This is a genomic window from Actinomadura sp. NTSP31, from assembly GCF_041951385.1.
Taxonomy (GTDB): domain Bacteria; phylum Actinomycetota; class Actinomycetes; order Streptosporangiales; family Streptosporangiaceae; genus Spirillospora; species Spirillospora napierensis.
This window is the reverse complement of sequence record NZ_JBGNUT010000023.1, coordinates 115,344-167,980: the sequence shown is the minus strand read 5'-3', so window position 1 is coordinate 167,980 and position 52,637 is coordinate 115,344. Positions and strand designations below refer to the sequence as shown.

Genomic DNA, 52,637 nt, shown 5'->3' with positions numbered 1-52,637 from the left:
GTTTCCGGGCCCCCAAGGGGGTCAGTGAGTACGCTCCGCCGCGCGCGGACCGCCGGTTTACCAGGGGCCGTACGGGCCCATGTTGGTGTTGCCCCGGCCACCGCCGCGCTTCCGGAAGGGGGCGACGGCGGGCCGGACGTCGGCCAGGTAGACGGCCGCGGCGATGAACGCGGCGACCGGCAGGATGCCGAGCAGCAGCCCGATCGGATGGGCCCCGAGCGCGGCGGGCGCGGCCGCGTAGGCGCCGCCGACCACGGCCGCGACGATCGTGATGATCATCCACAGCTTCTTGCTCAGCTTGCTCGCCGCCGCGTACGCGCCCTGCGGCACGGTCAGCGAGTCGATCAGGGCCCACGCCTCCATCACGAACGCGATGATCAGCAGCAGCCAGAAGAAGTAGTCCAGCACACTGAAGTCCGCCATCGGTGATCAGCACTCCCGCTCGTCTCGGACGTCGACCTCGCGTCGCGCACCCTGCGCCCCAACCCTATGCGGCCCGTCCACCCCGCGGCCGGATCCGCGGGACTCCGCCGGCCGGAGACCTCCCGTAGGGGAAGACGACGCAGCCCGGCCGGGTGTTCCCGGCCGGGCTCGTGAAACCGCTGCTCAGGCGTCGTTCTTCTTGGCGCGGGCCGACGGCGCGGTGCGCTTGGCCGGCGCGGTGCGGGCCTTCGGGGCGGGCTCGGCGTCCGCCTCGGCGATCGCGGCGACCTCGGCCGCCTCGCGGTGCACGACGCGCTTGCCGCGCTCGGTGAGCTCGTCGATGAACTCGACGGTGCGGGTGCCGACGTGGGTCACGTACGCGACCGCGGCGCCCGGCAGGTCCTTGGCGTCGACCTCGTCGCGGTAGCGGTCCACGGTCTTGCGGACCTCGCCGCGGTACCGCTCGACGGTCTCGCGGACCTCGCCCTGGTACTTGGTGGCGGCCTCGCGGGCCTTGCCCTGGTACCGGGTCACCTGCTCGGGGACCTCGCGGATCTTCTCCACCGCGAAGTCGCCGGCGCCGGCCACGGCGTAGACGGCCTTGTTCTCGCGGAGACTGCTGGCCAGCGTCATCCGACCTCTTCCTTTCCATCCTGCTCTGGGGTGTCGTGCTCGGACGTCCCGAACACTCCGGTGGCTTCGTTCTCCTTGCGGAACGACTCGTAGATGTCGAGCAGCACCTGCTTCTGGCGCTCCGTGAGGAGGAGGTCGGCCCGGACGGCGGCCTGCACGTCGGTGTCGGCCTCGCGCTCCTCCAGGATTCCGGCCTGCACGTACAGCGCCTCGGCGGAGATCCGCAGCCCCTTGGCGATCTGCTGCAGGATCTCGGCGCTCGGCTTGCGCAGCCCGCGCTCGATCTGGCTCAGGTACGGGTTGGAGATCCCCGAGACGTCCGCGAGCTGGCGCAGCGAGATCTTCGCCCGCGTCCGCTGCTCCCGGATGTACTCCCCGATCGAGCCGACCTTCGAACTTGCCATGTCTCCACCCTGCGTCATCGTGCTTGCAATTGCAAGCACGTCAGCTAGCACCCGGCCGTGAGTCCCCTCACAGTCTCCGGCACGACCGCCCGGCCCGCCGACGCGGGTTCGGGAACTGCGCTCTCCGCCCACGGACCCCATTGGCGGGCATTAGCCGCGTACCGGACGACACGGTCACAGAGCGGTGCGCCGGGAATGATCGAAGCCGGCGCGGCGACTGGGGACTCCGGGCGCCAATCGCCGTTCCATGGCGAATAGAGAACGTATCTATTCGATATCCCAGCGCGGCCCTTGTCAGAAACGGCTCGCCCCGGAAGAGCCCAGAAAAGTGCGTCCGGGCGTTGTCCGCAACCCTCCGGCACGCGCTCCATCACGGCTTCCATAGCGTGGCCAGCGGGAACGTCCGGCGCACAGGGTTGTCCAGTTCCGCGGCGGCCGAGGGTTGTCCGCTCGCGCACTACCTGACAGTTCAGTTGACGATGGCGGTCACGGACATCCGGCCCTTGACATCCGGCTCGGGCCTCGCCGATAGTCAACGCGTTGAACAAGCACGTAGTTTATTACCACGCGACGCGAGCCGCGGCTCCCCACGGCAATGGCCGGAGACGCGCACGCCCTGCACCAAAGAGACCGCCGTACCGAGTCGAATTCCATTCGGCTCTCGAAAGGAGCGGAGCAACGTGCGCAACTCCCCGCCGGCGAGGCGGATCGCGCCGGTGCGTGCGGCGGGTCCCCCGTCCGCACCGGCGGTCCCCCGCTAGCCGGGCACGGCGATGCCGCGACCCGAGAGCCCCATGGACCCCTCGGCCGGGCCCGTCACCGCGTTCGCCCACGCTCTGCGCCGGTTGAGGACCGAGGCCGGCCGTCCGAGCTACCGGACCATGGAATCGGTCTGCCATTGCGGACGCACGACGCTCGCCAAGGCCGCGTCCGGGCGCTGGTTCCCGAGCTGGGAGGTGACGCGGGCCTATGTCGAGGCGTGCGGCGGCGACGTCGACGCATGGCGCCGGCAATGGCGGTCGACGGCCGACCTGCTGGACGCGGACGGCCGGGCGGCCGGCGCCCCCGTGCCCGTCCGGGAGCTGACCAGGGCCGCCACCACCGAACGGCGGGCGACGGGCCCGTCACCCCAGAGCGACGATCCCTTCCGCGCCACGACACCGGACGAGTTGGTGGGCATGCTCCAGCGGCTGTGCAGGCGGGCCGGGATCGAACCCCACCGGCTGCCGCGGCTGTCCACCGAGGCCCCCGGCGCCGACGCGTACGCGGTCCTATCGGGAGCGCAGGTGGCCGGTCTCTTCTACGGGCATCGCGTCCCGCGGCCGCACGAGGTGCTGCGGATCGCGGAGCTCTGCAAGGCCGACGCCGGTGAGATGCGCCTGTGGGCCCTGGCCTGCGATCGCCTGCTGCACGACGCCGGCTCCCGGCGGCCGGACGGAGCGAGGGACGATCACTCGGGCGGGAACGGCCGCGCGAAGCGCACCGCGGCGAGCACGGCCGGCGCCACGTTCCCCGAGCGCGTCCTGCTGGGGATGTTCCTGCACCGCCTCCGCGAGGCGCGCGCCCTGTCCGCGAGTGAGGCCGGCAGCGCGATCGGTGCCTCCCCGTCCAAGATCAGCCGCATGGAGCTCGGCCAGGTCGGCCCGAGGGAGGCGGACGTCGTCGCGCTCCTGACCCTTTACGGGGTGGAGGACGCGGCACTGACCGGCTCGCTGCTCGAACTGGCGCGGGGAGCCGCGGCGCCGGGGCGGCGAACCCGGCACGAGGACGAATCCACGGCCTGGCTGTGGGCCTACTCCGGGCTCGAAGAGGCCTCCTCGCTGATCCGGATGTGCGGGATGCGGTTCGTCCCGAGCCTGCTGCAGACCGAGGGGTACGCCCGCGCCGTGACGGCCCGGAGCGGCCCGCACCTGGGGAGGCGCGACGTCGATCAACTGGTCCGCCTGCGGATGGCGCGGCAGAAGCGGTTCGGCGCGAACGGCGACCGCAGGCTGTGGGCCGTCGTGGACGAGCTGGCGCTGCGGCGGCCTCTCGGCCCCTGGAGCGTGTGGCGGGAGCAGATCGCGCACCTGATCAGCATGAGCACGTGGCCGAACGTGACCCTGCAGGTGCTGCCCTCGGCATCGCGGCCGCGCAGCGCGTCCCGCGGCCAGATCACCATGCTCCGCTTCGCCGACGGCGCCCTGCCGGACATCATCTGCCGCGAAGGGCTGACCGGAATCGACTACCTGACGGAACCGTCCGACTTCGTCGGGCATATGGACGCGCTGAACACGCTCGGAATCATCGCGCACCGGCCGGAGAGAAGCCTGGAAATTCTCACCGAGATACTCCGGGACCCGACACCCGAGGCTCCCGGCTGGTTCACCGGCCGACCGATCCTGCCGCCGCCCGGCGATCCCCGGAACCAGCGGTGAGCACGGCCGATCCGCGCACCGCGAGAGGACCGCCGCCCGGACCGGGCCGTGAATGCGACGAGCCCCCGCAACCGGGCGGGTTGCGGGGGCCTGCCGCGGGCGGCGTCCTGATTGGCGCAGGACGCCGCCCACCGTGACGAGCATTCCCATCCGGAAGAGGACATCGACCAGGAAGGTGCACTCGTATGGGCAGGGTACCTGCAATTCACAAGGAGATTTCGGACACGCTCGAATGGCGTAAGAGCCGCTTCTCGCGGGACGGCAACGAATGCGTCGAGTCGTGCCGGCCGGCCGCCGGCCTGATCGCGTTCCGCGACAGCAAGGACCCGGACGCCGGAACGCTCGTCATCACGGCCGGTCAGGGCCGTGCGCTGATGGAGCGGATCAGGCAGGGCGCGTACGACCCGCCCGCGCCCGGCTGAGCGCGGACGACCCCGTGACCGGCCTCCGCGGCTTACCGCGCGGAGGCCGGGACCGGCCACCCGCTCCGGCGGACGGGTCACAGGGACGGGGTGGCGTAAGGGTCGTGCTCGGCGAGCAGCTTGTCGAGGCGGGCCTGCTCGACCCGGCTGGTGACGGCCTGGCTCTCCTGGCGGTCGCGGATGCACTTGGCCAGCGTGAACGTCGAGGTGATCACGTACAGCAGGCCGAGCGCGAGGAACGCGCGGACCCACGCGCTCACCGGCAGGTAGACGACGCCGGCGGCGACGCCGGTGCTGGAGACCGCGAACGAGATGGCGGCCTGGAGGAAGAACGCGGTGGTGCCCGGCTGCGCGGGCGGTGTGGAGTTCGTCATGCCCACGAGTCTGCGGCGGAGCCGGGCGCCGGGCATGAGTACCGATGCTCAACTACCCGTGAGTAATACGCCGTCGAGGGACTCAGCTGACGGCGGAGGGCGGGACCGTCCAGGTGTTGCAGACCGACAGGGCGCGGCCCTTGAAGCCGGTGACCACCCAGCCCGCGTAGTGCCGTCCCGACCCGTGGTCGCGCTGGTCGGGCGGCAGCCGCTCGTCACCGCGCCCCCGCACGTCGATGATCATCGCCGTGTACTGGGCCTGCGTCATCGGCAGCGTGGCCCGCTCCGCGCTGAGGAACGTGCCGGCGAAGCACTGCGCCTGCAACTCGATGCGGCGGCTCGCCTCCGTGCGGGTGGCGTTGTCGCCCTTCTCCATCTCGGCGTCGCCGTACAGCAGGATGCCCGCCCGGTCCTGGACGTGGTGGCCGTACTCGTGCGCGATGACCCGGGCGAACACCGCGTAATGGGACAGCGGCTCGCCGCCGGACGTCGCCACCACGTTCGTCAGCCCCACGTACATGGTGTTGTTCGCCGGGCAGTAGAACGCCGACGCGCCCGGCGCCGGGTAGCTGCCGCACGGGCTCGTCCCGGGCGTCTGCCAGAAGACCCGGTTCGGGGTGTCGAACCGCATCCCGGCCTTCTTGAACTGCTTGCTCCACGACGCGTCCAGGCAGTCGCTCAGGACGTCCATGAACCGCCGCATGGACGCCGCGCCCGGCACGAGGCGGGGCAGGGCGCAGTGCACCGGCGACAGCGCGCCCGTGGCATAGAGCTTGTTGTCGGTGGCCGTGGCACGGGTGGCCGTCCGGGGCGTCGCCGAACGGACGTGGCCCCCGATGCCGCCCTCGCCGCCGAACAGCGAGAAGCCGAGGATCCCGAGGACGACGACCGCCGTCAGCCCGCCGATGATGCCCGCGATCGTCCCGCCGGCGCTGCGGCGCGGCGGCCGGCGCGGCGGGACGTACCGGTACTGCGGCGGCGGACCGTAGGCAGGCGGACCGTACGGAGGCGCCGGCGGCGGCGACGGGGGGTAATGACCTGCCATAGCGCAGAATCATCGCACGCGTAGCCGCTACCATTTGCGGCCATGTCTGCTCTTGCGGCGTTGTGTCGTTTGCGACCGGTGGTGCTCGCGCTGGCGGCCGGTTCCCTGCTGCCCTTCGCGAACTGCGCATCCGCCTCGGCAGCCGCATCCGCGCCGGCGGACGGGCGGTCCGCCGCCCTCGCCGGTCAGACCGCCGGGCAGGCCGCCGGGCAGGCCGGGCAGGCCGCCGCCGAACGGGTGCTGAGGGACGACGTCGCCCTCACTCCCGGCAAGGGCGGCGTGATCCGGGTCAAGGAGACGATCGTCTACGAGTTCGCCGGACACTCCGGATTCCGGCGGACGTTCCCGACGCGCAGCCACGAGAGCGTCACCCAGGACCGCGTCTACGAGCTCGGCGCGCTGCGCGCCACCAGCCCGGACGGCGGCCCCACGCGCGTGTCCACCTCGACCGGCGAGACGGACACGACCGTCAAGGTGTCCGGCGGCGGCAAGCTGACCGGCCGGCACACGGTCGTCCTGGAGTACGACCTGCGCGGCGCGATCACGCCCGTCGGCGCCGCCGAGGAGCTGCGCTGGGCCGCCGCCGGCGGCTGGAGGGTCCCGGTCGACGAGGCCACCGCGACCGTCGACGCCGCCGCGATGATCCGCAGCGTCAACTGCTTCGCGGGGCCGCTGCAGAGCACGATCGGCTGCACGCAGTACTACACCAACCACGCCCACACGCAGGGCATCTACACCCAGCGGGAGATGCTGCCCGGCGAGTACCTCACGGTCGTCGCGGGCCTGCCGGCCGGCACCACCGGCGGCCACCCCCTCTACGAGCGGCGGCACACGGTGGCGACGGCGTTCTCCGTCAACGCGGTCACCGGCGGCGTGCTGCTCGGCCTGCTGGTCGTCCTCGGCGGCGGCGTCCTCGCCCTCTACCTGCTGCGCGGGCGCGACGCCCGGGTCGTCGGCAAGCACGCCGCCGAGGGCGACCAGGCGCCGGTCGCCGGCGCCGAGTTCGAGCCGCCGAACGGCGTGCGGCCCGGCCAGATCGGCACCCTGATCGACGAGCAGGCCGACGTGATCGACGTGACCGCCACGATCGTCGACCTCGCCGTCCGCGGCTACCTGCTGATCGAGGAGGAGGACCGGGCCCGCACCGGCCGCCTCGACTGGACGCTGCGCCGGCTGAACCGCCCCGTCGTCGACCTGCTCCCCTACGAGCGGATCCTGCTGGACGCGCTGATGACCGGCCGGGACGGCGCGCCACGCGAGGCGGTGAAACTGTCGGAGCTGGGCGGTACGTTCGCCACGAAGCTCGCCCAGGTGCGCGCGGCGATGTACGACGACGTGGTGAAGCAGGGCTGGTTCGCGCGGCGGCCCGACACCGTCCGGTCGCGGTGGACCGTGGTCGGCATCGCGCTGACCGTCCTCGGCGTCGCCGCCACGATCGCTCTCGCCTTCACGACCGAATGGGCGCTCGCCGGCCTCGCCCTGATCATCGCGGGGGCCGCCCTGGCGTACGGCGGCCAGTACATGCCCGCCAAGACCGCGCGCGGCTCCACCGTCCTCGCGCACACCATCGGCTTCCGCGCGTTCCTGGAGCGCGGCGTGATCCCGGACGCCGACCACACCGCCTCGCAGCAGCGCATCGCCCTGTTCTCGCGCTTCCTGCCGTACGCGGTCGTCTTCGGCGTCGTGCCGAAGTGGGCGGAGACGGTCAAGGACGCGGGCGAGCGCGCCGAAGGCGCCGACAACCTCTACTGGTACGAGGGCCCCGCCGAGTGGGACCTGTCCAACTTCGCCGAGTCGATGCGCACCTTCACCCTCGCCACGTCCGGCTCGATCTCCCAGTCCCGAGGCCTCTGACGATGCTCTCGCACGCCCGAACGGTTGAAACCAGGACGGCGGGTACCGGCCTGGGGTGAGGAGGTGTCGCCACAATGCTCGGCAGTTCCGTCCACATCGGGGACATCTACCTGTACACCATCGGACCGGTCGTGATCTTCCTGGCGATCGCCGGGTGGCTGTTCCTCACGATCCTGGCGTCCAAGGAGCGCGAGCATCCCAAGGGCCGGGACCCGCAGATGCCGCATCGCGGCGGCGACGTGACCGGCGGCGTCGTGCGCGGCAGCCCCTCGCAGCGCACCCGGCGCGACCCCGCCTCCACCCCCGCCACGCGGGAACTCGCCCGCCTCGAGGCCGAGCGGGAGGAGGCCGCGCGCCGCGAGGCCGCCGCCCGCGACGACGCCGAACGGGAACACGCCGCGAACGCCCGCGTCTCCGCGACCCGGCACAAGTTCGCCCCGCTCCGCTGGATCCACAGGCGGCACGCGGGCAGCATCCGCCAGGTCAGGTGAGCGGAACCGCCTGACCTCCGCGCGCCGAGCGCGACGCCCGCCGGAACGGCATCCATCCCCCACCCCCCGGCCCGGCGGGCGTTGTCCGAGCCCGCGGTGGCCGCCGACCCCCCTCCCAGGCGGCCGCCGCGGGCCCGCCCCCACTCCCAACGGACCCGCGCCCTTGTGAACGGGCCTCGCCTCCGCGGGCCCGACTCCACCGGCCCGGCTCCGCTCGCCCGGGCCTGTCTCGCCCCTGCGGGTTCGCCACCATTCCCGCCGGGCACCCGCTCCCCGGCGGATGGGTCTCGCTCGCCGCAGACGTGCCTTGCCCTCGGCGGGACCGCCCTCCGGCTGCCGCCGTTTCGGCATCGTCTCCGGGTCCCCGGCTGGGGTGGTCGTTTCGGGTTTTTCGTAAGATGTCTGACGTCTTACCGAGGGAGGTCATGGTGGCGCTGAGTCCCGTCCCGAGCGGCTCGACCGTCGACGCCGTACTCGAGCAGTTGCAGCAGCAGGTCAGCGGCGGTTCGTGGCCGGTGGGCGAGCGCATCCCTGGCGAGCTGGACCTGGCCGCGCAGCTGGGCGTGAGCCGGCCGGCCGTGCGCGAGGCGATCCGGGCGCTGTCGCACTGCGGCGTGCTGGAGGTGCGCCGCGGCGACGGCACCTACGTGCGCAGCAGCGCCGACCCGCGGCCGCTGCTGGGCGGGGTGGCGCACGCGACGGCACGCGACGTCTTCGAGGTGCAGCTCGCCTACGACGTGCAGGCGGCACGGCTGGCGGCACGGCGGCGGACCCCGGCCGACCTGGAGCGGCTGGAGGAGCTGCTGCGCGCCCGCGACGCGGCCACCGGCGCGGACGAGCACGGCGCCGCCGAGTTCGGCGCCGCGGACGCGCGCTTCCACCTCGGCGTCGCCGAGGCCACCCGCAACCCGGTGCTGATCGAGGCGATGCGGTTCTTCATCGTCCGGCTCGGCGAGGCGATGCGCGCCGTCCGGCTCGACCGCGAGGTTCCGGAGGCCGGTCCGGCCAGGCACCGGAAGGTGCTGGACGCGATCGCCGCCGCCGACCCGGACGCCGCCGCGCGGGCCGCCGCCGCGGTCGTCGAGCCGACCCTGGCCGTCCTGGAGACCCTCGTCGGCCGCGCGTCCGACGGCGGGGAGGAGCGGTGACGGCGCGGCGGACCGGGCTGATCGGATCGGTGGTGCTGATCGTCCTGGTCGCGGTCAACCTGCGTCCGGCGATCTCCGCGGTGGGGCCCGTGCTGACGGAGATCCAGGACGCCTTCCACCTGTCCGGGACGGCCGCGGGGGCGCTCACCACGCTGCCGCTGGCGTTCTTCGGCTCCTACGGCCTGGTCGCCCCCTTCCTGCGCCGCGCGCCGCGCAGCGAGTCCCTGCTGGTCGCCGCGATGGGGCTGCTGATCATCGGGCTGCTGCTGCGGCTGGTGGACGCGCCGTTCCCGCTGTTCGCCGGGTCGCTGGTCGCGGGCGTCGCGATCAGCATCGGCAACATCGCGATGCCCGCCATCATCAAGCGCGACCACCCGGCGTCGATCACCACGGTCACCGCCGTGTACACGCTCGCGGTGAGCGGCGGCGCGTCGATCTCGTCCGGGCTGGCCGTGCCGGTCGAGGACGCCTTCGGGTCCTCGTGGCGGCTGCCGCTCGGGCTGCTGGCCGTCCCGGCGGCCGCCGCGGGCCTGATCTGGCTGCCGAAGGCGCTGGGGGCGGCCCGCGCCGCGCGCTCGGCCCCGTCCGCGCCCCCCGCGCGCGCCGCCGCGGCGGTGGTGTGGCGCGCGGGCCTGGCCTGGCAGGTGACGGTCTTCATGGGCCTCCAGTCGCTGCTGGCGTACGTGGTGCTCGGCTGGCTGCCGACGATCTGCCAGGACCGCGGGCTGAGCGACACCTCCTCCGGCTACGTCCTGGCGCTGACCGCGGCGATCCAGGCGGTCGGCTCGCTCGGCGTCCCGCTGCTGGAGCGGCGGATGCGCGACCAGCGCCCGCTGGTGGTGCTGACCTGCACGCTGACCCTCATCGGGTTCGCCGGCGCCACCTGGGCGCCGATCTCGTCGGTGTGGCTGTGGGCGGTCGTCCTCGGCATCGGGCAGGGCCTCGGGTTCGCCACCGCGCTGTCGTTCATCGGGCTGCGCGCGCACGACGCCGGGATCGCGGCACAGCTGTCCGGAATGGCGCAGGGCGTCGGCTACGTCATCGCGGCCCTCGGGCCCCTGGCCATCGGCGCGCTGCACGACGCCACCGGCGGCTGGAGCGTTCCGATGGCCGCCGTCCTCGTCATCTGCGTGCTCCTCGCCGTTCCCGGCCTGCCCGCCGGGCTCAACCGGACACTCGGCTCACCGGCCCCTGAACCGGCGCATGAGGTTAATGCGGCGAATTAAGGGACACACCCATAACCGTCTCCGCAATGACCGACCATCGGGAGGTGGACGGGATGCTCGCCACGGCCTATGCCGACAACGCGCACATCGGGGCGATGTACTGGGCATGGATCATTCCGGTGCTCGGTACGGCCGGGCTGCTGGCCTGGCTCTGGGTGACGGTCAGCGCGTCCTCCAGGAAGATCCACCCGGAGCGCCGCAACGACCAGACGAACCACCGCGGCATGGAGCAGGGCGGGCTGTACTACTACCGCCCCGGCATGTTCTCGCACAGCTACCCTCCGACCGCCGAGCAGGAGGAGGAGTTCCAGTACGAGAACCCGCAGCCGGGCCGTGAGCCCCGCGTCTCCGCCGGCAAGGGCCTGGCCAACAAGACGCTCAAGGAGCGCGCCAAGATCGTCAAGGACGCGCAGACCCTGAAGGACGAGGTCGAGTCGCTGAAGCGCCCCGAGCGCAACGCCTGACCCCGGCGACACCGTCTCCCGCAGGCCCCGGCCGCAAGGCCGGGGCCTACGCACGCCCCCAGGTCAGCCGGGCGGGGTGAAGGCGGTCGGGGCCGGGCGGATGGCGCCTACGGTGGCCTCGCCGCCGTGCAGGGGGACGGTCGCCAGGTCGTCCAGGGCGCCGGGGGCTGCGGCCTGGTCGATGCCGAGGGCTCGGATCAGGGCGACCGTCACCGGGGTGCGGGCCCGCATCGCGCCGTCGTCGATCTTGACGGCTCCGGCGCGGCCGTCGCTGAAGGCGAAGGCGTCCACGCCTTCGGCGCCGCACTTGACGAGCAGGCCCGGCACGGCGTCCATGAGGAGGCGTTCCTCGCGGCGGGTGCCGGACGTCCACTGCGGGTGGGCGCGCATCGCGTCGGCGACGCGGCGCTCGGGGGTGCCGGGCCCCGCGAGGACGAGGGCGCGGAACGCGCGGGCGACGCCGGCCGCCGACACGGCGAACAAGGGCGCGCCGCAGCCGTCGACCCCGGTGGCCGTGACCGGTTCGCCGGCGAGTTCCTCGACGACGGCGCGGACGGCGGCCTGGAGCGGATGCTCCGGGTCGAGGTAGGTCTCGGTGGGCCATCCGGCCACGACGCAGGTGGCGAGCATGGCCGCATGCTTGCCGGAGCAGTTCATCCGCATCCGGGACGGGCCGGCGTTCGACCGGGCGACCTCCTGCTGCGCCGCCTGGTCCAGCGGCCACTGCTCGGGGCAGCGCAGGTCGACGGCGCCGAGGCCGGCCCCGGCGAGGATCTTCTCCACGCCCTCGACGTGGAAGTCCTCGCCGGAGTGGCTGCCCGCGGCGACCGCGAGCAGCTCGCCGTCGAGGTCGAGCCCGGACCGCAGCATCGCGACGGCCTGCATCGGCTTGTTCGCCGAGCGCGGGAAGATCGGCTCCTCCGGCGCGCCCGCGCGCACCGCCGCCGAGCCGTCGGCGGCGAGCCCGATCGCGGCGCCGCGGTGCCGCGACTCCACGAACCCGGATCGCTCGACCTCCACGAGTACGGGATTGATCTCCACTGCGCCCCCTGTCGTCGGTGAACGCGGGCCGCCCGGGCCCGCGGGTCTCCATGCTCGATTACCCACCGCACCGAAGTGAACCCGAACTGCATTCTGTGGATAACCGCCGCGGGCCCCTCCCGGCCCGCGAGCGGCGGGACGGGCGGTCAGCGGGTTTTGACGGCCAGCAGGCCGCGGGCGTCGGCGGCGGACATCGGGGGGCGTTGCGCGAGGGCGGCGGCGGACGCGGCGCGTTCCACGAGCCGGGCGTTCGCGGTGACCGGCTGTCCCTTGGCGAAGGTGACCGTGTCCTCCATGCCGACCCGCAGGTGCCCGCCGGCGGAGAGCGCGGCGAACAGCACGGGCAGGGACGTCCGGCCGATGCCGGTCGCCGACCACGTCGCGCCGTCGGGAAGCGCCTCGACGGCGGCCACCAGCGTGCGAGCGTCCCCCGGCATCCCGCCGGGGACCCCCATGACGAGGTCGCAGTGGACATGGCCCCCGTACGGGAGTCCGTACTTGTCCAAGAGGCGGTGCAGAGAAGCGATGTGCCCGAGGTCGAACAGCTCGAATTCGGGCACGACCTCCAGTTCCTGGCTGCGCTGATACAGCTCCACCATGAACGGCCACGGGTTCATGAACACGTCGTCGCCGAAGTTGACCGTCCCGCAGGTGAGCGAGCACATGTCGGGCGCCGCGTCCAGGACGCGGAGGCGGTCCTCGTAAGGATCGGTCACCGCGCCCCCCGTGGACAACTGGACGATCAGTCCGGTGCTCTCCCTCAGCGCCGTCACCGTGTCCCGCAGCCGGGACGGGTCGAGCGTAGGCCGCGCGTCGTCGTCGCGGATGTGCACGTGGATGACGGCCGCACCGGCCGCCTCGCATTCCTTGGCCGTCTGGACCAGTTCATCCAGGGTGACGGGCAGGGCCGGTACGTCCGCCTTGGCGGACTCCGCACCCGTGGGCGCCACCGTGATGAGCGTCGTTGCTCCCATAGGCGGCAGAATGCATGGTCATGCGTGCCGTAGTCCAGAGGGCGGGTCAGGCGAGCGTGTCCGTGGAGGGACGCGTCGTGGGGCGGATCGACGGGCCGGGCCTGCTGGTCCTGGTGGGGGTGACGCACGACGACGACGCCGCCAAGGCGCGCAGGATGGCCGCCAAGCTGTGGGGACTGCGCATCCTGAAGGACGAGAAGTCGTGCTCGGACCTGAACGCGCCGCTGCTCGTGGTGAGCCAATTCACGCTCTACGGGGACGCGCGGAAGGGACGCCGCCCCACCTGGACGGCGGCCGCGCCCGGGCCCGTGGCGGAGCCCCTCGTGGACGCGGTGGTCCAGGAACTCCGCGCGCTGGGCGCGAAGGTCGAGACGGGCGTCTTCGGTGCGGACATGGCCGTCTCGCTGGTGAACGACGGCCCGATCACCCTCGTCGTCGACATCTGAGCCCGCGCCGACCCGGGAATCAGCCGAACCCGTACACCGTCCCCGCAATGGTGACGATGGTCCCGGCGCCCGCGAGCAGGATCAGTGTCCGGTCCGCGGGCGCGAGCCGCCCGCGGACGCTCGCCGAGTGGACGACCACGCCCGTGCCCCCCTCCTCATCGGCGCCCGGCCTCCTGCGGGACGGGTTTCGCATCCCGATGAGCTTCCACAGGGCGTCGTTCTTCACGTGCTGATGGCTGCGCGTGCACGCGAACAGCCGTCCGCGCGCGCGCTCGACGCACGGGGCGCCCTGGCGCGTCAGGACGCGGCACAGCGTGGGGACGAGCAGGAACTCGTACAGGCACCAGCCGAGCAGCCCGAGCAGCGCCACCCGCCACGAGTGCAGGTACCAGGCCGCGACGGCGACCGCCGCGAACAGGACCCACCACACCAGCGCGGACTCCCGGCGGGGACGGCGGCGGCGAGTCCCCCTCCGCGCGGCCGGCGGCTGCTCTTTACCCAGGTTCGCGACCATCGGTAGGAAACCACCTTCCCCGGGCGGCGGCCGGTCAGAAATCGTCTATACCAGACGATTTTGCCCCGAGGGGCGCCGCTTTACCCGCGATTTGCCGGGCGCCTCCGGAGATCGATCTGCGCGTTCGCCCCCGTGTCCGGCGAGACGACGACCTCCTGCGCGGCGGCGACCCCGCCGGCCAGCAGGTCCGCGTCCACCGGCACGTTCCGCTTCACCAGCGCCAGCGCGATCGGCCCCAGCTCGTGGTGGCGGGCCGCCGATCCCACGAACCCGACCGTCCGGCCGCCGGGGATCTCCACCGGGTCGCCGTGCGCGGGCAGCCGGTCGACGCTGCCGTCCAGGTGCAGGAACACCAGCCGCCGGGGCGGGCGGCCGAGGTTGTGGACGCGCGCGACCGTCTCCTGGCCCCGGTAGCAGCCCTTGTTCAGGTGGACGGCCGTCTCGACGAACCCGACCTCGTGCGGGATCGTCCGGTGGTCGGTGTCGAGGCCGAAGCGGGGACGCCGCTCGGCGATCCGCAACGCCTCGTAGGCCCAGATCCCGGCCGGACGCAGACCGTCCGGGAAACCGCCCGACCGCGGGACGATCCGGGTGACCGTCCCGGCGGCGTCGGGCCAGGCGAGGCCGCCGCCCTCCGGTCCGGTGACCACGGCGTACTCGTCCGACACGTCCGCGACCTCGACGCGCAGCATGAACCGCATCCGGTCGAGGAAGTCCGCCAGCGCGGGCGCCCGCCCGGGCTCCACGTGCATCCACACGGCCTCGCCGTCGTCCACGAGGAACATGTGGTGCTCGATGTGGCCCTGCGGGCTGAGGAGCAGCGCCTCCGTCGGCTCGAACGGCCGCAGCCCGTCCAGGTGCTGGCTCAGCAGGCTGTGCAGCCAGCTCAGCCGGTCCGGCCCGGAGACCCGCACCACGCCGCGGTCGCCGCGGTCGGTGAACGCCGTACCGGCCACGAGCGCGCGTTGCTCCTGCATGGGCTCGCCGTAGTGCGCGGCGACTTCCTGGTCGGGCTCATCGGCGGCGACGGCCCCGGGCGACTGCAACAGCGGGCTCTCCATGGAGCCAGACTATGTCGCGCGGCACTCCTTGCACCGCCCGTAGACCGTGAGGTGGTGCACGTCCGTCTCGAAGCCGAACTCGTCCGCCAGCACGTCCGCCAGCCCGGCGGCCGCCTTGGGGTCGACGTCCTGCACGGTGTGGCAGCCCCGGCACACCAGGTGGATGTGCTCGGCCTCGGCGGCCAGGTGGTAGTTCGGCGGCCCGTGGCCCAGGTGGGCGTGCTTGACGAGCCCCAGCTCCTCGAGCAGCTCCAGCGTCCGGTAGACGGTGGAGATGTTCACCCCGCGGGCGGTGCGCTGCACCTCGGTGCAGATGTCCTCGGGGGTCCCGTGCTCGAGGTTGGTGACCGCCTCGAGCACCAGCTGACGCTGGGGGGTGACCCGGTACCCCTTAGCCCGCAGCTCCTCCTGCCACGACTCGACCATGCCCCGAGTGTATGCCGGGCGGCATCGCCGAAAACTCGTTTGCCCGAACGCCGGGGGCTCGCATAGCGTGCGGGGTACGCGCGAAAGGAGGTGGTCCAAGAAATGGTTGATTCTGGGACTCGCGAGGTGGCTGTCAGCTAGTCGCCGTTCCGCCTCGGCGTCGCCGCCCCCGGGCGGTGGCAAGTCGGTCGCGACGGTGACCGGCGAATACCAGGCAGTTACCCGATCCCCGGACCGGTGGACCAGTCCTGTCCACCGCCCCGCTCCCGCGGGAAGGTCCGGGGATCGCTCATGTCCGGGATCTTCCGGGACGCGCTCCGTCAGCCGACGCGCTTGAGCTGCGCCGAGAGGTGCGACTGGAGCGGCTGCCCCATGGCCGCCATGTCGTAGGCCCAGCCGAGGTCCTCGCCGATGAGCCCGTACAGGCGCGTTCCCCCGGCGACCTCCTTGGCCGACTGGGTGCGCGCCACGACGTCGGTCTGCAGCTCGACCCGGTTGAAGGCGACGTTGCCGACGTAGATCTCGACGATGCCGGTCGGGTGGGCCAGCGTGACCTCGACCTCGTGGTCGGGACGGGGCCGCCAGTAGCCGGTCTCGGTGGCCAGCGGCCGGCCGAGCGTGCCGTCGTCCTCGATCAGCCAGCTGCGGCTGGCGTAGACGAGGAACGGCTTGCCGATGTGGGTGAAGGAGATCTCCTGCCCGAAGTTGAAACCCTCGATCGTGGGATAGCCGCCGACGCCGGCGCCCTCCCACGTGCCCAGGAGGAACTTCAGCGGCTCAAGGTCGGGGTGCAGCTCAGGCTCCATGGGCACCGAGCGTAGCGGCGAGGGGCGCCCACCGCGCCACCTGAGGCGCGCCCGTCACCTCAGCCTCCCGAGACGCACCACCAGCAGGACGGCCGCCACCGCCACCAGCGCGAGTGCGAGGACCAGGACACCCGCGTTCACCATGCCGCTCACGCCGCACGATGCTACGCGCGCCCGCCGGGCTAGAGTGCGGTTCATGGCGAGACCTCTGGTTATCAAGGTGACGGCGGGGGCGGACGCGCCGGAGCGCTGCAACCAGGCGTTCACGGTCGCGGCGGCGGCGGCCGCCAGCGGCGTGCCCATCTCGCTGTGGCTGACGGGCGAGTCCGCCTGGTTCTCCCTGCCCGGCCGCGCCGCCGGCTTCGAACTGGAGCACGCGACCCCGCTGGACGACCTGCTCGCGGTGATCCTCGCCGCCGGGCGCGTGACGCTGTGCACGCAGTGCGCGGCGCGCCGCGGCATCGGCCCGGACGACGTGCTGCCGGGCATCCGGATCGCCGGGGCGCCGACGTTCGTCGAGGAGATCACCGCCCCGGACGTGCAGGCGCTCGTCTACTAGCGCGGACACGCAACCCCACACAGCGCGGTACGCCCCGTCCAGCGGTACGCCCGGTCGATGGGCGCCGCCGGGCGATCGCGTGCGCGCGAACCGAATCGGCACGAGTGCCGGAAGGGGCTGCGCGGCGGAGGCCGCGCCCATGACCACGGTGCTCGCGCAGGTCGCGGGCTCGCTGCGCCGGCACGGCCCCGGCGGCCGGGCGCCCGGGGACGGGTTCGACCGGCGGCTGCTGGCGCCGATGATGCTCGGCAGCGTCCTGAACCCGGTGAACTCGTCGATCATCTCGGTCGCGCTGGTGCCGATCGGCGCGGCGTTCGGGGCACCGCCGTCCAGGACGGCCTGGCTGATCTCCGCGCTCTACCTGGCCACCGCGATCGGGCAGCCGGTGGCCGGGCGGCTGATCGACCTGTTCGGGCCACGCCGGCTGTTCCTCGCCGGGACGGCCCTGACCGGCCTCGCGGGCGTCGTCGGCATGCTGGCGCCGGACCTCCGGACGCTGATCGCGGCGCGGGTGCTGCTCGGGTTCGGGACGTGCGCCGGCTATCCGGCCGCGATGTCCCTGATCAGGAGTGAGGCCGGACGGACCGGGCGCGACAGGCCCCGCCGGCGTCCTCACCGTCCTGGCGATCACGACGCAGACGGTCGCCGTCGTCGGACCGGTTCGCCACCCCTTCTTACCTGTGTGAAACCTGAAAGAAGCCTGGGTGAAGGGGGAATTGCGCGTTAACCCCGCGCTAACCTTCGCCCGGACGTCTTCTGCACCGGACCCCGCTCCACCTATGGTGCCATGACCAGGGGAAACACCCGATTCTCCGCACTCTCGGGTGCGAGCGAGGGGGGATCCATGGCCGCGAAGGTGATCCTTCACATCGGGCAGCAGAAGTCGGGCACCACCTATCTGCAAGAGATGCTCGGGCATGTCGCGGGGCCGCTCGCCGAGGAGGCGGGCATTCTGTATCCGGCCTCGATCAGGGAGATACTCCCCGACGCGATCGAGAACCACGAGAAGGCGACCCGCGGGCTCCTCGGCACCGAATACCCGTGGGTCTCGGCCGCCGACGCCGCCGTGGAGCGGGGCAAGTGGACGCGGCTGGCGGCCAAGGTCCGCGCCTGGCAGGACACGGCGCTGATCTCCGCCGAGGCGCTCTCGGCGATCCGCTCGCCGGCGGTGGCGCGCCTGCTCGCCGAGTTCGGCGGCGCCGCCGTCGAGGTGGTGATCACCGCGCGCGGGCTGGACCGGTCGCTGCCGTCGCTGTGGCAGCAGCACGTCCGCAACGGCCGGCAGTCCGGCATCGAGGAGTTCTTCGCGGTGCTGGCCGAGCAGCGCGGCCGCGGCCGGCGGGCAATCGAGGAGGAGCCCGGCCTGCATCTCTGGCGGGCCTTCGGGCTCGGCGGCCTGGTCCGGCGGTGGGCCGCCGAGGTGGGGCCGGACAGGGTCCGCGTCGTGGTCAACCCCGGCTCGCCCCCGGACCTGCTGTGGCGCCGCTTCGCCGCGGCCGTCGGGGCGTCCGGGTGCGCCGGACGACTGCCCGCCGAGATCCGGACGCGCCGCGCCCACAGCGGGCTGACCGGCGACGAGATCGAGTTGCTGATCGCGCTGAACCGGCGGCTCGACGGGGCCGGCTGGAGCACCTACGAGCGCCGGGCCCTGCGCGAGGAGATCCTGCTGCGCGGCCTGAACGCCCGCGGTGGACGCGGCGGACCGGTCGCCGTCCCCGAGTCCGCGCGGGCACTGGTGGCCGCGTGGGCCGAGGAGGACCTGGCCGAACTCCGTTCGAGCGGGGTGGAGATCGTGGGACGTCCCGAAGAACTGCGGCCCGCTCCGCGCCCGCCGGACGACGCCGGCCCGCCCACCTCGTTCCAAGTCGCCGACGCCGCCGCGGCGGCGATCCTGGCGGTGGCGCCGCGCGGCCGGTACGCGCAGGCGCCCCGGCCGAAGTCGTGGCGCACCTGGATCAGGACCCGCGTCCGGCCGGCAGAGCAGTTCCCCTCCCCCAGCCCGTCGCGACCGGACGCCGGGAGGACGGCGTCGCCGAACTAGCCGTTCAGGTGGCGTCCGCCGCGGAAGACTCGATCGGGAACAGGATCGGGCTCAGCAGGTACTGGGCGCGGCCGGGCGCGGCCCGGTTCGCCAGCCGGGGCGCGATCGCGGCGCGCATCTCGGCGATCAGGCCGCGGAGTTCCTCCTCGCTGAGCCAGACCGCGTGCTGGCGGTATCCGACCAGGTCGGCGGCCGGGTCCGCGCCGTCGCGGTCGAGGTAGGCGCCGAACTCGGCGAGCAGCGCGGCCATCGCCGCCGCGAACCCGCGCCGGTGATCGTCCGGTGAGAGCGGCGTCCCGGGGTCGATCGCGGCGCGGTCCTGGTGCAGCCGGTACCGGCGCTCGACCGCGCCGCGCACCCGGCGCTCCTCGGCCACTTCGAGCACGCCGCCGGCCACGAGCAGGTCGATGTGCCGGTAGACGGTCGCCTTCGAGACGTCCGGGATGCGCGCGCACAGGTCGGACGTCGTGAGCAGCCGGCCACCGCGCATCGCGTGCACGACCCGCAGCCGGACGGGATGGGCGAGCAACTCCAGGGTGTCCATGAGCCCTACGATCTCACCTGTGCTACCTTTCTCAAACTTGAGAGGGGTGGGAATGGCAGCCGCGGAGACCACCGCCGCCGGCGTCGTCCGCTCGCTGCGCGCGGGACGATTCGCCGAGGTCGAGGCGCTGTTCGCGGCGCCCCTGAGGGCCGTCGCGTCCGCCGGGACGCTGCGCGTCGCCTGGACGCAGGAGACCGCGCGCCATGGGGCCGTGACCTCCGTCGGGGAACCGGCGGCCGAGCCGATCGGATCCGGCCTGGTCCGGGTGAGCATCCCGGTCGCGTGCGAGCGCGGGTCGCTGACCGTGGTCATGTCCGTGGACGGCTCCGGCCTGCTGAACGGCTTCCGGCTCGCGCCCGGCGGCGCCGCCGCGTGGGACCCTCCGCCCTACACCGACCCGTCCGCCTTCGAGGAGCGGGACGTCACCGTCGGCACCGGGCCTTTGTCCGTGTCCGGGACGTTGAGCCTTCCGCGAGGGCGCGGCCCGTGGCCCGGGGTCGTCCTGCTCAGCGGCGGCGGCCCGTTCGACCGCGACGCCACCAGTGGCCCGAACAAGCCGCTCAAGGACATCGCCTGGGGCCTGGCCACGCACGGCATCGCCGTGCTGCGGTTCGACAAGGTGACCTGCGCCCATCCCGCCGAGGTCGCCGCCGACCCCGGCTTCACCATGGCCGACGAGTACGTCCCGCACGCCGTCGCCGCCGTCGCCCTGCTGCGGCGGGAACCGGGCGTGGACGCCGCACGGATCTTCATGCTCGGCCACAGCATGGGCGGCAAGGCGGCCCCGCGCGTCGCCGCCGCCGACCCGTCGGTCGCCGGACTGGTGATCATGGCGGGGGACGCGCAGCCGATGCACGAGGCCGCCGTCCGCGTGACGCGCCACCTGGCGTCTCTGGCCCCGGGGCCCGGCGCGGACGCCGCCGTCGCGGCCATCACCCGGCAGGCCGCCCGGGTCGCCGACCCCGCGCTGTCACCGTCGACGCCCGCGGCGGACCTGCCCTTCGGCCTGTCCGCCCCCTACTGGCTGGACCTGCGGGCCTATGACCCCGTCGCGACCGCCCTCGACCTGCCCAGACCCATGCTCATCCTGCAAGGCGGCCGCGATTACCAGGTGACTGTGGAGGACGACCTCGCCCGCTGGCGCGACGCCCTGGCCGGCCGCCCGGACGTCACCATCTGCGTCCACGCCGCCGCCGACCACCTGTTCTTCCCGGGCACGGGCCCGTCGACGCCGGCCGACTACGACCGTCCGCACCACGTCGACCCGGCCGTGATCGACGACATCGCCGGCTGGCTGAAGACGACCTGACCGCCCCGCGGCGGGCTCAATCGCCGGCGTCGGCCGCGTCCTGTTCGCCTGCTTCGTCGCCGAGGCTGAGCAGCAGGGTGCGCAGGGTCGCGGCGAGGTCGTCCTGACGGCGCCGGTCGAGCGCCGCGAGGATGCGGCGCTCATTGTCGACGTGCGCGACGACGGCGCGGTCGATGAGGTCGCGCCCGGCGGGCGTGAGGGCGACGACCACGGTCCGCCGGTTGGCGGGGTCGACGTCGCGCGTGACGTAGCCCTTGGCGACGAGCCGGTCGAGCCGGTTGGTGACGGCGCCGGAGGTCACCATCGACGCGCGGGCCAGCGCGCCCGCGGTCATGCCCTCGGGCGCGCCGGCGCGGCGCAGGGTGGCCAGGACGTCGAACTCGCCCCTCTCCAGCCCGAACTCGGCGAAGAGGGCCTTGAGCTCGCGCTCGACGATCCGGCTCAGCCGGGAGAGGCGGCCGAGGACGCCCATCGGGGACGCGTCGAGGTCCGGGCGGGCGCGGGTCCACTGCTCCACGACGAGATCGACGGCATCACGGGCCACACCTACTCCTTAACGTTGAACTGTTTGACATCAAGGTATCAGTCGGCCTACCGTCGCCAACGTTGAACATTTCAACGTTAAAAGATCGGCCGTCGGGCCTCGATCGATCAGGAGAGCAGCATGAACGCAGACAGCGTGGCCACGGACGAACGGCGACCGCACTCGACCCGGCGGGCATGGCTCGGCGTCGCCGCGATCACGGCCAGCCTCTTCGTCTTCCTCACCACGGAACTGATGCCCGTCGGCCTTCTCACCCCGCTCAGCGCCAGCCTGGACATCGACGTGGGGGTGGCCGCGCTGATGGTCACCCTCTACGGCGTCTCCGCCGGGCTGGGCGTGACGTTCATCGTGGCGTGGACCAGGCGCGTCAACCGGCGCGTCCTGCTGTCCACCCTGCTGGCCGTGCTGACCATCGGGAACCTCGTCACCGCCGTCTCGCCGAACTATCCGCTGGTCCTGGCGACGCGTCTCGTCATGGGGTTCGCCAGCGGCGTGTTCTGGGCCATCGGCGTGAGCATGGCGATGCGCCTGGTCGGCGAACGCCACGCGAGCCGGGCGTCCGCGATCGTGATGTCGGGGATCTCGATCGCCACGGTCGTCGGCATACCCGTCGGGACCGTCCTGGAGGACCTCACCGACTGGCGCACCACGTTCCTCATCTGGTCCGGGCTCAGCCTGCTGGTGTTCCTGACGGTCGTCGCGACGGTCCCGTCCCTCCCGTCGGCGAACGCCGTCCCGGTCCGCGAGGTCTTCGGGCTGCCGGTCAGGAACGTGCCGCTGCGCGCGGTGCTGTGCGCCGTCGTGCTGTTCGTGCTCGGCCACTTCGGGGCGTACACCTTCGTGCGCCCGTTCCTGGAGGACAACGCGTCCGCCTCGCCGCTCTTCATCACCGTCGTGCTGATCATCTTCGGCGTCGGCGGCGCCGCCGGGAACTTCATCGCCGGATACACGGTGAACAAGAGCCTGCGGGGCAGCTTCCTCACCGGCTGCGCCGGGCTCGTTGTCTCGCTGCTGCTCCTCCTCGCGATCGGCGACGGACCGGCCGGAGCGATCGTCTCGCTGGTGCTGTGGGGCATCTCCTTCGGCGTCGTGCAGCTGTCGCAGGTCAACATGACGCTCGCCGCCGCGCCGGAGACCTTCGAAGCCGCGATGTCGCTCAACACCATGGCGTACAACACCTCCATCGCCCTCGGCGCGCTATTCGGCGGCCTTTTCGCCGACAACCTGGGCGTCACGAGCGTCGTCTGGTTCGGCGTGGCCCTGACCGCCGGATCGCTGCTCCTCACGCTCGGCACCGGCCGCACGGCCTCGCGCACCGTCCCACAGGACGCGCCGGCTGCTGTTTCGTCCTCGGCGAACGAGTGAGCCGCGCATGGACGCCGCCACGGCCACGGCGGCGGCGAGCAACGCGGCCCAACCCGAGAAGACCAGCAGCAGAAGGACCACGGCACAAGCGATCGCCGCCGCGAGCCTCGCCGGGCCGCTGAGAAGGCGGACCGCCGCCGCCATGCAGCCGAGATAGACGACCAGGAACAGCGCAGTCGGGACGGCGACGAACTGCGCGGTGGTGACCAGGCCGGCGGCGGCCGGCCTGAGCAGCAGTCCGCCCGCAGCGGCGATCGCGGCGACGAGGGCGGCCGGGCCCGGCCGCCTCCGTCCCTGCCCGGCCAACGCCGAGGCCATCACCGTGGCGCCCGTCAGGTAGGCGTTCGTCGCGGCCAGGGTGAGGACGACGGCCCCCACCGCCGCGATCGCGGCGCCGCTCCTGCCGACCGCGACCTGCAACAGGCCCGCCAGCGGCACCGAACTGCCGGCCCGCGGGCCGAGCACGCCGACGGTCGCGGCGGCCAACGCCAGGTAGAGGACGGCGGTGATCGCGAACGCGGCCGCCACGACGCGCGGAAGCTGCCGCCGCGGATCCCGCAGCCGGGCCGTCAGCGGGGCGGCGGCCTCCCACCCGACGAACGCCAGCATCAGCGGCGAAGCCGCCCGGACGATCGAGCCCCAGCCATGAGGCGCGAACGGACGCCAATACGCGCCGCGCGCCGCCGGCGCCGCCCCGCCGACGGCGACCACCACCAGCACCACCAGCACGGCGACCAGCGTCAACTGCAAGCGCACCCCCGTCCTGGCACCCGCGAGACGCATCGCCAGCACCAGCGCCAGCAGAACCGCGGCGGCCGTGAACGCCGTCCGGTCGCCCGCCCGCAGCAGCTCCGCCACGTACGCCCCGCCGATCAGGCATACGACCGGCGCCCCGGTGACGACCCCGCCGAGAAAGCACCAGGCGGCGGCGCGCCCGGCGCGCGGACCGAGCCCGGCCGTGGCGTACCCCGCGACCCCGCTCGCCGACCCCACCGTGGTGCCGAGACGGCTGAAGACGGCGGCGATGAGGCCGGACAGCACCAGCAGGGCGATCCACGCCAGCAGGGACGCGGGACCGGCGGCCCGCGCCGCCAGCCCCGGCAGGAGCAGCAGGCTCGGGCCCAGCAGCGCGCCGACGTACAGCGCCGTGGCACCCGCCGTGGACAGGGACGAAGAGGGTTCGTTCTCGTGCTGAGGCATGGCAGGAGCATGTCCCGGAACGCGCGAAACGCGATGGCGAGTTATGCGTCCCACAGACTCACCAACGCAATCCTGTGCCGCCAACCCGCTCGTATCCTCTACAGCATGCCGCAACCTCTGTACGACCGTATCGATCGCGCCATCCTCGAACGCCTCCAGGAGCACGGCCGGACCGCGAACGTCGACCTCGCCGAGTCCGTCCGGCTCTCCCCCTCGTCCTGCCTGCGCCGCACCAAGGCGCTGGAGAACGACGGCGTCATCGCGGGCTACCGCGCGGAACTGGACCGCGACCGGCTCGGACTCGGCCTCACCGTCTTCGTCGCGCTGACGGTCGACCAGCACTCACGCGAGACCTCCCGGACCATCGAGGCCGCCCTGACCGCCATCCCGGCGGTCGTCTCCTGCTACGTCGTCTCCGGAGAGGCCGATTTCCTGGTCGAGGTGGCCGCCCCCGACCTGGCGACATACGAGCAGGTACTGCTCGACGAGATCCTGGCCATCGGCCCGGTCCGCGACGCCCGGAGCACCTTCGCCATCCGCACCGTCCTCAGCCGCGGCCCGCTTCCGCTGTCGGCCTGGCCGCCCAAGCGCTGAGCCCCGCCGCCTGTCACCTCGTCAGCGATTCCGCGAGGTGGTCGGCGAGATCGGTGATCTGCTCCAGTTCCAGTCCCCCGCGAGCCGCACGGAACCCGTGGCGGCGTGCCCAGAACGCGGCCTGGACGGCGTGCAACTGGGCCCAACGCTGGACCCGCTCGCGCTCGAGCTCCGCGGCCTCCGCGAAGACGTCCATCGCACGATGCAGGGCCTTGGCCAGGTCATCGGCCTCAAGGAGCACCAGCACAAGCGACTTGAGCAGCGCGCCGCCGTCGTAGGCGGGATCTCCCGCGCACCCCTTCGGATCGACGGCCAGCCACGGCTCACGATCGGCGCGCAGGATGTTCCTCGGATGAAGGTCGCCATGGACCAGCGTGTCCGGCTGAACGCGCCCCAACTCCCGGACGGTCGCCGCGGCCGCGTCCAGCACACGACGCGGCAGGCCGTGCGCCAACTCCCGCGCGTCCCGCCACAGCTGCTCCTCCCAGGCATCGGCCCGATCCCGCAGCCTTGGCAGCCCCGGCGGCGCCGGAACGGCCAGTCGCCGGCTGACACACCCCGCGATTCGCATCATCTCGTCGGCGTTCCCGGCCTGCGCCTGCGCCAAGGACGTCGTCCGCACACGTTCCAGCAGCATCGCGAATTGCTCGTCGTCGCGCTCGAACAGCATGACCGCCCCGCGCCCGCCCCATGCCACGAACGCGTCCGGCTCATGGACGTTGCCCGGATGCGGAAAGGAAACCTTCAGCACAGCGACCTCCCCGCGCCGCCGTCGTACCGGAACGATGACCCCGACGCCTCCGTGCATGACCTCGCCGTCCGGCGCGCATTCCCAGCGCTCCATCAGCTCTTTCACGATTCCGGGGAGTTCGGCGATCCATCGCGCGCCGGGCTCCCCTTCGCGCTCAACAGTGCTCCGCGCGAACGCCTCCGGTACCACCACCCGGGCAAGCTACGCCCGTCCAAGCCGCGCCCGCGAGGAAACGGATCCAGCGAGTCGCCCCTCACAACCGGCGACCGCAGGCCATCCGCGTGTTCGCCTGCCACGCTTGCTTGACGTCCCGTGGAGCGGCCCGGCCCGGCCCAGCCCGGCCTGGTCGGGACGGATTCCCACATGCCGTCGCGTGCGGCAGGCACCTGAGAGGGAACCCGCTCAATGTAGTGACCGGGCCAGGCGAGAAGTGTCTTCCGGTGGCGGGCCCTCGGAATCGGGCCGAAGGGTGTTCGTGGAGGGGTGTTCGTGCGGTGGGGTGGCGCTGGCGTACGGCGCCGCCCCTCCAAAGTCAAGGGCGCCTTCGGCGTCGCTTCGCGATGGACTTCGTCCACCCTTGACTTTGGAGCCTCTGCGGCCCCTGAGGCAGCGCTAAGGGGCAGGCTCCGCCTGCCCCGCCCGGTCGCGCCACCCCACCGCCCCCGAACCAGCGGACGAAGAGAGGGGCGGGTGGGATGGAGGGGCTGACGAGGGGGCGCCGTTTCTCCGGGCCTGTGTGGCTGAAGTCGAAGGTGCCGGAGGCAGGGTGAGCAAGTAGCGTGCCCTGGGCCATTGCTGGGCCGATGGATTTCGGGACGGTGCCGCACGCGTGGGACATGGTTGGCTCCCCTCCACCGGGGTGGGAACCGTCACAGCGGAGGGGGAGCCATGCGAGTGGGCATGCCGGTTCGCCCGAGATCCGGATTGGATTCGGGCGAACCGGTGACGTGGAGGTGGGGTGGGTTACGCGGCCCAGTTGGCGGTGGTGTCGGGTGGGCCGATCATGCCCGGTGGCCCGCTACCCGTCCGGGGTCTGGATCTTGATCGGGCGCCTGGTGGTGGCAGCAATCGGTAGATGTACCGCCCGTCGGGATCTTTGCCGATCCCGATCTGATCTGGGCTGGCGTGTTTGAACCGGTTGTGCCATCCGCAGGTGAGGGCGAGTTGGTCGATGTCGGTGGGTGAGTGTCCGAGGGCCCAGCCGTTGACGTGGTCGACCTCGCACAACGTCCCCGGGATCTCACACTCCCGTACTGCACAGGTCGGGTACAGCGTCTCCAGCACTTGCCGTTGGGCGGCGCTGGCGAACCGCTCCCGATAGCCGAGATACAGCGGCGTGTGGCCGCGTCCGAGCAGGAGGGGTGAGACGCCTGCGGTGAGGGCGATGCGGCGGGCTTGGGCGGCGGGGATCGGTGTCCCGTCGGTGAGACGGGCGGGAGTGTTGCCGCCGGTGAGGGTGTCCAGGTCGCAGATGACGGTGACCTTGGTGGCCTTGTGCCCACCCGACAGGACGCTGGACAGGGCGGCTGCGGTGCGTTCGCCGACGTCGCGGGTGTCCTCAGGCCCGGCCGGCTTGACCAGCGGAGCCAGAGTCCCGTCCCAGATCGCAGCGTCCTCGGCGTTCAACCAGCCCTTGATGTACCGGCCACCATCCAGCGACCCGGTGCTAGTGATCCAGGATTTGGCGTAGCCGCGCTTGGCGTCCTCGCCAGGTACGGCCTCGGTGCCGTCGCGTTCGGCGATGACGTCGCAGATGCGGCGGCCGAACACCCCCACCTTCGCCGCTGAGAAGCCTTGGTCGACCAAGCCCAGCAGAGTGGTCTCGGCATCAGCGCAGTCGGTGTCCTCCAAGCGGGCCACGCTCTGCGCGACCGTGGCCGCATATCCGTAGGACAGCTCCCCGGCGGCGAGGCGTTCGGCGACTTGCGGGAGGCGGTGCCGTTGGCGGGCGAGGATGAGGCGTTCGGTGGTGCGGTTCTCCCGCATGCCAAGCCGGGACCGCAGCCACGCCCGGGTGGAGGGGTATCCCCACCGTTTCTGTTCGCCGGTGGCATCGACTCGGCGGATGAAACCGGCGAGTGCGCTTTCCTGGATATCGCAGGCGGCTGCCAGTGTCTCGGTGAGTTCCAGGCACGCCGCCGCCGACTCCGGGGCTTGGCGCTGGGCGAGTTCAGCGGCGATCACCGAGACCGCGTCCACCAATTGCATGGTGGACGCACCCTCCAGGTCGATCGTCACTGATTGCATAGGTAAATCATACCCTACGTGGCCGGCAAAAGTCGGCTCGACGGACCCTTATTTCGATGCTCCGCGAAAAGGTATGGCTAGATATACCCGCGGCATACTGATCATCCTCTACGGGGCCCAGGGAACGCCATTTTATGGGGATTTGCGAGCACGCGTACGTGGGTGGGTGGTGGGGTGGCGCGTCCGGGCGGGGCAGGCGGAGCCTGCCCGTTTGCGCTGCCTTAGGGGCCGCAGAGGCTCGAAAGTCAAGGGTGGACGAAGTCCATCGCGAAGCGACGCCGAAGGCGCCCTTGACTTTTGAGAAGCGGCCCCGTACGCAGCGCCACCCCACCACCCGGACACCCTTCCCGCTAACAGCTGAACACCGCTCACTCCAACTCCGCAAGACTATTCTGCGAGACCCCGGAAATGGCAGCCAGGCCCCCGCTTCAGGTGAGCTACATGCGGAGGTCGATGTTCATCTAGTGGTCACCGATGGGCTGCTGGGGACCCCGTTGGCCGTTCACGCACTGCGACCGCCACAGGCGGGTGCCATCGACGGCGCCCACGCACGTCATCGAAACTCTGGACTGGGTGTACACCGACGACGGCGTAGAACCCGCCGCGATCGCCAGGAGCACCTGGCGGGCGACGTCGCCGCGACGGCCATGCGAAATCGGGAGCCGTGGCGGTGGCTCATCGCGGCATTGGACGCCTACCTCGATGGAACGACCATCGACGTCACACACCACTCCAGCAGACTCCGCCGAAGCCGGCGCCGAACGATGACGGGATCTGGACGAGCAGCCGGGCCTGCCCGCCTTGCCGGGGGATCCTGAAGGACGCCGCGGAGGAGGCAAGGCCAGTTGGGCCTCCTGTTCAGCGGCCATTGCGGAGCCGCCATGACAGCGGGCGCCGCCCCGGGTCCAAAAGACCGGACCCGTCACGAAGCGGTCGACGTTCTCAGCGCCCTGAACACCGCCGCCACCCCGGCCAGGCGTTACGCGGTGGTTCCGAGGCCGGACAGGTCTCGGGAGACGACGGAATTGCGGTCGGTCACGCGGTTTCCGAGGGACAGTTGCGGCCAGAGCCCCGACAGTTCCTGGCGGCTGCGCTCGCTCCACGCGCGGGCTTCGGGGCTGCGGGCCTTGTAGAAGTTCAGTGCGTAGCCGCCGGTGTGGACGCGGACGAGGGTGAAGCCTCCGGGGTATTCCTTGACGGCTCCGACTTCCTGGTGGACGACGCGGGGCGCCAGCGGGAACACCGAGCGCTGGTTCCGGTGGGTGTGGCCCGCGTGGTGGAGGAAGACGCCGGGCGTGCGGGCGTAGGCGCCGAGAATGCGAAGGGACTGGCCGGCGTCGAGGGAATGGGCGCCGGTGATGGACAGCGGGTCGTTCTCGGTGAAGAGCGGGTGGTGGCCGAAGACGAGGGTGGGCCGGTCGGGGTCCTTCTTGAGCTCGGATTCGAACCAGGCGTGCTGTTCGGCCGAGAGGCCGCCCGAGTCGCCGCCGTCACCGGGCTTGTCGTAGGTGTCGAGGCCGATGACGCGGAGGCCCCGCAGGTCGTGGGAGTAGTACGTGCGGCCGGATGGGAAGAACGCATCCTGGAAGCAGTCGTTCCCCTGGTGTTCGCCGACCGTGCAGGTGGAATAGGCGGCGCCTTCGTGGGCGCGGTCATGGTTGCCGCGGGCAACGAGGTAGTTGCCGAACATGTCGAGGATGCTCTTGGCCTTCAGCAGGTCGGCGGGGGCGGCTTCGCTGGAGACGTCCCCGGCGGCGAGCAGGTAGTCCGCGCCGCGCGCATGGGCGTCCTCGATGAGCGCCTTCGCCATGATCTCGGGGTAGGGCGGGTGCCCGGGAATCTGCGAGATGCCTTTGATCCAGGGGAGCTGGCCGACGAGTCCGGCGACCGTTTCGCCGAGATGCAGGTCGTTGCAGAGCGCGATGGAGAAGAGGTGCTCGCCCGGTGGCGGCTGGGGTGTGGTGAAGGCGAACGTATCGCCTTGCGGAGTGCCCGCCGCCTGGCCGGCCGCGAGTCCTGTCGCGGTGGCGGTCAGGCCATTCGAGCGGGCCTTGTAGTAATAGGTGCGGCCCGGTTCCAGGTCGGTGAGCTCGACGTAGTGGTACGGGGTCCCTGAGGGGCCGTGGGCGGTGCCGGTGAGGCGGGACGGGTGCGTCCCGTAGACCACTTCGGCGTCGGACGGGACGGGCTCCATCCGGCCCAGCCCGTCGTCGGTGCCCGCGGCGCCGGTGTACCAGGTGAGGACGGCGGACGTCTCGGTCAGCGTCACGAGTTCGAGGTTCACCGGGCGGACGGCGCCGGCGGCGCGCGCGGGAGGCGGGTCGAGGGCGGGCAGCAGGCCCGCCCCCGCCACGATCGCGCTCCAGCGCAGCAGCTCGCGGCGGCCGGGTCGGCAGCAGATCATGATCGCCACGCTGGCACCCCGGCGGGCGGGAAGCCAGCCCCCTGACCGAACGTTCACCGGACCGCCGCCCGCGGCGACGGCCGGCTCAGCGTTCGACGGACGCCACGATCTCCTTCGCGGCCTTCTTCCGCAGGCCGAGGTTCAGGCGGGCCAGCGACTGCCCGTCACTCCGGTCGGCGATTACGACCTGGTTCAGCAGGCCCGTCTTCAGCTCGGCCGTCAGGGCCTCCCGCGGCGCGTCGAACACGAGCGTGCCGGGGTGGGAGCTCCCGTTGATCCGCTTGAACATCAGCACCCGGTGGGACGTCACGACGACCCACACCGCGGGCGGCACCGCCACGACGGCCAGCCCCAGCCCGCCGGTGGCCGCCGTCGTCGCCAGGCCGGTGGCCAGGCCCGTGGCGAGGCTCTTCGCGAGCTGCTTCTTCATCCCCCGTTTGAGCTGGGCGACGACGACGGTGTCGATCGCCTCGCCCGGCTGCATCTGGGGGGCCAGCCGCTCCGCCAGTTTGGTTCTCGCCGACACCGTACCTCCATGATCGGGACCCGGCAGGCGCCGAATCCTATTCGAGGAAGATGCCGGAGAACGGGGAATCCGCTGTCCTCAGCCGGTCAGGGGAGGACGGCGGCGAGGCGTTCGTCGCGGAGGCGGCCCGCCCAGGAGTCGTCGATCGGCTGCAGGTCGCGGCCGACGGCCCAGCGCAGCAGCAGGTCGGCGAGGCCCGGGTTGCGGACGAGCGCCGGGCCGTGCATGTAGGTGCCGAGCACGCGGCCCGCGTAGGCGCCCTCATAGCCGTCGCCGTTGCCGATGCCGTGCAGGACCTTCGCGAACGGGCGGGCGTTCGGGCCGAGCCGGGTGACGCCCTGGTGGTTCTCGAAGCCGGTGATGCGCGGGACGTTCAGCTCGCCCGCGACGTCCCCGACGATCTCGCCGACGGCGCGCTGCTCGCCGCGCCCGGAGCTGATGTCGAGCAGGCCGAGGCCGCGGACCGGCTGGCCCTCCTCGCCGCCGAACTCGTGGCCGAGCAGCTGGTAGCCGGCGCAGACCGCGAACACCACCGCGCCGGACTGCACGGCGCGGGCGAGGCCGCCGTCGCCGAGCAGCCGCTGCGCGGCGAGGATCTGCGGGCGGTCCTCGCCGCCGCCGAGCAGGTAGATGTCGCCGTCGGAGGGGACGGGCTCGTCCGAGCGCAGGTTCACGGTCTCGGTCGGGATGCCGCGCAGCGCCGCGCGCCGCTCCAGGACGATCGTGTTGCCCTGGTCGCCGTAGGTGCTGAGCAGGTCCGGGTAGATCCAGACGATCTTGATGCGGTCAGACGACACGGCCGTACCTCGTTCGGATGTTCTGGAAGGCGGTGTAGTTGGCGATCACGTCCAGGTGCCCGGGCGGCACCGCCATGACGGCCTGGTCGAAGTCGTCCACCACGGTGAAGTGCACGTCGGCGGCCTCGAGGCGGGCGGCGAGGTCGATGCGGCGCTCGCCGGCGACCCAGACGGGGCGCCCGCGCAGGATGCGGTAGTCGACGTCCCACAGCCAGGACGTGTCGCGGCCGTCGGGGCCCTGCGCGTTGATCGACAGGGCGACGGGGCCGGGCGCGGGCTGCAGGACGTCGAACGCCTCCAGCCAGCCCGCCGGGTTCTTCGACAGCAGCAGCCGGAGCGTGCGGCCCTCGTGCTCGACGGTGGTGTAGCGGCCGGCGACCGACCGGACCTGCGACAGCAGCGGCAGCGCCTGCTCGGGCGGGACGCCGAACTGGGCGACGACCGCGAGCGCGATCAGCGCGTTGGACCGGTTGGCGCGGCCGGGCAGCGACAGCTGCGCCAGCGAGAACGCGCGGCCGTCCGGGCCGGTGATCTGGTCGCCCTTGAGCGCCCAGTCGGGGCGGGGCCGCCGGAAGTGGCACTGCCGGCACGCCCAGTCGCTGTCCTCGTCGGTGTCCTGCCGGTCGAGGGGGCCGCCGCACTCGGGGCAGCACCAGGAGTCCTCGCGCCAGTGCTGGCCCGCGGCGACCCACGTCACGCTCTTGGCGGACGACGCGCCCCAGGTGACCAGCGGGTCGTCGCAGTTGGCGATGACGTGGCTGTTGGGGGACGCCTCCAGCGCGCGCCGCCACTTGCCGGCCAGCAGCCAGATCTCGGCGGCGCGGTCCATCTGGTCGCGGCTGAGGTTCATCAGCGCGACGATGTTCGCGCCGGTCTCCCGCAGCACCATCGGGACGTACTTCTCGTCGCACTCCAGCACGCCGTAGCGGGCGGTGGGCGCGGACGCGAGCGCGGACACGTGCCCGGTGGGCATGTTCGCGCCGAACGCGTTGGTGGCGACCTCGCCGAGCGGGGTCATCGCCGAGGTGATCAGCCGGGTCGTCGTCGTCTTGCCGTTGGTGGCGCTGACGAGGACGAGCTTGCGGTCCTTGGCGAGGCGGGTGAGCAGCTCCGGATCGAGGCGCAGGCCGATCCGGCCGCCGATCACCGAGCCGTCCCCGCGGCCCGCCATCCGGGACATCTTGGCGGCCGTACGACCGAGCGCGACGGCCAGCTGCGAACGCAGCGGAAGATCGCTCATGGACTCCGTCTTCTCTGGATGCGCCTGTCTCGTTCGACTGCGCGGTCTTGTCGGGTGCGCCCTGAACCGCTCCGAGCCTAGCCGCTGCGCGCAGCGCTCGCGGCCCGCCGGGCCCGTCGCGGCGGCCGGTGTGCGCGGTTCTCCGGCGGCGCGCCGCCGCCCGCCCTAAGATGTGAGGAGCCTCACAGGCGTCCCGGTAAACCACCGGCGGCAATCTTGACCGGCACCGAGATGTCGTGATTCGGTGCGAGCCCGTTAGCGGTGAGTCCAGATTCCCATCCACGCGCCCTCGAACGCCATCACCCACTACTTTTGTCGGAGCCCCGCCGGCTTGCGGGGTTCCCCGGAGATGTGCGGGGAGGGGCGCCCGCCCGAGCCGGCGGGCCGAGTTTCGCGAAGCGTGGCAAGCGGCGACAAGGCGAGGTCAGAGCGATGCAGTGTCCGACGTGCGGTTCTCACACGCCCGGGACGCTCGGCAAGTGTTCGAACTGCGACGCGCCCATCGACGTGTACTCGGTCGGGCCGCTGCCGGCGCCGGTGCGGGAGGGCTCCGTCCTCGACGGCGGCGCGGGCCTCGGCGGCGGCGCGGGCCACGGCGCGGCGGGGCTGGACGAGAAGACCATGATGGTGCCGCCGCCGACGCCCGTGTGGGCGTCCGCCAGCGCGCCGCCCGGCGACCCGGAGTCCACCGCGACGTGGACGTTCGACCCGGACGCGGAGGGCTACACGCCCTCCGGCGGCATGTCGGCCCTGCCCGCCGGCAACGGCGCCGGGCACGGCGGCACGGGCGGCGGGCACGGCGGCGCGGGCGGTGCCGCGAACGGTGCCGCGCTTCCTCCGCCGCCCATGTGGTCCGGGCAGCCGGACACCGGCGGCCAGGCGCAGGTGCAGGCAGAGGCAGGCATGAACGGCCAGGCGCAGGCGGACGCGAACGGGCAGGCTGGCATGAACGGGCAGGCGCAGCCGGGCATGAACGGGCAGGCGGGCGCCAACGGGCAGGCGAACGGGTATGAGCAGCCGGCGCTCGGTGCCCCGCCCGCGTCCGGCGCGCCGGCGCTGCCGCCCGCCGGCGGGTACTCCGGCGGGCCCCTCGCCCCGGAGGCGACGCCGACGCCGGTCGAGTCGATCGTCCCGGACTCGTGGTTCGCCCAGCCGCGCAAGCCCGACCCGCAGGAGGCCGCGGACGCCACGCAGGTCTACGGGCAGCAGCAGCAGCCGCAGCAGCCCGCCGGCCAGGCGTGGGGCGCGCCGCTGCCGATCGCCGGTTCGCAGCCGCAGGCCGAGGCGACGATGCTCGACGCGGACGCGGGGCGGCTCGCGCCCGGCCCGATGGGGGCGCCGCTCGACGGGCGCACCCGGATGGACTTCGGCCCCGGCGGCGGCTTCGACCAGACCCGGATGGACCCGGGCGGCACGTCCGTCATGGGCGCTCCCCCGATGGGCCCCGGCGGCCCGGACGGCTACGGCGCCCCGATGGGCCAGGGCATGCCGATGGGACAGATGGGGCAGATGGGCCCCGGCGACCCCGCCTATCCCGGCTACCCGCCGCCCCCGGCGCGCTCCGGCGGCGGGCCGAGCAAGCCGCTGCTCATCGGTGTCGCGGCCCTCGTCGTCGTGGCGCTCGTCGCGGTGGCGTTCGTCGTGTGGCCGTCCGGCGGCGGCAAGAACGAGGCGTCGCCGAAGGCGTCGGAGTCGTCCACCAAGCCGGTCTCGCAGCACGAGAAGGTCAGCCCCAAGGAGAAGGAGCAGGCCGCGGCGATGAGCGCGGTGCTGAACGCCAGCGTCGACGCCCGCCGCGTCCTCGCCGGGGCGCTGTCGCGGACCGGCGAGTGCAAGGACATGCCGACCGCGATCCAGGGGTTCCAGCAGGCCGTCCAGCGCCGCCAGAACCAGCTGAACCGGACCCGCCAGCTCCAGGTCGCCCAGCTGACCAAGGGCGAGCAGCTGAAGTCGTCGCTGGGCCAGGCGCTGCAGGCGTCGCTGCAGGTCGACCAGCTGCTGCTGAACTGGGCGCGGCAGAGCGGGGCGCACTGCCACGGCAAGCCGAAGCCGAACGCCGCGCACGTGCCGGGGCGCGCGCAGGGCGAGCGGCGCGCGACGCTGGCCAAGCAGCGGTTCGTCGCGCTGTGGAACCCGGTGGCGAAGAAGACGGGTCAGCCGGCGCGCAGCTGGCAGCGGGTGTGACCGCCGGAGGCCGGGCGCTGACGGCGGCGGCGTGACGGCCGGGCGCGAGTGACCGTCCGATCACAACCGGGTTGCGACCCGCGGGCGGCCCGTCCGCTGCGGCGGACGGGGCAGTATCTTGTCACCGATGCACCTCACGGGGTAAGGGGCTGTTATGCGGTGTCCGGGCTGCGGAAGCGACACCAATCCGGCGCTCCCCCGTTGCACGCGCTGCAACGCACCGGTGGACCCGGCCTCGTCCGGCGGTCCCGGCCACACCGTGGCCGCGGGCGACGAGACGTCCCGCGACCCGTCCGTGGAGGATGAGACCACGCGCGACTACGGGGTCCCGCCCGCTTCCCCGGGCAGCCCGTTCGAGAGGCCGTCCGCCGGCGCTCCGGGGCCCGCGCCCGGCGGTTTCGGGGGCGGCTACGGCGATCCGCTGCCGCCTCCCTGGGTTCCCGTTCCCGACCCGCCTGAGCAGCCCCAACCGTGGCGGCCCGACCACACCACGCCCCTGCCGCCGTCCGGGGAGCACTCGACGCAGCTCGGGGCGGAGCCGTGGGCCGAACGCTCGACGCAGCTCGGCCCGGAACCGTGGGCGGCCGAGCCCGCCATCTGGCAGCCGCCGGCGCCCGCGAAGCGGAACGGCGCGCTGTTCCTCCTCGTCGGGGCCGGTGTGGTGCTGCTCGTCGTGGTCGCGCTCGGCATCGTGTTCTGGCCGAGCGGCTCCGGCAAGCCCGCCCGGTCCGTCGCCGGCCCCGCGTCCTCGGCGTCGGGGCAGCCCGTCACGACCGACGACGAGAGCCCGAGCGACTCCCCCTCGCCGGACGACTCGCCCAGCGGCGACATGACGGCGCAGGCCCGCGCGGTCGACGGGCTGCTGGACGAGATGGCGCAGACCCGCTCCGAACTCGGCACCGTCGTCGAGGAGGGCTGCACCACCAGTGGCCTGCAGCGCATCCACGACGAGCGGCAGGGGCAGCTCGACCGGGCCAACGCCCTCGACGTGAGCGCGCTCGACAACGGCACCGCGATGAGGGACGCGCTCGTCCGGGCGCTGCGGGCGTCGGTCGAGTCGAACCAGCGCTACCTGGAGGTCGCGCCGGGCTGCCCGTCCGACGACGACGTGGCGGGCGCCAACCAGGAGGCGTCGGACGCCAAGAACGAGTTCATCGGCTACTGGACGCCCATCGCCCAGCAGGCCGGGCTGCCCGCCCGCGACGGCGACAACATCTGACGCCCCGCCCGGTCAGCCGCCCACGCCGACCGCGGCGGCGAGGGCGCGGACGGCTTCGGCCAGCGCCGCCACACCGGCGACGCGGCGGCCGAGGCGGGCGAGGGCGCCGGTCATGCGCTCGGGGTCCGGGTCGTCCTCCTGCGCCTCCTCGCGGACGTCCGCGAGGTCGCGGTAGGCCCGTGCCGCCTCGGGCAGCTCGGCGGCGTGCCGCTCCAGCAGCGCCTCGACGCGGGCGAGGGCCTCGGCGGCGTCCGTGCCGGCCGCGCCGGCGACCTGTTGGTTCTGGGTGACGTTGTCGCCGGTGGCGATCTGGCCGGACACGTTGGCGTGCCCGCCGATGCTGATGCCCCGGTCTCCGTGCTCGGCCATGCCGTCCCTCCGCGAGGTCAGGGGTTGATGCGGGTCTGCCGCTGCTCGACGCTGCGTCCGGAGGCGACCTGCCCGTGGACGGTGCCGCCGGTCATGATGACGCCCTGGTTCAGGATGACGCCGGCCTGCGCCCGGTAGGCCGACACGTCGACCCCGCACTCGTCCGACAGGTAGTCGAGGATCGCCTCGTTCACCCGCCGCTCGATCAGCCGCATGTACTTGTCGACGTCGGTCTCCTGGACGAACGTCGCGAAGCCGTCCTCGGCGAACAGCTCGCGGACGCTGATCCGGGCGCCGTAGTCGTGCGACGTCTTGCGCGCCGGGTTGCCGGACGAGGTCGCCGCGACGAGGCTGCGGGCCATCGTCCAGCAGGTGGTGAGCATCCGCGGCCAGGCGAGCAGCGTGCCGGCCAGCACCGTCCGCCAGCTCTCGGTCAGCGTGCGGAACAGCAGGGTCACCGCGTCCCAGTCGGGCAGGCGGTCGACGATGCGGTACTCGTCCCGGACGGGCGGCAGGACCGTCGCGACGAACTGCCCGTAGAGCATGCGCCCCTCGACCGCGAGGTAGACGAACGCCGAGAGCACGACGTCCTTCTCCTCGGCGGGCGCGACGGGCCTGCCGTCCGGCGCGTCGATGGCCTGGCCGTGCCCGCCGACGGTGATGCGCTGGTAGCAGCGCAGGTCGCCCTGCGGATGCCGCATCATCGCCTCGACGGCCTCGGTCGAGGCGACGGAGAACGGCACCCCGGCGGTCGCGTCGATCAGCGGGTGCCCCTGGAACCAGCGGCCGCTCACCGCGTCGACCGGGCGGGGCCGCTGCGGGCACCGGCCCCGGCCGACGATGTGGACGTCGCTGACCAGCCCGGTGATGCGCTCGTTCGGGGGAAGCGGGGACCGGTCCGGGACGGGCTCGCCGGGCCGCGGCGGCGGCGCCTCGTCCCGCATGCGCAGGATCTTGGCGCGGATGCGGTCGTGCATGGTGACCGCGTCCACCCGCCGCGGCTCCGGGGAGGCCGCCTCGCCGTTCGGGGAGGCCCCGTCGCCGTCCGCGTCCGCGCCTGCGCCCGGCGGTCCGGACGCGGCGCGGTCCAGTTCCAGCGCGATCGACCAGACGCGGGACCAGGGCGCCGTGACGTCGCCCGCGCCGATGAAGGGGTTGGCGCCCGAGTAGAGCGTCACGTTGCCGTGCTGCGCCGACCGCACCCGGTCGAGGACCAGCCGGACCCGTTCGCTGTACGAGCGCGGCCCGGGCCCCGTGGCGCCGGGGCCGAGGTCGCGGGACATAGTGTGGAAGACGACCGCGAGGTGGACGAACACGACCGTCGCCATCACGAGGAACAGCAGCATGATGGTCAGCAGCGCGTGGTCGGTCTGCAGCGAGTCGAGGTAGCTGGTGTTGTCCTGCTCCTCGTAGCCTTCGAGGCCCTGCTGCTGATCCCGCAGCCCGAACAGGACCACCGGCGTGAGGATCACGGCCGCGAACCCGCCGATCGCCAGCCGCCACCTCCACCGCAGCCGCCGCCAGGGGACGTGCAGCAGCATCGTGACGAGGAGATAGAGCGCGGCGACGGCCGGCACGAGCATCCACGCGACGACGAAGACCGCGATGATCGCCAGGTCGCGGACGAGCCGGAACCGGCGGGCGCGCACGGCGTGCAGGATCACCGGTCCGAGGTCGAAGCCGAAGGACGGCACGACGGCGCGGTGCTCGTCGTCCAGGAACTCGGCGATGACCCGGTCGCAGAGCCGCCGGTCGAGGTAGACGGCGGCCGACAGGTAGCGGGTGGCGCTCTGCAGCGGCTGCCCGGCCGTGTCGGCGGCCTGCGGCGCGTGGCGGAAGAAGGGCTCCGGAGGGATCCGCGGGTGCCCGCCGGTGTCCCGCGGGTGGGTCCGGTCGTCGGTCTGCGGGTCCATGTGCCGCTCCCTCCGCGGGTGGGCGGGCCGGTCCGAGGGAAGAATCTAGCGGCGAGCGTGCCGTTCGAGTGGATTATCACCGAATCGTGATCGCATCGTGGTGGGCCGCTCACGCATCGTCCGCGCCGCCCGGGTCGGGTTCGGGCACGCGGGACAGGAAGGGAAGGCCGGCGGACGGGTCGGCGAACGGCTCCACGAACCGTTCGGGCCAGCTCAGCACCGGTTCCAGCCACGCCTCGGCGCGCATCGCCACGGCGGCGTGCTCGATCTGCTCCTCCTCGGGGAGGCCGATCGCGATGACGGCGAGGTCGGCGTAGAAGCCCGCGTTGTCGTCGTCGCCTTCGAGCGCGGTGAGGGCGAGCGGGCGGTTGCGGTCCAGCTCCATCGACAGCGGGTGGCGGCGCAGCGCGCGCAGCCGGTGGCCGAGCTTCGGCGCCGGCGGCTGCTTGAGGCCGGGCAGCTGGTAGTCCAGCGGCGGCGCGGGCGCGTGCTTGTCGGGGACGCCAGCGCCGTAGGGGAACAGCCGGTCCAGCTCGTGCAGCCAGCGGAGCTGCGGGATCACCCAGTTCGGGCCCGGGGCCGCTTCGGACGTGCCGCCGCCGAGCAGCCGCTGCGCGACGCCGGCCGCGGTGGCAGTCAGCTCGGACGGCGGGTACACGGTGCGCAGCGCCCATGACCGGCGGGTCACGGCCCGTTCCAGGACGGTCGCGAGCGCGCACTCGCGCAGCCGGGGCGCCAGCCGCGACCAGGCGCGCCCCAGTTCCGGCGGGACGGCGGGCACCGGGCGGTTCACCACGTGCGCGAGGACGAGGGTGTCCGCCCACAGCCGCAGCCACGCCCAGTCCGGGTGGCCCGCGACGAGGTCGGCCTCGCGCAGCTCGTAGAGGGTGCAGGCGCGTCCGGACCGGCACTCGCAGCCGCACGCCGCCGACCGGCGGCCGTCCACGGGCGGCGGCGGGCCGGGCAGCTCGGCCTCGCGTCCCTCACCCAGCGGGACGCGGACGCGCAGCGGGCGGTCCATCCCGTCGGCGAACACCGCCGCGACGCCGGGACGCAGCGACACCACCTCGCGGGACTGGTCGGCGTCCAGGTTCATCGCGGCGCCGACCTGGTGCCGGTCGTCGTGCGCGGGCAGCCGGTGCACCACCTTCAGCGCCGTGTTCTTGATCACGTCGGGGACGAGCTTGGTGGGGATCTGCTCGGCGACGATGATGCCCTCGCCGTACGCGCGGATCTCCGCGAGCATCCCGGCGAACAGCTCGACGGCGTGCGAGCTGCCGCGCTCGGGGCCCCGGTTGCGCAGCAGCCGGTGCGCCTCCTCGATCACGATGACGTGCCGCAGCGCCGGGCCGTCGGAGCGGTCGCGGCGCCGCTCGCGCATCCGCAGGTGCTCGACGATCCGGATGATGAGGGTGCCCATGAGGAACGCCTTGTCCTCGTCGTTGGCGACGTCCTCGATGGCCAGGACGATGTTGTCGCGCAGCATCCCGCCGATGTCGGCGGGGTGGCCGCCCTCGAAGAACCGTCCGGCGGAGCCGATGCGCAGGGAGCGAAGCCGGACGTCCACGAAGCCCTGCACGTCGGCCATCAGCTCGCGCCCGTACCCGACGTCCTGGATCACCTGGAGCGCCGCGTTCTGCAGCTGCTCCAGCGTCGGGACGGCCGGCTCGATCAGCGAGCCGGGGACGCCCGCGCCGGTCACCACGTCCCACCCGTTCGTCTCGTACACGCGCTGCAGCGCCTGCGCCATGATCTGCGGGAACGGCTCCTCGGCGTCGAACGCGGCCTGGAACAGCGCGCGGACCATGTCGATGTGCGCCTGCACCGGATAACCGGGCTCGGGCGCCAGCGGATTCACCGACAGCGGCACCGAACCCGGATCGGACGGGTTCACCACCGTGACCGGCCCGCCGAGGTCCTCGATGCGGCCCGCCATCGCCGCGTACTCCGACTTCGCCGGCTCGATCGCCAGCCACGGCACGCCCGCGCGGGTCAGCTGCTCCAGCAGGTGCCGGACGGTCTGCGACTTGCCCGCGCCGGTCGCGCCCGTCACGAACACGTGCCGGTTGATCGTGGAGCGGGGGACGGTGAACGTGCCGACCTGCCGGTCCTGGCCGTCCAGGATGGCGCCCAGCTCGATCCGCGCCTCGGCGGGCCGGGACGGCTCATCGTCGGTCTCGGACGTCACGTCGAAGTACCCGGCGTCCAGGACGCGCAGGCCCGGCACCTCGCGGCGCGGCAGCCCGGCCAGCGCCGCCAGCGCGCCCGCCGTCGCGACGAACGGGAACCGCTGCTCCGGCTCGGCCCCCGGGCGCAGCGGCGCCGGCTCCGCGGCGGGCCGCAGCATCTCCTCGAACGTGCCGCTGCCGTGCCCGGACCGCAGCCGGTACGGGTGGTGGCCGAGCTCCATCGACCCGACGAGGACCGGGGCGATCTGGCCGAGCTCCGCCTGCGTCGCCGCGCCCGCGACGACCCGGACCTGCCAGAGCCCGGCCTCGCGGAACGCGTCCAGCTCGGCGAGCCGCTGGTCGGCGCGGGCGACGGCGAGCCGGGCCTGCTCGTCCTCGCCGCGCCGCAGCATCCGCAGCTCGTGGTGCAGCTCGCGCATCTCGGTGTCGATCAGCCGCTCGTCGCACGGCTCGGCGACCACGAACCAGCCGAACGGCCGCTCCATCAGCGTGACGAGCGTCGCCTCGAACAGGCCCGGCCCCGCCCTGCCGCCCTCCTGCAAGGCACTCCCGACCTGCGGGGCGAGGCGTCCGGGACAGCGCGTCCAGGCCATCCGGGACGCCTGCCGCAGCCACCCGTCGCCGACCGGGACGCCGCGGGCGCCGCTCGGGAACAGCAGGCCCTGCGCCTCGCCGCCCGGCCCCGGCGCGCCGATCGGCCCCGCGTTGGTGATCAGCTCCAGCGGCGCGCCGCCGCCCGCCGACAGCCACCCGACCACGAACGGGCGGTTGCGCCGCGCCGCCGAGAGCGCGGCAGGCAGCACGCTCACGAAGTCCCATTCGGCGGACGCGTTCCGCTGCGGCGCCGGGATCGCCTGGATCCGGTACCAGGGGCCCGGCAGGACGACCGCCTCGCCCCACCCTTCGCCGCGGCCCGCTCCGCCCATCCTGGGCGGCGGAGCGCCGGGCGGCACGCCCGCTCCCCGTCCGTACGGGGGCATACCGGGCGGCATCGAACCTGGGGGGATCGTCACGCGACCATCCTTACCCGCGCCCTGACCCCGCGCCACCGCCCCTGCCACAAGTTGCGAGAGAGCGGGTCAGGCGGGCGGGTCGGCCTTGTGGCGGCCGTTGCGCTTCAACGGCGGAACGATCCGGGGTGAGCGGGACGCGGCGCCGCGCGGCAGCGCATGCCGGGCCCGCGGCGCGGCCGGCGGAGCGGCGGGCGGTACGGCCGGCTCGGACGGCGGCGCCTCCGGCTCGGCGTCCGCGGAGCCGCCGCCCGGCTCACCGTCGCCGTCCTCGATCTCCTCACTGGCGGCCTGTTCGAGGGCCTCCTGCTCGCGCAGGTACTCCTCGAACTCCATCGAGTGCGCCGTCGGCAGCGTGATGATGCCGGGGTTGGCGTCCACGAGCATGATGCGGCGGCCCGTCGCGCCCGAGTGCGTGAAGACCATGGCGGTCGGCGGCAGCTCCTGGAGCTGCGGCGGCTCGACGAGCAGCTCGCGGAACCGCTGCTTCGCGGCCGGCCGGGCGGTGACCGTCCGGCCCCACGCCGTCGCCGAGCTGATCCCCTCGACCAGCACCGAGTCGTCGGCGGCGGGCGCGGGCAGCGGCGACCAGACCGGGTCGGTGAGGCCGTCGCCGCGCGGGCGGGCGTAGGCGACGGTGCTGGCGTAGCTCTCCCCCGCGACGTCGAACAGCGTCTCGCCCGCCGAGTCGGTGATCTCGGCGACCAGCAGCGGCTGGTCGGTGCCGATGTGCTCGGCGGCGACGCGGGCGTCCTCGGGGTTGCCGAGCCGCATGAACCCGACCGCGGCGTGGCCCCGGCGGCCGAGGCGCTCCCGGACGTGCCGCGGGATCGACCGGTACATCAGGACGAGCCCGGTCCCGGTGGCCTCGCAGGCGTCGATGAGCCGGTCCAGGACGTCGCCGCGCAGCTTCTCGGCGCCGCACAGGAACAGCGTGTGATCCCAGCGGCCGCCGGGCGGCGACTCGCGGATGCGGTGGGTCAGCGCCGTCGTCACGTAGGTGCCGAGGATCCGGTTGGTGAGGACGCCCGCGCGGCGGTCCATCGACACGACGTGCAGCCGGGACGGCGGCAGCCCCACCGGCTCGGTCGCGAGCTTCTCCAGCTTGCGCAGCTGCGCCTCCAGCGCCCAGGCGCGGCGCACCACGATCCGGTCGGTGGCGTCCCGGCCGAACAGCGTCGCGACCCGCTCCAGCTGCTCGTCGGTGAGCAGGCCCTTGCGCAGGTCCTCGCGCGGGTCGCCGACCTGGGCGAGGACGCGCAGCGCCGCGGTGATCCGCGGGATCGTCGCGTCCGGGCCGAGCACCTCGATGAGCCGTTCCAGGATCGAGTTGTCGAACGACAGGTCGCGGGTGCCGCCCTCCTCCTCGCCGGCGCTCACCACCAGCGACAGCACGTCCGCGAGCGCCTCCGGGCTCAGCCCCCGCGACATGTCCAGGCGCGGCAGGTCGGCGGGCAGCACCCAGACGAGCGGGTCGTCGCCGCGGTCGGCGGCGAGCCGCAGCAGGTCGTGCGCGACGGCGCCCTCCGACAGGTCGATGACGGTGAGCCGGGCGCCGACCGCCAGCCGCGCCGCGCCCATCGTGGTGACGGCGGCGGACCAGCCGGCGAGCGTCCCGCCGACCACGTCCACCCGGTCGACGCCGGGCGGGACCGCGACCGGGTACCACTCGCGCTGGCTCTCGTACGCGCGGTGCCGCCGCTCCCACTCGCGCCGGGCGTCGTCGTAGGCGCGCCGGGCCGCGTCGTGCTCGCGGTCGCGGGCGGCCCGCTCCCGCTCGCCGCGGTCCCGCTCGTCGGCCATCCGCGCCCGGACGGCCCGCTCGTCCCGCCACAGCGCGCCGCCGGTGATGCCGAGGACGACCGCGCACGCCAGCAGCGCCACGCCCGCGAACGCCCACGGCAGCATCCCGGCGGCGCCGCAGGCCAGGAACAGCGCGGCGCCGGCGACGGTGCCGCCGGTGGCGATCCGCAGCGGGCGCGCCGTCATGTGCTCGGCGGGGCGCCGCGCGGGCGGCCCGGCCGGCGGCCGCTCGGGCGTCTCGGGGAGCCCGGGGGGCGGTCCCGGGTCCGGGTGCACCTGCGCGTAGCGCCAGCCCACGTAGACGCGGTCGGCCTGTGTGAGCCGCGCCATCGCGGACCCGCTCGCCATGTCCGTCACGTCGAGAGACCCCTGGGAGTCGCGGAACGGGGGAAACGCCTGGGGGTTGCAGTTGGGTTCGTCGGTGCTGTCTGTCCCTACACCGCAAGAGTAAAGAGCCTGCCGGGGTCCCGTGTCACGTTCGGCGGAACAGGTTCTCAGAACCGACCCGGACCGCCAATTCGGTCACCAAGGCAACCACCGGCAAACATCGGACACCGCACCCGGCCACGATTGGCCGGATGCGGTCAGAGCGTCTCCCCGCGGGCGGCTCGCCCGCCCGGCCCCTCAGCCCTTCGGGTCCGCCTTCTCCGGCAGGAACGCGTCCAGGGTCATCGTCCGGTGCGGGTACTTCCAGTCCAGGCCGCCGAACATGATGTACATGCCTTCCGGCCGGCCGGGCACGAAGTAGTTCCCCGCCCACTGGTCCGGATTCGTCACCGGCGCGTCCGGCGTGAACTGCGCTCCGAGCGGCTCGTACTTCACGTCGGCGCCGAACACGGCGTAGGCCGCGGCGTCCACGAAGTTGGAGTGCACGATGTCGCCGCGCAGGTGGGTGCCCTTGAGCGCGAGGCTGTGCACCCGGTCGCGGGCGAAGTGCAGCGCGCTGAGGTCCTTCACGACCTGCCCGAAGGCGTGCGCCCCGTCGTGGTGGACCATGGCGCGCACCGGGTTCTCCTCCAGCAGCACCTTCTCCACGTAGGTGGGCAGATCGCCGTGGAACATGCGGACCCGCTGCATGGCCCCCGGGAAGATGCGGCGCAGCCGTTCGTAGGTGAACTGCAGGTAGGCGTGGTTGACGTCGACGAGGTCCAGCTCCAGGCCCATCGGCTCGACGCAGCCGGCGAGCACGACGGACGAGCCGCCCATGAAGACGCCGAGGTCGACGAGCCTGGTCAGCTCCTGGTGGTGGGCCTCCGCCCGGCCGAAGAGGTCGAAGTAGTGCTGCGCGCTGCCCTGGTCCTCGTAGGCGAGCCCGCCGGCCCCGACCCGGGCGGCGATGCGGTCGAACACGGTGTTGTGCCCGGCGTACGCCTCCAGGTCGGCGCGGTGCCCGCCGAGGATCGGGATGCCGAGGAGCTCGTGCAGCTTCTCCGCGTCGACCAGCGCCGCGTCCGGCTGGAGGAACGTCCCCCAGGTCTCGCGGTGCATGGCGACGGTGGTGACGTAGTCGTTGCCCGCCGGCCCCTTCGGGCGCTCCGCGGCGCGCGGCCGGGACCCCGACCCGGCGGTGGCCCGCTGCAGCTCGGCCCGCAGCTGCTCGATCTTCTGCTGCTGGACGGCGATGGTCTCGGCCAGCCGGTTCGCGTCGTCCGCGCGCGACACCGCCTCGTACTGCAGCTGCAGCACCCGGGAGTACAGCCCGATCCGGTTGTTCTCCATGGCCGCGAGGAGCGCGGAGGAGGTGAACGGGCGCAGCGCCGCGAAGATCCGGTCCGCGCCCGGCGCGTCCTCCCGGGCCAGCACGCCGAACCCGAAGACGGCGGGGACGATCTCCAGCCGCCACCCGCCGCCGCTCTGCGCCATCGCGTCCTCGACGGCCGTCAGGACCCCGTTGCGCTCGCCGCCGGCGTGCGTCGCGGCCGTGAACGCCCCGCGGCCGACGAACCCGGCCGGGGTCAGCTCGTCGTGCCAGACCGTCGGGCCGTCGGCCGTGGCCGGATGCACGTCCTCCGGCGGCAGGGTGGACGGCTGGTAGTAGAAGTCGCGGCGGCCGGACGGCCACAGCACATCGTGGAGGACGACCACCGCGTCGGGGGCGTTCCTCATGATCCAGTCGAGCTCCGCGCGGACGACCGCGTAGTTGTGGTCGCCGTCCAGCACGTAGAGGTCGGCGACGGGCAGGCCGTCCAGCGCCGCCGGCGAGTACCCCTCCACGAGGGTCAGCCGGGGGTCGGCGTCCAGGACCGCGCGCAGGTCGTCGTCCGGGCTCGGCTCGACGCAGTACACGTCGGCGCCGAGGTCGGCGTACACCGAGCTGACCTGGCCGGACTCCACACCGACCTCGACCACCGTGCCGATCTCGCGGCAGCCGAAGACGGCCGCGAACAGCTCCCGGAACACCGACATCGAATGCAGCAGCAGCGGCGCCTCGCGGGCCGCGCGCGCCTGCCGGTGCGGATCCTCGCGGGACCCGGTCATCTCCTCGCCGTGCTCACGAACCATCGCCGAGCTTCCTCCTGGCCACTCGTCCCGCCCCGGCCGCGACGCCCTTGACACCGGCCGCGCGGTACTCCTCGCGGAGCCTGTCGGTGAGCCGGGCGGTCCTCGCGGCACGCGCGGCCTTCCTGTCGACGGGCATCCGCGGCGCCATGCCCGTCATCGACTGCGGCAGCATCGCGAACGCGACGGTGATCTGCCCGGACGACACCACCGGCGCCCCGGCGCGGCGGGCGAGCGGCAGCCATACCGCCGCGTAGGAGGTGTCGAACTCCATCAGGTTGCCGCCGAGGTAGCGGCAGTCGGCATAGTGCAGGCCGACGAAGTCCTCGGGCTTGTCCCAGCGCAGCACCTGCTCGTGGCGGCGCCCGCCGGCGATGACCCGGGCCTCGATCCAGTCGACCCGCACTATCGCGGGCCGGCCCGGAATGGCCAGGGAGATGTCGACCGTGTCGTGGTGCTCGAAGGCGAACCGCGCGAACGACAGCCCGTTGTGGTTGATCCGGACGCGGCGCCGGATGGGCTCGTGCCACCGGTCGTCCGACGTCCGGTACCGCAGCCGCGTCTCGTAGCGCTCGCCGGAGGGGTCGAAGGCCTCCGTGCGGATGGCCCCGTCCGCGATGGCCTTGGCCGCGGCGCCGAGTCCGGTGTCGGACGCGGAGAGCAGCGCGGGCCAGAAGGAGTCGCGCATGTGCAGGTCCTCGAGGTCCCCGGGCGACAGGTAGGGGATCGCGGGCTTCAGGTCGGCGGGCAGCAGCGTGGTGACCAGCGTGGAGCCGAAGTTGTCCTCGTGCACCCAGTTGCCGAAGACCGCGGCCTCGTCCGGGGTGGGCGACTGCAGCGCCGAGACGAGGATCCGCGCCAGCCGCTCGCGGGCCGCCGGCAGCGCGAGGCTCGGCCAGGCGCCCTCGGAGAGGGTCACGTACCGGTTCCACATGCGCTGGAACGCCAGGATGCCGTCCTGGACGGTCCGGCGTTCGGCGTTCTGCGACGGCGAGTCGGCGGAGTCCCCGAGGACGGGACCGCCTTCGTCGGTGAAGCCGATCAGCGACCCGCACAGCGCGTTCACGCACTGCTCCACGACCTCGGGGCTGCGGGTGACCGTCGCGGCGACCGCGGCGGGATGCCCGGCCTGCGCCAGGTAGCCCTCGGCGCGCAGGCCGGCCAGGTACAGCCGCTCCGCGCGGTTGTCGGTGGCCAGGTAGAGCCCGGACGGCGCGATGTCGATGCCGGCGATCTCCAGGACCCGGGCGAGCTGGCGCTGGATCGTGCCGCCCCAGCCGAGGTCGACCAGGGTCAGGTCGGTCCCGTCGAGCGCGCCCGCCTCCCGCAGCGACCGGAGCAGCCGCTCGCGCGCGGCGGTGACCGTGACGGCGAGCCGGTTGCACAGGTGCGGCGTCTCGGTCAGGGCCTTGCTGACCCGGTCGGCGATGTCGCCGTTGTCGACGATGGTGTCCAGCTCCGTCGCGAGTCCGGGCACGTCGCCGGGCTGCAGCTCCAGGACGGCCAGGGCCTGCCGGACGGTCAGCTGGTAGCCGCTGCGGACGAACGCGTGCACCGCGTCGGTGTCGAAGGGGTCGAGGCCGGCCAGCGACGTCACGAACCGCGACAGCCAGACCGGCCTGGCCTCCAGGTCGAGGCCCCGGGCCCGCGCGGCGTCGTTGATCAGCTTGGAGAGCAGCTCGCCCTCGCGCATCGGGCACCACAGCATCCGGGTGCCGTTCTCGACCGCCCGCTCGGCGATCCACTCGGCGAACCCGGCCAGCACCGGGCCGAGCACGCCGGCCCCGTACCGCCAGGCCGTCTCCAGCGCCGAGGTGGCGAACGGCCCGCCGGCGTGCACGGTCTTGGCCCGCAGGCTCGTCAGCCCGAGGTCGCCGTGCCGTTCGTCCAGGTCGGGGGCGTGCTCGCCGGCCGGGGCGAGCGGCTCGTGCTCGCGCTCGAGGACCTGCGTGTACGGCTCGTCCAGGCGGCGGTAGCGGACCGTCCGCACGCCCAGCTCGGCCGGCACCTCGTCGTCGGCGACCTCGTTGTCGCCGATGTGCACGATCTGCTCCGGGCTGCGGCCGAGGTCGCGCAGCACGATGTCCCACAGACCGGACGCCTTGTCGGTGCCGTGCTGGTTGGAGCGGAAGATCCGGACGTCCTCCATCGGGCCGAGCTCCGGGCGGTCCAGCAGGTGCGCCAGCTGGTCCTCGGTGAAGTAGGTGTCGGAGACCAGGACGACCTCGACGTCCTGCTTGCGCGCCGCCTTGACGACCTCGGCGACGTCCAGGTCCACCACGGTGATCTCGCGTTCGAGCCGCAGCTCGGCGGCGACGAGCTGGTCCAGGGACGCCGAGCCGAACACCCCGGCCGGCATCGCCCGCCAGATGTCGAACAGCGAGACCTCGGTGCCGAGGGTGTCGCGGCTGCGGCGGGCCGCCTCCTCCGCGCCGATCCGCATCCGCCGGAAGGTGGCGTCGGTCACCCACGGCGGGCACAGGCCCGCGTCCCGCAGCCGTGCGCCGAGCAGCGCGAACGCGTCGGTGGGGCGCGGCACGCGGCGCCACAGCACGGTGTCGAAGATGTCCAGGGACAGGACGGAGCACGTCCCGTCGGCGACGATCCGGTAGACCTTGTCGAGCAGGGGGTGACCGGCTTCGTTCGCGCTCATCGCCGCTTCCCTTCCATGGATTCCGGCCTGGTCGCCTGTCCGGACCGACGGCCGCGCCGCGCCGCGGCTCGGGATACCTTATCCACCGATTTCTCCCATTGCCGCCGCTCGGCGGGCCTGCCGGTCCTCGCGGACCAGCCGCCCGGCCTCCGCGGTGGGCCCGTCGTAGACGACCCGGCCCCGCCGCATCGTGACGCCGCGGTCGCAGAGCCCGACGAGCATCTGGATGTCGTGCGCCACGATGACCATCGTCCGGCCCTCGCCGCGCAGCTCCCTGATCCGCTCGAGGCACTTCTCCCGGAACGGCGGGTCGCCGACGGCCAGCACCTCGTCGATGAGGAAGACGTCCGGTTCGGTGTGCGCCGCGATGGAGAACGCCAGCCGCATGAACATGCCGGACGAGTAGAACTTCACCTGGTCGTCGAGGAACCGCTCGATTCCCGAGAAGTCGACGATCGCATCGAACTTGCGCTGGATCTCCGCCCGGGACATGCCGAGGATCGCGCCGTTCAGGTAGACGTTCTCCCGGCCGGTGAGCTCAGGGTGCAGCCCGGCGCCCACGTCGATGAGCCCGGCGATGCGGCCGCGGACCCGCACCGAGCCCTCGTCCGGCTGCATGACCCCGGACATGAGCTTCAGCAGCGTGCTCTTGCCCGACCCGTTCAGGCCCATCAGCGCCACGGTCTCGCCCTGGTGCAGGGTGAGGCTCACGTGGTCGAGCGCGGTGAACCGGTCGGACAGCCGCTGCCTGCGGAAGGCGCGGACGCTCATCTCCTTGAACGAGTGCGCGTGCCGGAGGGTGAAGTGCTTCGACACCGAGTCGATGACGATCGAGGGGATCAACGGCTACAGCTCCTGAGCGAAACGCTTCTGCATGCGGGCGAAGAGCACACGTCCCGCGAGGAACACCAGAACGCTCTCGGCGAGCGCGACTCCGGCGCGCTCGTACAGGTCCGGCGGGAAGGCGAAGGTCTGGTCCGTCCCCGGGTACCAGAAGGCTCGCTGGAACAGCGAGATGGCGCTGACCAGCGGGTTGGCCAGGTACAGGTCGAGGACCCAGGAGGGTGCGTGGTCCCGCACGTGCGTCCACGGGTAGATCATCGGCACCGACCAGGTGATGACGATCATCGAGATGTCCACCACCTGCTCCAGGTCGCGGAAGAAGACGTTCACCGCCGCGAACGCCAGCCCGACGCCGAACCCCAGCACCACGATGATCGTGAGCCCGAGCACCCCGGCGCCGAGCGCCACCGGCGACGGCCGCCACCCGGACGCGACCGACGCGACCATCACGATGAGGAGTCCGGGCACGAAGTGCACCAGCGAGACCAGCGTGGAGGCCGTGGGGAACAGCTCGCGCGGCAGGAACACCTTCCGCACGAGCGGCGCGTTCCCCGTCACCGACCGGGTCGTCGAGTGCAGCGTCTCGGTGAACAGGTTGATCAGCACCATGCCCGAGAACAGGTAGACCGGGAAGTCCTCGACCGACCGGTTCGTCCCGAGGAAGACGCCGACGACGTAGAAGTACACCGCGAACTGCACGGCCGGCCGCACATAGGACCAGCCGAGGCCGAGGAACGACCCCTTGTAGCGGGACCGCAGCTCCCGGCGCACGAGGAGGCGCAGCAGGTACTTGTTCCGGAACGTCTCGCGCAGGCCGCCGCTGTCCCCCGGGGGCCGCATCGGGGCCGCCGGCGGTGGTTGCGTGATCGTCATTCCCGCGGTGACCTCGCCGGGCGCGCGGGGCCGTCCTGCTCCGCGGCTTCGAAGGTGCGGCGCCACGCCTCCGGGGAGGCCAGCTCGTCCATGGCCACCCGGTAGCGGCCCGCCAGTTCCGGCCATTCCCGGCTGAGCCTGGCGTGCAGCATCGACGCCCGCCGCATGATCCGCCTGAACCGCTCCGGGTCGCGCTGGTACCAGGCCACCTTGGTGCCGTCCGCCGAGGAGACCAGCGCGCTGTCGACCTGCGAGAGAAGGCCCCAGTGCCGGTCGATGTGCGGGACCACCACCTGCGGGTTCCCCTGCGCGCCCGGGTCCACCGGCCGCAGCTGCCTGACCGTGCCCAGCATCGCGCTCGCCAGCACGTTCACCCTGCCGCGCGGCGGCCTGAAGCCGCGGCCCCGCTTCGGCGGCTTGTTGCGGTGCACCGGCGGGAACTCCTCGTGGCTGGTGCGGTTCTGCGCGTCCGGGAAGGCGGCCCGGAAAGCGTTGATCTCGGCCAGCTTGCCGGCGATCCCGGCGTGCATGTGCGCCGGCCCGGTCAGCACGTCCTCGATCGCCGAGAGCATCAGCTCCGCGGTCGAGTACTGCAGCGCCAGCGCGTGCTTCACCGAGATGATGAAGCTCTCCTTGACCAGGTTGCCGCCCCGTTCGTAGGGCGAGTGCAGCAACGCCGTGACCAGCCGGTTGCGCTCGTGGAAGTAGGCCTGCCAGTCGATGCCGTCGTCCTTGTCCTGCCAGGGGACGTGCCAGGCGGCCATGCCCGGCAGGGACACGGTCGGGAAGCCCGCGGCGCCGGCCCGGACGCAGTACTCGGCGTCGTCCCACTTGATGAACATCGGCATGGACAGCCCGACCTTGCGGACGACGTCGACCGGGATCATGCACATCCACCAGCCGTTGTAGTCCACGTCGACGCGCCGGTGCAGCCACGGGGTCTCGCGCAGGCTCCCCGAGCTGGTCTTCACGCTCGGCTTCCCGCCGGCCGCCTCGATGAGCTCCTGGGCGATGGGCTCCTTGGCGAAGTCGTGCTCGCGCCTGGTGTTCGGAGCCTCCTCCCACCACCAGCGGTACTTGGCGACGACCTCGCCGTAGGCGTGCAGCTGCGAGCGGACGAACAGGTTGAACATGTGGCCGCCCACGATGGTGGGCGTGCGGGCGAAGTCGGAGAACGCGACCGCCCGCAGGATCCCCTCCGTCTCGGTCACCACGTCGTCGTCGAGGAGCAGGACGTAGTCGCTCGTCCCGGCCTGGAGCGTCTCGTCCATCGCGCGGGAGAAGCCCCCGGACCCGCCGAGGTTCGCCTGCTCGATCACCTGCAGCCGGGCGCCGAGCGCGTCGGCGGCCGCCGCGAAGCGGTCGTCGTCGCGCACCTTCTGGTCGCCCTGGTCGACGACGTAGATCCGGTCCACCACGTCGAGCACCTCGCCGGCGCCGCCGAGGGCGAGGAGCTGGTCCACGCAGAACGACGGGCGGTTGAAGGTGGTGATGCCGAGGCTCACCCGGCCCTGCCGGACGAACCCGCCGCCCGTCCCCGGAGCCGCGCACCAGTCGGCCCGCTCCAGCACGGCGTCCCGCTCGCCGGCCAGGATGTCCATCCAGTACCAGCCGCCGTCGATGAACGGGCGCAGGCTGAGCGAGAACGTCTCCTCCTGGGAGGCCGCCGAGTCGATCTTGACGGAGGCGACCCGCTGCACGTGCCCCTTGGAGCTGGACCGGTAGACGATCACGGTGCCCTCGCCGCGGGCGCGGACGCGCAGCACGACGTCCTCGACCGACGTCCAGCGCCGCCAGTAGCTCGCCGGGAAGGCGTTGAAGTAGGTGGCGAACGAGACCCGCCGTCCGACCGGCACGACCAGGCTGCGGCGGCCGACGCCGTCGCCCGGCGCGCCGGCGGCGGCGGGCTCCACCGCGGTGGAGGCGGCGAGCGCCTCGGCGCCGCGCGCGATCTCCCCCTCGACGTACAGCTTGAGCACGTCCAGATCGCGGTCCACCGGCATCACGACGCGCTGCAGGACGCGCAGCGGCTCGTCCTCGCCGCCCGTCCCGGCCGCGCGGTCCGCCCCTGTCTGATCGGTCACTCGTCCTCGCCTCCGTTGATGAGACGCGCACCCTCGGCGAAATGGGGACGCAACTGGTTGTCGACCATGTTCAGGGCGCTCGCGATCGCCATGTGCATGTCGAGGTACTTGTAGGTCCCGAGCCGCCCGCCGAACAGCACGCCGTTCTCGCCCCTGGCGAGCTCGCGGTAGGCCAGCAGGCGGGCGCGGTCGGCCGCCGTGTTGATCGGGTAGTACGGCTCGTCGCCGCGGGCGGCGAAGCGCGAGTACTCCCTCATGATCACGGTCTTGTCCGCGGGGTAGCGGTCGCGTTCGGGGTGGAAGTGGCGGAACTCGTGGATCCGGGTGTAGGGCACGTCCTCGTCGGCGTAGTTCATCACCGGGGTGCCCTGGAAGTCGCCGGTCGGCTTGACCTCCATCTCGAAGTCCAGCGTCCGCCAGCCGAGGTCGCCCTCCACATAGCCGAAGTAGCGGTCCAGCGCGCCGGTGTAGACGACCGGCACGTTGCCGACGACGTCGTCGCGCATGTCGAAGAAGTCGGTGTCGAGCCGCACCTCGATCCGCGGGTGGTCGGCCATCCGCTCCAGCCAGGCCGTGTAGCCGTCGGCCGGCAGCCCCTCGTACACGTCGTTGAAGTACCGGTTGTCGAAGGTGTACCGGACCGGCAGCCGCGTGATGATCTCCGCCGGCAGGTCCCGGGGGTCGGTCTGCCACTGCTTGGCCGTGTAA

45 protein-coding genes and 1 pseudogene (1 of these 46 only partly in view) are annotated in these 52,637 nt (G+C 72.9%); 16 read left to right on the top strand and 30 right to left on the bottom strand.

Annotated features, from left to right (window positions below; all coding sequences use genetic code 11):
* Nucleotides 1–57: 57 nt before the first annotated feature.
* From ACA514_RS33005 to ACA514_RS32995, 3 genes are all read right to left on the bottom strand, one after another.
* Nucleotides 58–423 carry a DUF2516 family protein gene (locus tag ACA514_RS33005; protein ID WP_344266762.1) on the bottom strand — a complete coding sequence of 122 codons (366 nt, stop codon included), beginning with the start codon at nt 421–423 and terminating at the stop codon, nt 58–60.
* A gap of 183 nt (nt 424–606) precedes the next feature.
* Nucleotides 607–1,056: a hypothetical protein gene (locus tag ACA514_RS33000; RefSeq protein WP_375045188.1), complete on the bottom strand. Its 450-nt coding sequence runs from the start codon at nt 1,054–1,056 to the stop codon at nt 607–609.
* Complete coding sequence (locus tag ACA514_RS32995; protein WP_375045187.1) at nt 1,053–1,460, bottom strand: helix-turn-helix domain-containing protein; 408 nt, start codon at nt 1,458–1,460, stop codon at nt 1,053–1,055. The genes ACA514_RS33000 and ACA514_RS32995 overlap by 4 nt, the downstream gene beginning before the upstream one ends.
* Nucleotides 1,461–2,254: 794 nt before the next feature.
* On the opposite strand from ACA514_RS32995, the gene ACA514_RS32990 reads away from it, so the two are divergent.
* Nucleotides 2,255–3,877, top strand: a complete 1,623-nt coding sequence (locus tag ACA514_RS32990) for a helix-turn-helix domain-containing protein (protein WP_375045186.1) — start codon at nt 2,255–2,257, stop codon at nt 3,875–3,877.
* A 185-nt stretch (nt 3,878–4,062) separates the two neighbouring features.
* Nucleotides 4,063–4,299, top strand: a complete 237-nt coding sequence (locus ACA514_RS32985) for a DUF397 domain-containing protein (RefSeq protein WP_375045185.1) — start codon at nt 4,063–4,065, stop codon at nt 4,297–4,299.
* A gap of 77 nt (nt 4,300–4,376) precedes the next feature.
* Here ACA514_RS32985 and ACA514_RS32980 read toward each other — a convergent pair whose 3' ends face one another.
* Nucleotides 4,377–4,673: a YiaA/YiaB family inner membrane protein gene (locus ACA514_RS32980; protein ID WP_375045184.1), complete on the bottom strand. Its 297-nt coding sequence runs from the start codon at nt 4,671–4,673 to the stop codon at nt 4,377–4,379.
* An 82-nt stretch (nt 4,674–4,755) separates the two neighbouring features.
* Nucleotides 4,756–5,718, bottom strand: coding sequence for a neutral zinc metallopeptidase (locus ACA514_RS32975; protein WP_375045183.1), 963 nt, complete (start codon nt 5,716–5,718; stop codon nt 4,756–4,758).
* Between the two features lie 78 nt (nt 5,719–5,796).
* Here ACA514_RS32975 and ACA514_RS32970 point away from each other — a divergent pair, with 78 nt between their 5' ends.
* The 5 genes from ACA514_RS32970 to ACA514_RS32950 all read left to right on the top strand — a co-directional run bounded on the left by ACA514_RS32970 (nt 5,797) and on the right by ACA514_RS32950 (nt 10,901).
* Nucleotides 5,797–7,572 (top strand): DUF2207 domain-containing protein, encoded by a 1,776-nt coding sequence (locus ACA514_RS32970; protein WP_375045182.1) that lies wholly within the window; start codon nt 5,797–5,799, stop codon nt 7,570–7,572.
* A 74-nt stretch (nt 7,573–7,646) separates the two neighbouring features.
* Nucleotides 7,647–8,063, top strand: a complete 417-nt coding sequence (locus ACA514_RS32965; protein ID WP_375045181.1) for a hypothetical protein — start codon at nt 7,647–7,649, stop codon at nt 8,061–8,063.
* Between the two features lie 425 nt (nt 8,064–8,488).
* On the top strand, nt 8,489–9,211 hold the full coding sequence (locus ACA514_RS32960) for a FadR/GntR family transcriptional regulator (RefSeq protein ID WP_375045180.1): 723 nt from the start codon (nt 8,489–8,491) through the stop codon (nt 9,209–9,211).
* Complete coding sequence (locus tag ACA514_RS32955; protein ID WP_375045179.1) at nt 9,208–10,437, top strand: CynX/NimT family MFS transporter; 1,230 nt, start codon at nt 9,208–9,210, stop codon at nt 10,435–10,437. The genes ACA514_RS32960 and ACA514_RS32955 overlap by 4 nt, the downstream gene beginning before the upstream one ends.
* A gap of 26 nt (nt 10,438–10,463) precedes the next feature.
* Nucleotides 10,464–10,901, top strand: coding sequence for a hypothetical protein (locus tag ACA514_RS32950; RefSeq protein ID WP_375045178.1), 438 nt, complete (start codon nt 10,464–10,466; stop codon nt 10,899–10,901).
* Between the two features lie 63 nt (nt 10,902–10,964).
* On the opposite strand, the gene ACA514_RS32945 is transcribed toward ACA514_RS32950, so the two are convergent.
* Together ACA514_RS32945 and ACA514_RS32940 are read right to left on the bottom strand one after the other, a co-directional pair.
* Nucleotides 10,965–11,942 (bottom strand): asparaginase, encoded by a 978-nt coding sequence (locus ACA514_RS32945; RefSeq protein WP_375045177.1) that lies wholly within the window; start codon nt 11,940–11,942, stop codon nt 10,965–10,967.
* A 146-nt stretch (nt 11,943–12,088) separates the two neighbouring features.
* Nucleotides 12,089–12,916, bottom strand: a complete 828-nt coding sequence (locus tag ACA514_RS32940; RefSeq protein WP_375045176.1) for a 3-keto-5-aminohexanoate cleavage protein — start codon at nt 12,914–12,916, stop codon at nt 12,089–12,091.
* Between the two features lie 20 nt (nt 12,917–12,936).
* On the opposite strand from ACA514_RS32940, the gene dtd reads away from it, so the two are divergent.
* A complete protein-coding gene (dtd, locus tag ACA514_RS32935) occupies nt 12,937–13,362 on the top strand; it encodes a D-aminoacyl-tRNA deacylase (RefSeq protein WP_375045175.1) in 426 nt (141 codons plus the stop codon).
* Between the two features lie 19 nt (nt 13,363–13,381).
* Here dtd and ACA514_RS32930 read toward each other — a convergent pair whose 3' ends face one another.
* The 4 genes from ACA514_RS32930 to ACA514_RS32915 form a co-directional block, all read right to left on the bottom strand.
* Nucleotides 13,382–13,876: a hypothetical protein gene (locus ACA514_RS32930; protein WP_375045174.1), complete on the bottom strand. Its 495-nt coding sequence runs from the start codon at nt 13,874–13,876 to the stop codon at nt 13,382–13,384.
* Between the two features lie 80 nt (nt 13,877–13,956).
* Nucleotides 13,957–14,937 carry a YgfZ/GcvT domain-containing protein gene (locus ACA514_RS32925; RefSeq protein WP_375045173.1) on the bottom strand — a complete coding sequence of 327 codons (981 nt, stop codon included), beginning with the start codon at nt 14,935–14,937 and terminating at the stop codon, nt 13,957–13,959.
* Nucleotides 14,938–14,946: 9 nt separating this feature from the next.
* Entirely contained in the window at nt 14,947–15,363 is a 417-nt protein-coding gene (locus ACA514_RS32920) for a Fur family transcriptional regulator (RefSeq protein ID WP_375045172.1), read from the bottom strand.
* A gap of 320 nt (nt 15,364–15,683) precedes the next feature.
* On the bottom strand, nt 15,684–16,169 hold the full coding sequence (locus tag ACA514_RS32915; protein WP_344266815.1) for an FABP family protein: 486 nt from the start codon (nt 16,167–16,169) through the stop codon (nt 15,684–15,686).
* A gap of 196 nt (nt 16,170–16,365) precedes the next feature.
* Here ACA514_RS32915 and ACA514_RS32910 point away from each other — a divergent pair, with 196 nt between their 5' ends.
* The 3 genes from ACA514_RS32910 to ACA514_RS32900 all read left to right on the top strand — a co-directional run bounded on the left by ACA514_RS32910 (nt 16,366) and on the right by ACA514_RS32900 (nt 18,769).
* Nucleotides 16,366–16,728 carry a DsrE family protein gene (locus tag ACA514_RS32910; RefSeq protein ID WP_375045171.1) on the top strand — a complete coding sequence of 121 codons (363 nt, stop codon included), beginning with the start codon at nt 16,366–16,368 and terminating at the stop codon, nt 16,726–16,728.
* A gap of 139 nt (nt 16,729–16,867) precedes the next feature.
* Nucleotides 16,868–17,455 (top strand): MFS transporter, encoded by a 588-nt coding sequence (locus ACA514_RS32905; protein ID WP_375045170.1) that lies wholly within the window; start codon nt 16,868–16,870, stop codon nt 17,453–17,455.
* Between the two features lie 117 nt (nt 17,456–17,572).
* Complete coding sequence (locus ACA514_RS32900; protein ID WP_375045169.1) at nt 17,573–18,769, top strand: hypothetical protein; 1,197 nt, start codon at nt 17,573–17,575, stop codon at nt 18,767–18,769.
* A gap of 4 nt (nt 18,770–18,773) precedes the next feature.
* On the opposite strand, the gene ACA514_RS32895 is transcribed toward ACA514_RS32900, so the two are convergent.
* On the bottom strand, nt 18,774–19,313 hold the full coding sequence (locus ACA514_RS32895; RefSeq protein WP_375045168.1) for a helix-turn-helix domain-containing protein: 540 nt from the start codon (nt 19,311–19,313) through the stop codon (nt 18,774–18,776).
* 52 nt (nt 19,314–19,365) lie between these two features.
* On the opposite strand from ACA514_RS32895, the gene ACA514_RS32890 reads away from it, so the two are divergent.
* Nucleotides 19,366–20,622 carry a serine aminopeptidase domain-containing protein gene (locus ACA514_RS32890; protein WP_375045167.1) on the top strand — a complete coding sequence of 419 codons (1,257 nt, stop codon included), beginning with the start codon at nt 19,366–19,368 and terminating at the stop codon, nt 20,620–20,622.
* Nucleotides 20,623–20,638: 16 nt separating this feature from the next.
* On the opposite strand, the gene ACA514_RS32885 is transcribed toward ACA514_RS32890, so the two are convergent.
* Nucleotides 20,639–21,166, bottom strand: coding sequence for a MarR family winged helix-turn-helix transcriptional regulator (locus ACA514_RS32885; RefSeq protein WP_375045166.1), 528 nt, complete (start codon nt 21,164–21,166; stop codon nt 20,639–20,641).
* 120 nt (nt 21,167–21,286) lie between these two features.
* Between ACA514_RS32885 and ACA514_RS32880 the strand changes: the two genes are divergently transcribed.
* Nucleotides 21,287–22,531, top strand: a complete 1,245-nt coding sequence (locus ACA514_RS32880) for an MFS transporter (RefSeq protein WP_375045165.1) — start codon at nt 21,287–21,289, stop codon at nt 22,529–22,531.
* A gap of 48 nt (nt 22,532–22,579) precedes the next feature.
* Here the strand turns inward: ACA514_RS32880 and ACA514_RS32875 are convergent.
* Nucleotides 22,580–23,731, bottom strand: a pseudogene (locus ACA514_RS32875) (APC family permease); the annotation flags it as partial.
* A gap of 105 nt (nt 23,732–23,836) precedes the next feature.
* On the opposite strand from ACA514_RS32875, the gene ACA514_RS32870 reads away from it, so the two are divergent.
* On the top strand, nt 23,837–24,325 hold the full coding sequence (locus ACA514_RS32870; RefSeq protein ID WP_375045164.1) for an Lrp/AsnC family transcriptional regulator: 489 nt from the start codon (nt 23,837–23,839) through the stop codon (nt 24,323–24,325).
* A 13-nt stretch (nt 24,326–24,338) separates the two neighbouring features.
* On the opposite strand, the gene ACA514_RS32865 is transcribed toward ACA514_RS32870, so the two are convergent.
* From ACA514_RS32865 to ACA514_RS32840, 6 genes are all read right to left on the bottom strand, one after another.
* On the bottom strand, nt 24,339–25,268 hold the full coding sequence (locus tag ACA514_RS32865; RefSeq protein ID WP_375045163.1) for an aminoglycoside phosphotransferase family protein: 930 nt from the start codon (nt 25,266–25,268) through the stop codon (nt 24,339–24,341).
* A gap of 771 nt (nt 25,269–26,039) precedes the next feature.
* Entirely contained in the window at nt 26,040–27,323 is a 1,284-nt protein-coding gene (locus ACA514_RS32860) for a DUF222 domain-containing protein (RefSeq protein ID WP_375045162.1), read from the bottom strand.
* A gap of 979 nt (nt 27,324–28,302) precedes the next feature.
* Nucleotides 28,303–29,727 carry a metallophosphoesterase gene (locus ACA514_RS32855; RefSeq protein ID WP_375045193.1) on the bottom strand — a complete coding sequence of 475 codons (1,425 nt, stop codon included), beginning with the start codon at nt 29,725–29,727 and terminating at the stop codon, nt 28,303–28,305.
* Nucleotides 29,728–29,812: 85 nt separating this feature from the next.
* Nucleotides 29,813–30,253, bottom strand: coding sequence for a hypothetical protein (locus ACA514_RS32850; protein ID WP_375045161.1), 441 nt, complete (start codon nt 30,251–30,253; stop codon nt 29,813–29,815).
* Between the two features lie 86 nt (nt 30,254–30,339).
* Entirely contained in the window at nt 30,340–31,050 is a 711-nt protein-coding gene (locus tag ACA514_RS32845; protein WP_375045160.1) for a type 1 glutamine amidotransferase, read from the bottom strand.
* Entirely contained in the window at nt 31,040–32,290 is a 1,251-nt protein-coding gene (locus tag ACA514_RS32840) for a MurT ligase domain-containing protein (RefSeq protein WP_375045159.1), read from the bottom strand. Before ACA514_RS32840 ends, ACA514_RS32845 begins: the two co-directional genes overlap by 11 nt.
* Before the next feature lie 432 nt (nt 32,291–32,722).
* Here ACA514_RS32840 and ACA514_RS32835 point away from each other — a divergent pair, with 432 nt between their 5' ends.
* Together ACA514_RS32835 and ACA514_RS32830 are read left to right on the top strand one after the other, a co-directional pair.
* Nucleotides 32,723–34,474, top strand: coding sequence for a hypothetical protein (locus ACA514_RS32835; RefSeq protein WP_375045158.1), 1,752 nt, complete (start codon nt 32,723–32,725; stop codon nt 34,472–34,474).
* Between the two features lie 223 nt (nt 34,475–34,697).
* Nucleotides 34,698–35,693 (top strand): hypothetical protein, encoded by a 996-nt coding sequence (locus ACA514_RS32830; RefSeq protein ID WP_375045157.1) that lies wholly within the window; start codon nt 34,698–34,700, stop codon nt 35,691–35,693.
* A 12-nt stretch (nt 35,694–35,705) separates the two neighbouring features.
* On the opposite strand, the gene ACA514_RS32825 is transcribed toward ACA514_RS32830, so the two are convergent.
* From ACA514_RS32825 to glf, 10 genes are all read right to left on the bottom strand, one after another.
* Nucleotides 35,706–36,062: a DUF5955 family protein gene (locus ACA514_RS32825; RefSeq protein ID WP_375045156.1), complete on the bottom strand. Its 357-nt coding sequence runs from the start codon at nt 36,060–36,062 to the stop codon at nt 35,706–35,708.
* Between the two features lie 17 nt (nt 36,063–36,079).
* Nucleotides 36,080–37,975, bottom strand: coding sequence for a hypothetical protein (locus tag ACA514_RS32820; RefSeq protein WP_375045155.1), 1,896 nt, complete (start codon nt 37,973–37,975; stop codon nt 36,080–36,082).
* Nucleotides 37,976–38,084: 109 nt separating this feature from the next.
* Entirely contained in the window at nt 38,085–41,177 is a 3,093-nt protein-coding gene (locus tag ACA514_RS32815; RefSeq protein ID WP_375045154.1) for an ATP-binding protein, read from the bottom strand.
* A 66-nt stretch (nt 41,178–41,243) separates the two neighbouring features.
* Complete coding sequence (locus ACA514_RS32810; protein WP_375045153.1) at nt 41,244–43,325, bottom strand: hypothetical protein; 2,082 nt, start codon at nt 43,323–43,325, stop codon at nt 41,244–41,246.
* A gap of 276 nt (nt 43,326–43,601) precedes the next feature.
* On the bottom strand, nt 43,602–45,479 hold the full coding sequence (locus ACA514_RS32805) for a class I SAM-dependent methyltransferase (RefSeq protein ID WP_375045152.1): 1,878 nt from the start codon (nt 45,477–45,479) through the stop codon (nt 43,602–43,604).
* On the bottom strand, nt 45,469–48,129 hold the full coding sequence (locus ACA514_RS32800) for an HAD family hydrolase (RefSeq protein WP_375045151.1): 2,661 nt from the start codon (nt 48,127–48,129) through the stop codon (nt 45,469–45,471). The genes ACA514_RS32805 and ACA514_RS32800 overlap by 11 nt, the downstream gene beginning before the upstream one ends.
* A gap of 78 nt (nt 48,130–48,207) precedes the next feature.
* Complete coding sequence (locus ACA514_RS32795; RefSeq protein ID WP_375045150.1) at nt 48,208–48,972, bottom strand: ABC transporter ATP-binding protein; 765 nt, start codon at nt 48,970–48,972, stop codon at nt 48,208–48,210.
* Between the two features lie 3 nt (nt 48,973–48,975).
* Nucleotides 48,976–49,845, bottom strand: a complete 870-nt coding sequence (locus ACA514_RS32790; protein WP_375045149.1) for an ABC transporter permease — start codon at nt 49,843–49,845, stop codon at nt 48,976–48,978.
* On the bottom strand, nt 49,842–51,929 hold the full coding sequence (locus tag ACA514_RS32785) for a glycosyltransferase (protein WP_375045148.1): 2,088 nt from the start codon (nt 51,927–51,929) through the stop codon (nt 49,842–49,844). The genes ACA514_RS32790 and ACA514_RS32785 overlap by 4 nt, the downstream gene beginning before the upstream one ends.
* On the bottom strand, nt 51,926–52,637 hold the 3' portion of the coding sequence (gene glf / locus ACA514_RS32780) for a UDP-galactopyranose mutase (protein WP_375045147.1). The gene runs 458 nt beyond the window's last position; 712 of the gene's 1,170 nt are visible here — the last part of the coding sequence; the start codon falls outside the window, past its right edge; it ends in the stop codon at nt 51,926–51,928. Before glf ends, ACA514_RS32785 begins: the two co-directional genes overlap by 4 nt.

Excerpts from the sequence above, each read along its gene's own strand:
- ACA514_RS33005 (WP_344266762.1), bottom strand. The coding sequence starts at position 423 with ATGGCGGACTTCAGTGTGCTGGACTACTTCTTCTGGCTGCTGCTGATC.
- ACA514_RS33000 (WP_375045188.1), bottom strand. The coding sequence starts at position 1,056 with ATGACGCTGGCCAGCAGTCTCCGCGAGAACAAGGCCGTCTACGCCGTG.
- ACA514_RS32995 (WP_375045187.1), bottom strand. The coding sequence starts at position 1,460 with ATGGCAAGTTCGAAGGTCGGCTCGATCGGGGAGTACATCCGGGAGCAG.
- ACA514_RS32990 (WP_375045186.1), top strand. The coding sequence starts at position 2,255 with ATGGACCCCTCGGCCGGGCCCGTCACCGCGTTCGCCCACGCTCTGCGC.
- ACA514_RS32985 (WP_375045185.1), top strand. The coding sequence starts at position 4,063 with ATGGGCAGGGTACCTGCAATTCACAAGGAGATTTCGGACACGCTCGAA.
- ACA514_RS32980 (WP_375045184.1), bottom strand. The coding sequence starts at position 4,673 with ATGACGAACTCCACACCGCCCGCGCAGCCGGGCACCACCGCGTTCTTC.
- ACA514_RS32975 (WP_375045183.1), bottom strand. The coding sequence starts at position 5,718 with ATGGCAGGTCATTACCCCCCGTCGCCGCCGCCGGCGCCTCCGTACGGT.
- ACA514_RS32965 (WP_375045181.1), top strand. The coding sequence starts at position 7,647 with ATGCTCGGCAGTTCCGTCCACATCGGGGACATCTACCTGTACACCATC.
- ACA514_RS32960 (WP_375045180.1), top strand. The coding sequence starts at position 8,489 with ATGGTGGCGCTGAGTCCCGTCCCGAGCGGCTCGACCGTCGACGCCGTA.
- ACA514_RS32950 (WP_375045178.1), top strand. The coding sequence starts at position 10,464 with ATGACCGACCATCGGGAGGTGGACGGGATGCTCGCCACGGCCTATGCC.
- ACA514_RS32940 (WP_375045176.1), bottom strand. The coding sequence starts at position 12,916 with ATGGGAGCAACGACGCTCATCACGGTGGCGCCCACGGGTGCGGAGTCC.
- dtd (WP_375045175.1), top strand. The coding sequence starts at position 12,937 with ATGCGTGCCGTAGTCCAGAGGGCGGGTCAGGCGAGCGTGTCCGTGGAG.
- ACA514_RS32930 (WP_375045174.1), bottom strand. The coding sequence starts at position 13,876 with ATGGTCGCGAACCTGGGTAAAGAGCAGCCGCCGGCCGCGCGGAGGGGG.
- ACA514_RS32925 (WP_375045173.1), bottom strand. The coding sequence starts at position 14,937 with ATGGAGAGCCCGCTGTTGCAGTCGCCCGGGGCCGTCGCCGCCGATGAG.
- ACA514_RS32920 (WP_375045172.1), bottom strand. The coding sequence starts at position 15,363 with ATGGTCGAGTCGTGGCAGGAGGAGCTGCGGGCTAAGGGGTACCGGGTC.
- ACA514_RS32915 (WP_344266815.1), bottom strand. The coding sequence starts at position 16,169 with ATGGAGCCTGAGCTGCACCCCGACCTTGAGCCGCTGAAGTTCCTCCTG.
- ACA514_RS32910 (WP_375045171.1), top strand. The coding sequence starts at position 16,366 with ATGGCGAGACCTCTGGTTATCAAGGTGACGGCGGGGGCGGACGCGCCG.
- ACA514_RS32905 (WP_375045170.1), top strand. The coding sequence starts at position 16,868 with ATGACCACGGTGCTCGCGCAGGTCGCGGGCTCGCTGCGCCGGCACGGC.
- ACA514_RS32900 (WP_375045169.1), top strand. The coding sequence starts at position 17,573 with ATGGCCGCGAAGGTGATCCTTCACATCGGGCAGCAGAAGTCGGGCACC.
- ACA514_RS32895 (WP_375045168.1), bottom strand. The coding sequence starts at position 19,313 with ATGGACACCCTGGAGTTGCTCGCCCATCCCGTCCGGCTGCGGGTCGTG.
- ACA514_RS32890 (WP_375045167.1), top strand. The coding sequence starts at position 19,366 with ATGGCAGCCGCGGAGACCACCGCCGCCGGCGTCGTCCGCTCGCTGCGC.
- ACA514_RS32880 (WP_375045165.1), top strand. The coding sequence starts at position 21,287 with ATGAACGCAGACAGCGTGGCCACGGACGAACGGCGACCGCACTCGACC.
- ACA514_RS32870 (WP_375045164.1), top strand. The coding sequence starts at position 23,837 with ATGCCGCAACCTCTGTACGACCGTATCGATCGCGCCATCCTCGAACGC.
- ACA514_RS32860 (WP_375045162.1), bottom strand. The coding sequence starts at position 27,323 with ATGCAATCAGTGACGATCGACCTGGAGGGTGCGTCCACCATGCAATTG.
- ACA514_RS32855 (WP_375045193.1), bottom strand. The coding sequence starts at position 29,727 with ATGATCTGCTGCCGACCCGGCCGCCGCGAGCTGCTGCGCTGGAGCGCG.
- ACA514_RS32840 (WP_375045159.1), bottom strand. The coding sequence starts at position 32,290 with ATGAGCGATCTTCCGCTGCGTTCGCAGCTGGCCGTCGCGCTCGGTCGT.
- ACA514_RS32835 (WP_375045158.1), top strand. The coding sequence starts at position 32,723 with ATGCAGTGTCCGACGTGCGGTTCTCACACGCCCGGGACGCTCGGCAAG.
- ACA514_RS32825 (WP_375045156.1), bottom strand. The coding sequence starts at position 36,062 with ATGGCCGAGCACGGAGACCGGGGCATCAGCATCGGCGGGCACGCCAAC.
- ACA514_RS32820 (WP_375045155.1), bottom strand. The coding sequence starts at position 37,975 with ATGGACCCGCAGACCGACGACCGGACCCACCCGCGGGACACCGGCGGG.
- ACA514_RS32810 (WP_375045153.1), bottom strand. The coding sequence starts at position 43,325 with ATGGCGAGCGGGTCCGCGATGGCGCGGCTCACACAGGCCGACCGCGTC.
- ACA514_RS32805 (WP_375045152.1), bottom strand. The coding sequence starts at position 45,479 with ATGGTTCGTGAGCACGGCGAGGAGATGACCGGGTCCCGCGAGGATCCG.
- ACA514_RS32800 (WP_375045151.1), bottom strand. The coding sequence starts at position 48,129 with ATGAGCGCGAACGAAGCCGGTCACCCCCTGCTCGACAAGGTCTACCGG.
- ACA514_RS32790 (WP_375045149.1), bottom strand. The coding sequence starts at position 49,845 with ATGACGATCACGCAACCACCGCCGGCGGCCCCGATGCGGCCCCCGGGG.